The sequence below is a fragment of the Diaphorobacter oryzae DSM 22780 genome (assembly GCF_059568935.1).
On the sequence record NZ_JCANUL010000014.1, the window covers coordinates 1 to 57,671 of the forward strand.

The window sequence follows — 57,671 nt, forward strand, 5'->3', positions numbered from 1 at the left end:
CGTCGATGACGGGCAGCTGCCGATTGACAACAACTGGATCGAGAACCAGATCCGGCCCATCGCTCTCGGAAGATCGAACTGGCTGTTTGCCGGGAGCCTGCGCGCTGGTCAGCGGGCGGCAGCCGTCATGAGCCTGATCCAGTCAGCGCGCATGAACGGGCACGATCCCTACGCCTACCTCAAGGACGTCCTCACACGGCTGCCCACGCACAAGGCCAGTCAGATCGAGGAACTGCTACCGCATCGCTGGAAGCCCGACGCCATCTGATCTTCAGCCACGGCCGCCGACAGCGGTCAACATGGGTTCGCCGCGCGCATACGAATCGTAATTGATGCCCCCGAGATCAATGTCGTCTACTGCTCACAGTTCGCCCCTTCGCACCTTCCTGAAAACAAAAGAGGCGGGCGCACGCGGCTAGAGAAAACCAAGCGGTCGAAAAGGATTGTCAAAACGCCGTTGGTGGGTCAGCTATTGAGCGTGCCTCGGCAGGCCCTCCTTGAGCTCCACGAAGCCCACGAGTTGATGCCTGTAGCCCTGGAGCTCGCATCGACCTACTACCTACCTCTTACAGATCCCAATACAGCTGAAAGATTCGAGCAACGATGCAATGTAATGAGCGAGTTTCTCGACCAGGAAAAGCTCAAGGAGGAACTGCTAGTGCATGGCAATCTAGGCCGTATGGTTCGAAACGCGATGATCAAGCACAAGGCTAGTCGAGGCCTTGTCTACAACCTTTGGTCATTGCTATGCAGGTTTGGTTTGACCTCTACAAGTCTGCGACCGCGATGGGATCTTTGCGGCGCGAAAGGCAAGCCGCGCGACCTTGGCGAGGATGGGCGCCAGAACAAGGTCGGACGTAAGACGCTGAAGCAAAGGATTAACAAACAAGCATACGGCTCTTGGGGTGAACCTATTCAGCCCGGAATGAATGCAGACTGGCGCGCCAAGATCATCGTGGCCGACAAGCGCATACCAGCTCCTAAGCCATCGATGCGCAGGCGTTATGGAGAGATTATCGCAAGCGGGTTTGTTAAAGCAATGCGCTACGACGATGCTGGGAAAATCGCGGAAGTGGAACTCAAGCACGGTGAGTACCCAAACTACCAGCAGGTCAAACGGATTCTCACTGTCGAGACCAGCGCGCTAGAAAAAATTCTTCAAAAGACAAGCAAAGGCCACTTTAAGCGCTCTCTGCGCGGCATGGTCAGTTGCAGTTGGCAGGGTTCCCCTGGGCCCGGCCTTTTGTACGCCATCGACAGCACAATCGGTGACATCTATCTGAGATCGGCGGTAAACCCTGAGTGGATCATTGGGCGACCGATTGTCTACATCATTGTCGATGTTTGGTCCACGGCAATCGTCGGTTTCTATGTATGCCTGACTGGACCCAGCTGGGACACGGCACAGGTGAGCCTTTTCAACACAACGGCATCGCCAGCGTTGTTAAGCAACCTCTGGGGCTACGAGATGCGCCAGTCATTATTTCCATCCCCCACGCTTCCGGCGCGTCTTCTGTGTGATCGCGGCGAATACCTCTCCAAACGTGCCAAGGCGACGGGTATGAAACTAATTGGAGATATGCAGTACACGCCGCCATTCCGCCCCGACCTGAAGGGCATCGTGGAGGTCCTCCATCGCATTGTGAAGAACACTCAGTACAACTTCCTACCTGGGGCAATGGACGCTCGACGTGTGGAATACGACCTTCGGCGCTCCAACCCAGCCGCCGCGACTATGAATGTCCGCCAGTACACCCAGTACCTGCACGAATCGTTCTTTGTCTACAACCTCAGCGCGAATCGCTCACATCGACTTGACGCTCATATGGCCGCCGCAGGAGTGTTCCCCAGCCCGGCAGGACTCTGGAGTTGGGGCCACGCCATGGGCCTAGGTTACTTGCGTGCAGCCGCGCCCGCAGAGCTGGTGACCCAACTACTGCCAGCTCGCGAAGCTCGTGTCACCTCGCGCGGTATTCGGTTCCGCGGAAACTATTACGAATCTCCATTTTTGGAGACGGAACATTGGTCCACCATCGCTAGATCCTCTGGTGGGTGGGAAATTCCAGCCCATTACTACCCAGGATCAGTGTCGACCATTTGGATACCTAATGTTTCCGGCGATGGCCTTATCGACCTGAAGATAGCCGACCATGCAAATGCTTCGCCCGAAATCAACTACGACGATATGGCTGACGCAATTGCCTTTCAACAGATCAAGGCCGCCGACATTGAGCACGAACGAGTGTCTGCCGCGGTACTTGGTTTGAAGCGCATGGATGCCATCCGCCAGCAATCGATTGAACAGACCCGGATAGCTCTTGATCGGGCCAGAGGCCGAGCACCGACGATCACGGAGGCCCGTGCCATGGAAAATGAAATCGCTGCCCAGATGTTGCACTGTGAATACCGTGGCACACGAAAAGACCGCGCAGCGGTCAGCGAAAACCATCTCAGCATGATGGAAGACATCTTTGCGGCAAAGGATAGGGAGGTGGCAAATGACCTCTAAACCTGCCCCCCCACACGACCCGTACGCTGACAACATCTTGGTCCAAGGGCTTGGTCCAATCCTCTCGCGGCAGGAAGCTGCGAGTTCACTAGTAGTGCTTCCAAAGCGACCTCCTAAGGATATTGGAAGCATTCCGCGTCACCTACGACTGCACATGTTGATGGATGTACGCAACTTACACATTCCGAGCATTGAAGGGCTTCAACTGTTCGAATCCATCGACATGATGATCAGGCAGAACTACCACCATTTGCACCCCTCATCTGCGAGCACCTGGAGCAAGATCAGCGGTGAACCTGTTCAATTCCAGCTACCGTTGAATGCCCCGGCCTTCGGAGCTGCGGTGGAGGGAGTATCAGGTTCGGGAAAGACACAAGCGATCAGAAGGTGCCTAGGTAGGTATCCCCAGCAAGTCATCAAGCATCCGTCATTTTTTCGGATGACTAACGGCTTGCAACAGGTAGTTTGGCTTTCACTGGATGTCCCTGCCAGTGGCAAAGCAACAGATCTCGCAGCCGCACTGATGACTGCATGGAAAAAGGTCACCGGTAGCACCCGGTTCGACAAGACACTGTCGGGAGAGTGGCGCAATGGGATGCAGATGCTCGAGGAATGGCGACAAGTGGCATCGACCCATTTTCTGGGCTTGCTGCATCTCGATGAGATCCAGAATTTCTTCAAGCTCTCAACACTGGATCGACGTAGACGGCGCAAGGTCGGGGAGGAACCTCCAGAGCTCAGCATTGTGGAAGATCAGTGCATCAAATGGATCCTCACATTGATGAACACGTGGCAAATACCCTTGCTGGTATCGGGCACACCCGATGGGATCAGTGCGTTGACCAAGCGATTGAGCAACGCCGAACGCATTGTCACCTCGGGGTATCACCCGTTCAAACACTTTACCGATGTTGAAGACCCGGTTTTTCGACAGCAATTCCTGCCGAGGCTGGGTGTGTACCAGTATGTCGCGCGACCAATACCGATTTCGGATGAACTGGCTGTGGTCATCATGGAAAAAACGGCGGGTGTCCAACGGTTGATCATCGCTTTATGGGTGGCCGCCCATCGAGTGGCATTTGAGCGCAAAGAAGACGATTTGCGGCTCAACGATTTCCGCGTCGCAGCGGATACCTATCTCGCTCCTGTGGGACCGGCGGTCGACGCACTGCGCAGCCAAGATCCCAAGCGGATGGGACGGTACGAAGACCTGATTACCCGGGACCACAGCTTCTGGGGTCAGTTCTGGGGTCCAGTCACAAGCAACTGAGAGTCAACAGAGTTAGCTGCAAGGTGGGCCCGTTCACTGAACAGGTTCCACTTTCGCCGCCAATTGCACTGACAAAACCTGCTTTGCTCTTCGAGCACGGGGCCGTACGCTGTTTTTGGGATTCATCCTCTTTAAGCATTTAGGCAAATTGGGGCCGCACATCCGAATCAATCCCTCGAACTTTCGCTCAGACAGCCCAGCAACTTCTGCACTCGCAGAAAAAGAAAGCCGCCGAAGGTAGAAGGCTCTCAAGCCGACAACACGACCGATCGCCTCAGGATCATCCGCATCGGAAAGAGTTGGAAGGCCCAAGCCGAGAAGCGCCTTTCTCACCGTGTGCGCGGGAAACTCCAGTTTCTTCATCACTTCGCTATGCACGCCGAGAGCCTCGACGTAGAGGTCAATCAAGGTATTGTCGTCAGGTAAGTTGTGTACTCGTCGAGAACGGCGTACTGCTCGCTTCTCAGCATCACTGCAGGCGTTCAATAGCGCGTTAATCGCTTCGTCGGCACTCCCGAACAGCACAGTCAATACCAACAGATATGCCGTCACGGAAGACGCCGAAGTTCTTAAGTACATCACCCCGTCGATCTGGTGTAGGAAGGTGCCTGGCTCCTTTTCCAGAATTCCATGGAATACCGCATCGAGCCAATGATGAGGAAACAAATCACATAGTCGATCGCTGATCAAATCGCCCTTACTCTGCCCAGGATTGGTCTTAAACCCGAGCGACCGGCCAAGGTCATTCAACATGGGGACAACTAACGCGACACTGAAGGGCTTTGGTTGATCGTAAAAAGTGGCCGCCAGATCGAGGAACCTTTGCACATATCCGTTCTGTAATGCCTCCTCTGCCCACACGTATGGGATTGATTCACCGCTTCCGACGAACTGAGTTGGCGAGTGCAGAAGTGGATCCCCAGTGGAAACGAAAGACAACGGTATCCTGTGCTTCGGACACCATAGCTGCCCTGGGATTTGGTGATCCCGGCGCCAATAGCTAACCCCATGAAAATGGATGTCAGCAGTCACACAGTCTTTGCAGAAGTACGCTGCGTGGTACGTCTTCTGCATCGCTGTGTAGTTGAGTGCCGTGCCCTCCCCCTCACTTCCATGGGCAACCTCAGGGTGATACGAGGTGATCCCTCGTCGTAACGGCAAAGTGGTGTGCCGCTGTGCAAATTGAACTTCGGACATTCCTGCCATCCCACTCAGTAATGCATGGACGGTCAGTTCACGTCTGCTCGATCCTGCATGTCCAAAGTGCTCTGCCATGGCGTCCGTCATTTCCTTTAGATGCTGGTAGCCATTGACTCTCATGATCCGGCCTAGATATCCGCGATCCAACTCTTCCGGCAATGGCGCAGGCTGCACGAGCATTGTCATGAACGCTCTCCTCGAGATGGGGAACCAGGTATCGAATGTTTTAGGACAGCAAGTGAACGGATGACAGCCGCCAAGGCTTTGGCATCTGACGCAGAACCATCCCAAGTCGCTTGAAGTGCCTCAATCAAGTCGTGGTTGCTGCGTACAGCATCGGCGCTGACCCCACCCTCGAAGCGCTCAACGAAAAGGCATACTTCCTCAAACAAGCGGGAAGCCCTGCTGCCCTCCCCCTTGAGGATGCGGCTGACTTGAGATTGACTGGCTCCCACATGGGCGGCGATATCGGCCTGGGCAATTCCATGCGCTGAGCAGATACGGCGCGCGTTGGCTGCGCGCGCCTTCATCTCGAATTCCATCATGCATTAAGAATAACCTATTGCATATATGCATATCAACATCGAAATGCGGTCGACCTCGACAGGCGTCAGCTAAAAAGGTCCCGAGACGGCAAATGCGCAGTCAGAGCCGTCTGGATGGCCTCAAATGTGCGAGGCAACCGATGCAGAGAAGCCTGCTTTGCCCGGAGGTCTGGTATTTGCTGGCACAACTGCCAGAAATGGATGCGCCGCACGCCCCGCTCCTCCATGAGACGCAACGCTGCTTCACGCACCAAGCCGCGTAGTTGCTCGTCTCTGGCCTCCCAATCAACCGCAGGGGGCCTTGAACGCTGCGATTCAGGCAGCGGATCCGGCTTGTGAGCATCTAGCCAGGCACGGTCGTTTCGATAGAGCCAGGTGTAGGTGCGCGGGTCCAGTTGGCGCATCCATTTGATCCCGAGACTTCCCGAGGACTGCAACATTTGAAGCCACCGCGCTCGCGAACGGGCTCTCGCTTTTGCGCTTCGTGCCTCAGACCAGTCTGCATGCAGCTTTGTGTCGCTGAGCAGTAAGCGGGTGATAGTTCCGACGGAGACTTCGGCTCGAGATGCCACTTGTTCTTTGTCAATCCCTCTGCGCAGGTCCCGGATTGCTTTGGCACGCACATCTGGAGACAGCTTCTGTGGACGACGTGATATCGCTATTCCAGCCTTTGCCGCCCACACGAGCGCTGTTTGCGGATCGACGCCAACCAAACCCGCCGCCTTGCGCACAGATTGCCCCTCCTCCTGAATGAGTCTACATAGACGGGCAACTCGCGGGTCAACAACGGGCAATGCGGCCGGAGCATCGTCCTTGGTGTGCGGGTGGTTGTGGGCGCCCTCAGAATGTATTGCGAAATCAAATCGTTGGGCGTCGCCAAACAGCCAATGGATGAGCAGCAGGTGCCTGAGTGGATGGGAGCCCGAGCGAGGCGGCCTCAGCAATCGGCCCAGTTGCGTTGCTATCCCCTCCTTGTCTTCGGCCAGCGCAGCGAACTCCGTAATACGCCTGAGCGGTTCGCAGTAGTCGAGAAAGGCCGTTGCAATCTGTCCAGTACGTAAGCTGGCAACACCAGCAATCCAACCGCGGGCACGCAGCTCCTGACGGTAGACCCCGTGCAGTTTTCTCAACAGCAGCGGTTGACGCTCCGCTGACTGCACAAGATGCTCAATAAGTTCGGCAAGGCTCAGTAAGACGGAGCACAAAGCTGTCTCGTCGGGCTCCACGCTAGCGGGACTCAAATCGCTCAAGCGAGGCAAAAGCCATTGGAAGCGCTCAACTCCATTGGCTTTGAGGGCAGATTGCAGCAGTGGTCGTTTGTGTGTTGTACACATCCACACACCCGGGAACTGGTGCCTCAAATGCCAATAAGCCCATCCAGCCTCCCGGAGGTCCTGCTCCATGCATTGCGGGCAGGCTTTGAGGGGATGATTGGCGCGAAAGCGGCTTGTCAGGATGCCAAGGCGCAGCTTCAGATGGGCCACACTGGCACTGGTCATACATGCGACTGCGTTTTCTGCCTCGCTCGGCGGAGCAAAGGCTGCGTAGAACTTGAGCAGCGTCCGCTCTCTCGCTATGTAGTCGACTTCGCCAAGCAACGCGTTCGTGCGCCGAGCGAAGGCACCAAGACTGTTGGGTAAATCATGGTGGGTCCCGGCACGTGCGCTGCCGAAGATCAGTTGGCACGTTTGGGCAGATGTGACGTGCCCCCAAAGCTGGTGAAGACGGCTAACGAGACTGAAAAACGTCTCATCACGCAGCCAGGACAGCAGCTGGTACTCCGGGAAAAGCCTGTCCGGTTCTGGCATCGCGGGAGGCTATGCCGAGCCAGGCGGCAACGCAAGGTGCTTCCCTCCCGAGCAGACACTGCTAGCGGTCGTCGCTATCGATTGACGCCGGTGGCGGCAATGCAGCGTGAGCGGTCTGTTGCCTGACGGCTGATTCAATGCATCAGCGCGACAAATCTGAGAGCCCCGTCAGCGGTCGTTCGCGTCGGCCAGCAATCGACCCACAGGAGTCAGTCCAGGCTCGAAACAAGCAGCACAAGACCAGACGATCAACACGAGGTCATGCAGTCGACAGGTCCCGCCGCATAGTTGTCGGCGCACGGCACCGCAAGCGGACCAGGTCTGACTTCCGTAGCCGCGTATACGTTTGCAGGTAGCTACTTCGCACCACCTACAGACTGCGTTACCAATTGTTGTAAGCTTTATCCATGAAAAACGCGAGCTCAGGCGGGGAACCGAGCCTTCACGACGTCCTCACCTTGTTCAAAGACAGGAGCGGAGACGAGACTGGAGGACAGCATGCTGTCCGTGGGTTCAGCTTTCAGGTGTGGCAAGCCGTGCTTGAGACACTGAAGGCACATGCGACCGGCGAGGACTACGCCGTAGTACTTGAATGGCAGGAGGACATCGCCGTTCTCAATTCGTCCAAGCAGCCCACGCGCGTCACGTTTATCCAGCTCAAGAAAAACGAGTCGACGCACCACTGGACCTTGACTGGACTGCTGGCTCCACCACCGGCACCTCCGGCAAAAGTAGTGCAGGCCACCATAGACGAGACAGACGCTCCGGCCGCACCAAAGCGCCGGCCAGCCGTTCGTCCGCGTAAGTCGGGACAGTCCACGCTGGCCAAGCTGTACTTCCACCGCCAGCGCTTTTCCGCGCTCACGCCGCCTCCGGAACTCGTCTTCGCTTCGAACGCACCGTTCTACGTTGGAGTCGGGGACGATGACCAAAACGAAACGATGACCGCAGTTGAGCTATGCGACTTGCCGGCCGCATCGGTCGCCAAGGTCCAGGAAGCTTTTCGCAAGCAGCTCGAAGTTCCCGAGAACGAAGCGATTACCCTTGATGGATTCCGCTTGACAGTGACCAACTGCCCCACTGAGGAGGCCCACAAGTTTGCCATTGGCGAGTTGGTGGAGCTGTGTCAGCTCAAGAAAATTGAGCCGCAGGTCAATGCCCCGTTCATTGCCATCTGTCTCGTGGCGTCGTACGTGCAGCAGCGAGCCGGCAAACGAGCCTACGCCAAGGACTTCCCCGGCTTGCTTGAGCGCGCAGTTACGAGAGCTGATGTGACGCAGTACTTCGCTGCGGCCAACGACACCCACGTCCGAACGCAAGACCTGGTCGCGCAGGTCATCGCGCGGCTGAACGCCGAGGCAGCTGATTACGAGATAGTCCAGGAGATGGAGGCTGCGGTGAACACCGCTTGCGCGGAAGTCACCAATCGCGCCAGCGTGGTTTGGCTCACTGCCCGAGCACTGGTCGACCTATACGTCAAGAACAACCAATACAAGGCGAACGGAAACCTCAAGGCTCGACTGCCGGCGTGGCTGGCGGACCTCCGCGCGATGAAGGTTCGGGACTCACACCTGTATTCCGATGGCTTCCTCTACTGCCTGATGGCGATGACTCTCAAAAATGCACAACCACTCCGACACCTTTCAACTGCTGCGCCTGGTTCGCAACTTGAGGCAGCATCATGAGCCCCATCGTGGTATTCAACGAGCTTTGGCTGCTGTCCGAAAGAGACGCGAGCGCGAGGCAGCTGAAGTTTCACCCTCGACGCAACCTGCTGGCGGGAAGTAACGGCACAGGCAAGTCGCGTGTACTGAAGCACCTGGTCTGGGCGCTCGGCTGCGACCCGGCAAGACGTGCCGCGGGCGAGTTTGACTCAAACGTGGTTGCCGCCCTTGAGCTGGCCTCATCGTCTTTGACGAATGCCATCTACTGCATGCCATCGACGCGGAGCGTGGGAAACGTGCCGTCGATTCCATGCTCTGCGTGCTCAATGCTGTCGAGCTAGCTCCGAAGGCCGACATGCTGATGCTGTCGGCCATGATGAGCAATGCAACTCAAATTGCTGGATGGCTCCAGAGCGTCATGAATCGGCAGTGTCTTGCACTCTCCATGAGTTGGAAGCCGACTCGACAGGTGCGCGGCTGCCTGGTTTATCCGCGCTCCGAGGTTGATGCAATGACGACCCTCGCGACGTCATTGAAGGCCTCTGCAACGACCAAGGCGCCTCCTGAAAAAGCAAAGCGACAGATGCTGGCTCGGCCACAAGGTTTCTTCGGTCTGAAGCAGACTTGGGAAACGACGAACCGCGTCGACTACGCACTGCTTCCCTTGCTTGACCGGCCTGTTCAATTGGCGCTCAGCAAGTACTGGAAACTGACGCCCAACGCGAACAACGTTGCGTCGGCCATTGGGTCTGCCGCCGTCGACCACAGTTCCACTAGGGTGCTCAAGACACTCATCTTCTGCCAGACGACAGTTAACGCTAACAGCACTGCCGAGTACACCAGGGAGCGACTGGGCAAGAACGCAATCCAGTTGAGCACTGAGGAGAATCAACTCTTCGACCTTGCCTTGCAAGAAGTTGGAGGCGCAGACAGCCTATACGTTGAAGTATCCTCCAAGAAGGAAGTGACTTCATCGGCGCTACCACATCACGCCCGGCTTCTACCTGCGGAGCGGCATCTGCACGAGTCGCTGTATCGTCGCAAAGACGGCATCCATGTTTTGGCCGCGACGTCGACGCTCGCGCAGGGAATGAATCTGCCTAGTCAGATAGTTCTGATTGCAGGCGACAGCCGCTTCGATGCGGCAAACAACCAACTCGAACGTCTGCAGGCCCACGAGCTACTGAACGCAGCGGGTAGAGCAGGACGAGCTGGCGAGAGCTCGTATGGGTTCGTTCTTGTCATCCCAAGCCAAGTGGTCTTCTTCGACGATTCGGTCGGCCTCATCCATGACCATTGGACGAGCCTTAAGGAAATTTTCTCTCAATCAGACCAATGCCTCGCAATTGAGGACCCGCTCGCGCCGATTCTCGACTCAATACACTCGCATGAGGAGGGGAACGTTGCAGCCGACTATCTGCTCCGGCGCCTTCCTGTCGGCGAATCGGATGAAGAGACGGAGACGAAGTCTCGCGCAATACTGGCTCGAACCTTCAACGCATACATCAAAGATCTCTCCGGTGACCAGAGTTGGCTGGAGTCTCGCGTAGCTGCGGCAATCGCGGCCAAGAAGAAGCTTGCAGACCCTGATGAAGATTCCGAGTGGTCGAATGTGCTCGCAGCGAAATTCGGCATTCAGGCTTCCACGCTTCGCTCGTTAGAAGTACACCTCCAGACACCGCCGAGTGACACTTCAGTAAACGGTTGGACTCGATGGCTCTTCGATTGGCTGAAGTCGGAACCGAGGGCCTTCATTGAGATGACTCGTCAGGAGGGGCTTGAAACCTTGTTCGGCAGCAAATTTACTGCGCTGACGACGCCCGAGGAGCGAGGGGCATTTGCCATTCCGAGACTTCTACCGCTACTCGAAGCTTGGATGGCCGGGAAGCCGTTCACGGCCATGGAGAAGGTTTTTAACCCTTCCCTAACGAAGCTCAATAAGTGTGAGAACAGCCGGGACTTCGTCCTGCGAGTTCTCCCAGACATCGCGTACATCGCATCACTTCCCGAATTAGTCCGCCGTGCGAGCGAGGCCGTCGACGAATCTTGGCTGACCCTTGAACGTCTAAGTGGATGTGTTCGAGACGGACTGGACACGCTCGAGAAGCTAGCGCTCTACCAAGTCATCGGCCGGTCTGGTGCTCGCATCGCATCACACGAAACTTGGGATGCCTGCGAGTTCTGGACGGCAGCGGCACAGCCGAATGAGGACTGGAAGACATTGCGAAACCGCGTCAAGGAAGGCTGGACATATTGGAGCGCGCCATAAGCCCTGGGTAGCGGGAAGGGCTAATTCTCCAGTTGCGGTTAGGCGCGCAGGTAGGTTCTGTGGTTACTGGTCGTGCAAGTCTGGGGTTCTGCTGGCGGCTTAGCAAGACGCGCGACGACATTGCCCTTGGACTCGCCGTCCAGGACTAACAGTCCGCGAAGCTGTCGTTGGTGAACTTCAGTAATCAGCCTCTTGCGGTCATGGGAGCGTTTAGGGGCTGCTAGACCGCAAGAACTTCTAGAAAAACCAAAGAAAAAGAGCGCTCAAACTGAGCGCTCTTTTTTATATAGCAACAAGCCCAAACAGGGCTGCGGTTTGCTTCGTATTTCTAGGTCGTCTTTACCCGTCAAGTTCGAGTTTACGACTTTGCCGTTACAAATGGCCACCCCGCAAACCCGCATGAATGCATGAGGCTTGTTTACGACTTTATTTGCGTGTTTACGACTTTAATTACCCAGAATATCAATCTTCATGACCGACAGGAAACTACTCCACCGTCACGCTCTTGGCCAGATTGCGCGGTTTGTCCACGTCCGTGCCGCGTGCACAGGCCGTGTGGTAGGCCAGCAGTTGCAGCGGCACGACGTGCAGCAGCGGTGACAGTGCGCCGTAATGCTCGGGCATGCGGATGACGTGGATGCCCTCGCTGCTGTCGATATGCGTGTCGGCATCGGCCAGTACGTAGAGCACGCCGCCGCGTGCGCGCACTTCCTGCATGTTGCTCTTGAGCTTTTCCAGCAGCGTGTCGTTGGGGGCCACGGTGACCACGGGCATGCTGCTGGTCACCAAGGCCAGGGGGCCGTGCTTGAGTTCGCCGGCCGGATAGGCCTCGGCGTGGATGTAGCTGATTTCCTTGAGCTTGAGCGCACCCTCCAGCGCAATCGGGTAGTGCAAGCCGCGGCCGAGAAAGAGTGCGTTCTCCTTCTTGGCAAAATCTTCGGCCCAGCTGATGAGTTGCGGCTCCAGCGCCAGCACCGCCTGCAGGGCCGCGGGCAGATGGCGCATGGCCTTGAGGTAGCGCGCCTCGTCCTCCTCGCTCAGCCGGCCCTTGGCCTGGGCCAGCGCCAGGGTGAGCAGGAACAGCCCCGCCAGCTGCGTGGTGAACGCCTTGGTGGAGGCCACCCCGATCTCCACCCCCGCGCGGGTGATGTAGGCCAGTTGGCATTCCCGCACCATGGCGCTGGTGGCCACATTGCAGATGGTGAGGGTGTGCTTCATCCCCAGGCTCTGCGCGTGGCGCAGGGCGGCCAGCGTGTCCGCCGTTTCGCCGGACTGGCTGATGGTCACCACCAGCGTGCGCGGGTTGGGCACGCTGGTGCGGTAGCGGTATTCGCTGGCCACCTCCACCTGCGTGGGGATGCCGGCAATGCCCTCCAGCCAGTACTTGGCCGTGCAGCCGCTGTAGTAACTGGTGCCGCAGGCCAGGATGAGCACCGTGTCGATCTCCTTGAACACGCGCCAGGCGGCGGTGCCCGGCTGGCCGTGCTGGCCCACGCCGTCGAACAGCTCCGGCGCGATGCACCGCAGGCCCTGCAGCGTGTCGGCGATGGCGCGCGGCTGCTCGAAGATTTCCTTTTGCATGTAATGGCGGTACGGGCCCAGTTCCGCCGCGCCGCTGTGGGCGTGCACGGTGCGCACGGGGCGGCTCTCGGCGTCAAGCGGCTGGCCATCGGCCCCGGCGATCCAGTAGCGGCCCAGTTGCAGGTCCACCAGGTCGCCCTCCTCCAGGTACACGATCTGGTCGGTGACGCCCGCCAGGGCCATGGCATCGCTGGCCAGGAAGTTCTCGCCCTCCCCCACGCCCAACACCAGCGGCGAACCCGCGCGCGCGCCCACCACGCGGTGCGGCTCGTCCTTGTGGATCACGGCGATGGCGAAAGCGCCATGCAGCCTGGCCGCGGCGGCGCGCACGGCCTGGAACAGGTCGCCGTCGTACAGGCTGTCCACCAGGTGCGCGATGACCTCGGTGTCCGTCTGGCTGCAAAACACATAGCCGCGCGCCTGCAGGGCGGCGCGCAGTTCCTCATGGTTCTCGATGATGCCGTTGTGCACCAGGGCCACGCGGCCGGCGCGCGCCGCATCCGCCGGGGCCTCGCCGGTGCCATGGCTGAAGTGCGGATGGGCGTTGTGCACCGCCGGCGCGCCGTGCGTGGCCCAGCGCGTGTGGGCGATCCCGGTGGCGCCCTGCAGATGCTCGTGGGCCACCTGCTCCAGCAGCTCGGCCACCCGCGCCGTGCTGCGCGCGCGCCGCAGGCCGCCCGTGGGCGGCTGGCCCAGGCTGGCCTCATGCACGGCCACGCCGCAGGAGTCATAGCCGCGGTATTCCAGCCGCTGCAGCCCCTGCACCAGGATGGGAACGATGTTGCGCGTGGATACCGCGCCGACGATGCCGCACATAGAAATACCTCCTGCCAACGAATGGGCATGATGCTATGCAGCCATCAGAGAAATTTCCAATCTTTTTTATAGAATGAATGTTTGAATATTTCACAAACTCCAATCGACGGAATATTTATTCACATTCAGTTCAATAATGGAATCTGATTTCTCCATCGACAGCATAGACCTCCAGTTGCTGGACCTGCTGCAGCGCGATGCCTCGCTGAGCAACCAGGCCCTGGCCGAGCGGGTGCATGTCTCGCCGCCCACCTGCCTGCGCCGGGTGCGGCGGCTGCAGGCGTCTGGGCTGATTGAGCGCCAGGTGGCGCTGCTGCAGCCGGACAAGCTGGCCGCGCTGCAAGGCCACGGGCTGTCGGCCATCGTGGAGGTGTCGCTGGACCGCCAGGGCGCGGAACACCTGGCCGCCTTCGAGGCCCGCGCCGTGGCCGACGACGGCGTGCAGCAATGCTGGCGCGTGTCGCCGGGGCCGGACTTCATGCTCGTGGTGCACACGCGCGACATGCCGGGCTACCTGGCGCTGTCGCAGCGCCTGTTCACGCAGGATGCCAACGTGCGCAACGTCAAGGCCTTCTTCGCCACCCACCGCGCAAAATTCGAGACAAAACTACCGATAGCGCTTGACTGATAAGCGCAATTAGCTATTAAAACAATAGCAAACTACTACCACCTCTTGACCTGCGGCGCCATCGCCTCCACCCTCTGCCATTGATGCCGCGGCCCTGCCAGGCCCGGCGCCAAGCACGGAGGACGCATGGAGTTCAAGGACTACTACCAGATCCTGGGCGTTGAGCGCGACGCCACGGCCGCCGACATCAAGAAGGCCTACCGCAAGCTCGCGCGCAAATACCACCCGGACGTGAGCAAGGAGGCCGACGCCGCCGCGCGCATGGCCGATGTGAACGAGGCCAACGCCGTGCTCTCGGACCCCGAGAAGCGCGCCGCCTACGACGCCCTGGGCCGGGAGGCCCCGCACCGCGCGGGCCAGGACTTCCGCCCGCCGCCCAACTGGGACGCCGGCTTCGAGTTCACTGGCGCCCCGGGCGCCGAAGGCATGGACGGCGCCGAGTTCAGCGACTTCTTCGAGCAACTCTTCGGCCGCGCCGCCCACGCCCAGCGCACCCAGCGCCGAGGCGCCCCACCCCGTGGCGGCCCGCCGCCGCAGCAGCGCGGCAGCGACCACCACGCCAGCATCGAACTCGACCTGCGCGACGCCTACCACGGCGCCGAACGCACGCTGACCCTGCACGGCGCGCGGCTGGACGAGGCCGGCCGCCTGGTCAACGCCGAGCGCCAGCTGCAGGTGACGATACCCAAGGGCGTGCGCGAGGGGCAGCTCATCCGTCTGGGCGGCCAGGGCGGCCCAGGCCTGGGCGGCGCGCCCGCCGGCGACCTGTTCCTGGAGGTGCGCTTCAAGACCGACGCACGCTGGCGCACCGAGGACCGCGACGTCTACCAACCCGTCACCCTGGCGCCGTGGGAGGCCGAGCTGGGCGGCGCCGTCCAGGTGCAGACGCCCGGCGGCGCCACGGTGGAGGTGACCGTGCCGCCCCACTGGAAGCCCGGCCGCAAGCTGCGCCTGAAGGAGCGCGGCATTCCCGCCGCCACGCCCGGCGACCTGTACCTGGAGCTGCACGTGGCCCTGCCCCCGGCCACCACGGCCGCGCAGCAGCAGGCCTACCGTGCCTTCGCCCAGGCCTTTGCGCAATTCCAGCCCCGCGGCGCCCACACCACCCAAGGAGCCTGAGCATGGCCACGCACACCACCCTCCACAGCGCCCTGGCCGAACTGCTGGACGATCAGCCCCGCCTGACGCTGGAAGACCTGGCGCGCTCCTGCTGCATGGCCCCCACCTGGGTGGCCGAGCGGCTGGAGGCCGGCCTGCTGCAGGGCGAGCAGACGGGCGGGCGCTGGCAGTTCAGCGGCAGCATGGTGGTGCGTGCACGGCGGCTGGCGCGGCTCGAATCGACCTTCGACGCCGACCCCGAGCTGGCCGCGCTCACCGCGGACCTGATTGAGGAAGTGACAGCGCTGCGCCAGCGCCTGCACCAGCTGGAAACGCGGCTGGGCCTGCCGGCATCCAGGCCGTGACAGCGCGCCGGCCGCCTTCGCGGGCTATGCCGGCTATGCTGCGGGCGCCTCGCCGCCGGGCCAGTCCAGGTCGATGGTGCAGCCCGCGCCCGGCGCCGCCGTGGCGCTGATCGTGGCGCCGTGGCGCCGCGCGATCGTCTGGCACAGCGCCAGGCCGGCGCCCACGCCCTCGAAGTCCGCCTCGCGGTGCATGCGCTGGAACACGCCGAACAGGTGCTGCGCGCGCGTGCCGTCAAAGCCCACGCCGTTGTCCTGCACCGTGATGTGCACGCGGCCCGGCAACGCGGCCGCGGCCCGCACGCCGATGCGCGGCTGCGCCACGCCGCGCGTGAACTTCAACGCGTTGCCCAGCAGTTGCTCCAGCAACTGCCCCAGCAGTTCGCCGTCGGCCTGCACGGCCGGCAGGGCGGGGGCGATGTCCCACTGCACGCCGTCGCCGGCGCCGCCCAGCGCGGCGCGCGCCTGCCCCACCGCGGCCGCCAGGTCCTGCGGCTGCAGGCGCAGCGGCGAGCGGCCGGCGCGCGCCACGGCCTGCAGGCCGTCGATCATCCAAGCCATGCGGCGCGCGGAATGCTCCATGGTGGACAGGAAGTCCAGCGCCTCGCCCAGCTGGGGCGGCTGCTCCTGCAGCACCTCGCGCACCAGCGCGCCGTAAGAGGTCACATGGCGCAGCGGCGCGCGCAGGTCGTGCACGACGCCGCGCAAAAAGGCCTCCTGCGCGGCGGCCATGTCGCCAAGCTGCTGGCGCGCCTCGGCCAGTTCGGCCTGCAGGCGGGCCAGGGCCTCGTCCGGCGGCGTGCGCTCGCCCATGGCCTCAGCCCTTGGCCGGCTTGGCCGGGCGCTTCCAGCCGGCAATGCTCACCTGCCGGCCGCGCGCCACGCTCAGGGCGCCCGGCGGCGTGTCCTTGGTGATGGTGGAGCCACCGCCCACCGTGCCGCCCGCGCCGATGGTGACGGGCGCCACCAGCACGCAGTTGCTGCCCACATGCACGTCGGCCTCGATCACCGTGCGGTGCTTGTGCGCGCCGTCGTAGTTGGCGGTGATGCTGCCCGCGCCGTAGTTCACGCGTTCGCCCACCGTGGCATCGCCCAGGTAGGCCAGGTGGTTGGCCTTGGCGCCGTCCGCCAGGCGGGAGTTCTTGATCTCCACGAAGTTGCCGATGTGCACCTCGCGCCCCAGCTGGGCGCCCGGGCGCAGGCGCGCGAACGGGCCGACCTGCGCGCCCTCGCCCACGCGGGCGCCGGTCTTCTCGCCGTCGATGTGGGTGAAGGGCAGGATCACCGCGCCCGCGTCGATGGCCGCGTTGCTGATGTGGCAGTAGGCGCCGATCTGCGCGCCTTCGCCGATGTCCACGCGGCCGCTGAAGATGCAGCCCACGTCGATCTCCACGTCCGTGCCGCAGGTCAGCTGGGCCCGGCCGCCGCGCGCATCGTCGCGCAGGTCGAAGCGCGCCGGGTCGGCCAGGCGCACGCCCTGCTCCATGAGGGCCGCGGCCTGGCGCTGCTGGTGCGCGCGCTCCAGCTCGGCCAGCTGGGCCGGGCTGTTCACGCCGGCCACCTGCAGCGCATCCGCGATGCGGTGCGCCGCCACGGGCACGCCGTCCGCCACGGCCAGGGCGACGATGTCGGTCAGGTAATACTCGCCCTGGGCGTTGTGGTTGGTGAGGCGCGCCAGCCAGCCGGCCAGCAGGCGCGCGGGCACGGCCATGATGCCGCTGTAGACCTCGTCGATCGCGCGCTCGGCCTCGCTCGCGTCCTTGTGCTCCACGATGCGCTGCACCATGCCGCCTTCGCCGCGCACGATGCGCCCGTAGCCGGTGGGGTCGGGCAGGCCCACGGTGAGCAGCGCCAGCCGTCCGCCCTCCGACGCCGCGACCAGCGTGCGCAGCGTGTCCGCCTGGGTGAGCGGCACGTCGCCCGACAGCACGACCACCGTGCCGTCCCCCGCCAGCGCGGGCACGGCCTGCTGCACGGCGTGGCCGGTGCCCAACTGCGGCTCCTGGCGCACGCATTTCAGATCAAAACCGCCTTCAGCGCCCGCGCCACCTGCGCAAGCCGCTTCCACTTCTGTAGCGCCATGCCCGGTCACCACCACCACACGGCGGGCCTGCAGGCCGGCCGCCTGGTCCAGCACATGGTGCAGCAGCGGCCGCCCGGCCAGGCGTTGCAAAACCTTGGGGATGCGGCTCTTCATGCGCGTGCCCTTGCCCGCGGCCATGATGATGATGTCCAGTGCTGTCATGGGATGGTGATGAGTGGCTGAATGACAGGCCCCGGCGGGGCCGGCACCTGTGGTGCACCCGCCATTATCCGGCGGGCCCACCCACCCCGCGTCAACAAAGGTTGCGCCGCCCCGGGCGCGGCGGCATGCGCATGCCCAAGGCGACGCACTCATAAAAGAATAGCTGCCAACGCCCTGTACACGGGCGCTGGCAGCTATTTTTGATTCAAATGCCCCGCGAAGCTGCGGGGCGGCGGGCCTCAGGCGCAGCAGGCGTCGCGCTGCAGGGCGGCGGGCCGCTGGCCGGCGGCTGGCGCGGCGCCCGCGCTGCGCCACTGGAACTGCAGCGGCTGGTGGCCCAGCGGCTCGACCACGGCATGCTGGCCGGCGCCGACGCGCACGCTCTGGCCGGCCTGCAGCATGGTGTCGCCCGACTCCTCGCGCCAGCCGTGGGGGCCGTCGCCCAGCGTCACCCAGGCCTGGCCGCTGACCACGCGCAGCTGCATGGCCGCGGTGGGGCGCAGGCTGCGGGCCGAGCCGGCGGCGAGTGTGCAGAGGTCCTGGCCGGCAACGCCGGCGGGAGCGCTCGAAGGTTGCGAATGCAGAACTTGCGATGTGGTCACGATGATCTCCTGGTAAACCCTTGGAAAGTGGCTCCAGTCTGCGCCCAGCCCCTGCCACAGTCCAATGAAAACGGGCGCCATGAAAGATTCCAGAATCGCATCAATTGCGGCATCATTCCGGGGCGCCCTGCCGCCGCCGCACCGCGCCCAGCGCACCACCCCGCGAGGGGGTGCCGGGATCGATGCGGCAAGGCCCGTGCTTTGATTACCTCTCGTCATCAATTCGCCATGAACCAGCCCGCCCCGCCCGTCGCCCATCTGCGCACCCGCCCCGTGGCCGTGGGCCATTGGCGCGCCTTTCTGGCCGTGGCCCGGCATCTGAACTTCCGCGCCGCCGCCGAGGAACTGGCCCTGACCCAGTCCGCCGTGAGCCGCCAGATCCAGTCCCTGGAGGACGAGGTGGGCGTGCCCCTGTTCCTGCGCCACACGCGCGCCGTGGAGCTGACCAGCGCCGGCGGCCAGCTGCAGCGCGCCGTGGGGCCGGCGCTGGAGCGCATGGATGCCGCCGTGCGCCTGGTGCGCCAGACGGCGGGGCGCAAGAGCGTGGCCATCACCACCTGGGCCAGCTTTGCCTCGATGTGGCTGATCCCGCGCATGGAGGAGTTTCAGCGCGACAACCCGGACATCGACATCCGCATCGACGCCACCGACGCCATCGTCGACCTGGAAACCGCCGACGTGGACCTGGCCCTGCGCTCCAGCGTGCCCGGCAGCCAGCCGGCGAGCGCGCAGCGCCTGTTCGGCGAGCAGCTCGCGGTGGTGGCCAGCCCCTGGCTGATCAAGAGCATGCCGCCGATCCGCACGCCGGCCGATGTGGCGCAGTTCACCCTCATCGAGGCGGGCGACGCCCACCGCATGCCGTATTTCGAGTGGATCACCTGGCGGCGCTGGTTCGAGCTCAACGGCCAGAGCCGGCTGCAGCCCAAGCGCTGGCTGTACTTCAACTATGCCCAGCAGATCGTGCAGGCCGCGCTGGCCGGCCAGGGCCTGGCGCTGGCGCGCATGCCGCTGATCGCGGAAAGCCTGGCCTCGGGCGACCTGGTGGAGGTGTTGCCCGGCCACCGACTGGACTCGCCCTTGGTCTACTGGCTGGTCGTGGGCCCGCGCAGCGGCCAGCGCCCCGAGATCCAGGCCTTCTGCACCTGGCTGCTGCTGCAGGCCGAGGCCACGCGCCAGGCCATCGGCGAGGTGCCCGACCCCGACCTGGCCGACGACCTGTCCTGAGCCCGCTAAGCTATCAAATTTGATAGCACGTCACGCCCACCACCCGGGCGCTGTTGGCTTTTTGGCATCAAACCGACGCACAACGGCGTCTTTCGTCTGACAAAAATCAAGCTTCCTCCAGATCACTCGGGCCTCTCATGGTCAGCCCTCTTTTCTGTCGCAAGGGCGTCGGCATCCTTTGGCAGGCTTTGCCCCTGCGCCCCGCACAACAAACACAGAGAGAAACCGCATGCCCTTCATGCCCTGGACCCCGGAACTGGAGCTCGGCCTGCCCGAGATCGACGACCAGCACCGCCAGTTGGTCGCCATGACCAACGCCCTGCACGACGAGCTCAGCAGCGCCGCCCCGCGGCGCGACGCGGTGGGCCAGATCCTCGAAGGCCTGGTGGGCTACACGCACAACCATTTCATCGTTGAGGAGGTGCTGTTCCAGCAGCACGACTACCCGGAAACCCCGGCGCACAAGGCCGAGCATGACGGCTTCACCCGCAAGGCCATGGACCTGCTGATGCGCTTTGACGAGGGGCAGGAGGTGACACTGGAGGCGCTGGACTTCCTCAAGCGGTGGCTGGTGCACCACATCTGCAAGGTGGACCGCGCCTACCTGCCCTTTCTGCGCGAGGCGCTGCAAGCGCAGCGGGCGGCCAGCGCCCGCTGAGGCGGCTCGCCCGCCCCTGCAGCCAACCGCGCGATCAGCGAAAGCGCGGCTGCGGCACCACCTGCAGATCGCCGTCGAGCGCGCTCACGTAACCCGCCAGCGCCTTCAGCTCGGCGTTGGTGAACTGCTTGGCGATGCCGGCCATGACGCCATTGGAGCGGCCCACGTAGGCGCCCTTGTCCACCTTGTAGGACTTGAGGGCCACGAACAGGTAGTCGGCATGCTGGCCCGCGATCTTGGGATAGGACGGGTCGATGGGCTTGGCGAAGTTCTCGCCGTGGCAGGACACGCAGGCGCCCTTTTGCAGCAGCTGCGCCACCTGCGCGCTGGGCTCGCGGGTCGGCTTGGCGGGCAGCTCCACGCCCTGCATGCCGTGTTCGGCGTAGTAGGCGGCCACGTCGGCGATGTCCTGCTCGGACAGCGAATCGGCGATGCCGCGCATCGTGGGATGCCTGCGTTCGCCCTTCTTGTAGGCCTCCAGCGCGGCGGCAATGTACTTGGCGCCCTGCCCGGAGATCATGGGCACCTTGTGCACCTCCGGAAAGCTGGCCTGGTAGCCCGGAATGCCATGGCAGCCGATGCACATGGCAACCTTTTGCGCCCCGGCCTGGGGGTTGGCCTTGATCTCCTCGGCACGGAGAAAACCGGTCGCACAAGCGACAGACAAGCCGAATATCGTGGTCAGTGTCTTATTCATTTTTTGCGCGCACAATCAAGCGATTGGTTGTCTCCGCGGTCTTCGCGTATCCCCGCGTTCCCTGTGGCAAACGATTATGCCTGCGCCTGTCAAGGCCTTTCATCAACGATTTCCCTATTCCCCGGCCCATGAAGTTCCAAGGTTCACAGAATTACGTCGCTACCCAAGATCTGATGCTGGCCGTGAATGCGGCCATCAAGCTGCAGCGCCCCCTGCTGGTGAAGGGCGAGCCCGGCACCGGCAAGACCATGCTGGCCGAGGAGGTGGCGCAGGCGCTGGAGATGCCGCTGCTGCAGTGGCACATCAAGTCCACCACCAAGGCGCAGCAGGGCCTGTACGAGTACGACGCGGTGAGCCGCCTGCGCGATTCGCAGTTGGGCGACGAGAAGGTCAAGGACATCCAGAACTACATCATCAAGGGCGTGCTGTGGCAGGCCTTCACGGCCGACCAACCCGTGGCCCTGCTGATCGACGAGATCGACAAGGCCGACATCGAATTCCCCAACGACCTGCTGCGCGAACTCGACCGCATGGAGTTCTACTGCTACGAGACGCGCGAGATGGTCCGTGCCAAGCATCGTCCGCTGGTGTTCATCACCTCGAACAACGAGAAGGAGCTGCCCGACGCCTTCCTGCGCCGCTGCTTCTTCCACTACATCAAGTTCCCCGAGGCCGAGACGATGAAGAAGATCGTCGACGTGCACTTCCCCACGCTCAAGAGCGAACTGCTCTCCGTGGCGATGAAGACCTTCTACGACGTGCGCAACCTGCCAGGCCTGAAGAAGAAGCCCTCCACCAGCGAACTCATCGACTGGCTCAAGCTGCTGGTGGCCGAGGAGATTCCGCTGGAAGCCCTGCAAAGCGCCGACAACAAGGTGGCCGTTCCGCCGCTGGTGGGCGCGCTGCTCAAGAACGAGCAGGACGTGAGCCTGTTCGAGAAGCTGGTCTTCATGAACCAGCGCAACCGCTGAACGGAGCCACACCATGAGCACCACACAACGGCTCCTGCTCGAAGGCGTTTCCGACGCGGTGGGCTTCGTGGGCGGCGCGCTCGCGGGCTATGGCCTGGGCCTGCTGCTGGGCCTGGACATCTTCAGCGAAGGCTATGGCACGGCCAGCATCGCCGGCATCGTGCTCGTGGGCCTGGGCGGCGGCCTGGGTCTGCACATGGCGCGGCGCTGGCGCGCAGCGCGCAAGGCGAAGGAGTAGCCATGGCCTTCGTGGAGCCCACCACCCTGCGCCGCAACGGCGTGCGCCTGGAGCCGCTGTCGCTGCCGCACGAGGCCGGCCTGGCCGCAGCGGCCGCCGACGGCGCGCTGTGGAAGCTGCGCGTCACCTCGGTGCCCGAGCCGCAGAACACGCGCGCCTACATCGAATCCGCGCTCGCCATGCGCGCCGACGGCAACCGCTTCGCCTTCGCCGTGCTCGACGATGCCACGGGCCGCGTGCTGGGCAGCACCAGCTACCACGACATCCTGCCCGCCGTGCGCCGCGTGGAGATCGGCTACACCTGGTACGCTAGGAGCGTGCAGCGCACGCACGTGAACACCACGGCCAAGCTGCTCATGATGGGCCACGCCTTCGATACGCTGGCCTGCCATGTGGTGGGCTGGCGCACCGACAACTACAACTTTGCCAGCCAGCGCGCCATAGAGCGCCTGGGCGCCAAGAAGGACGGCGTGATCCGCGGCCACGCGCTGCGCCGCGACGGCACGATCCGCGACACGGTGATGTACAGCATGCGCGCGGGCGAGTGGCCCGAGGCCCGCGCCCAGTTGCTCTATCTTTTGCAGCAGCACGCGCAGGCTGAATAAGCGCCGGAGAGCCATTTCATGCTGATCGACTTTTTCTACGCCCTGCGAGCGGCCAAGCTGCCGGTCTCGGTCAAGGAGTTCCTCACGCTGCTCGAGGCACTGCAGGCCGGCGTGGTGGGGCCCCATTCAGACGACGCCTGGAGCCTGGACGATTTCTACTACCTCGCCCGCACCGCGCTGGTGAAGGACGAAAAGCATTTCGACAAGTTCGACCGTGCCTTCGCCGCCTACTTCAAGGGCGTGGAAATGCTGGCCGACTTCACCAAGGAAATCCCCGCCGACTGGCTGCGCGAGATGCTGGAGCGCGAGCTGACGCCCGAGCAGAAGGCCGCCATCGAGAAGATGGGCTGGGACGAGCTGATGGAAACGCTCAAGAAGCGGCTGGAGGAACAGAAGGAACGCCACGAGGGCGGCAACAAGTGGATCGGCACCGGCGGCACCAGCCCCTTCGGCCACGGCGGCTACAACCCGCAGGGCGTGCGCATCGGCGGCGCCGGCAAGAACAAGAGCGCCGTGAAGGTCTGGGAGCAGCGCGCCTACCGCGACTACGACGACACCCAGGAGCTGGGCACGCGCAACATCAAGGTGGCGCTGCGCCGCCTGCGCAAGTTCGCGCGCGAGGGCCATGAGCTGGAGCTGGACCTGCCCGACACCATCCGAAGCACGGCGGCCAACGCGGGCTGGCTGGACATCAAGATGGTGCCCGAGCGCCACAACAACGTGAAGGTGCTGCTGCTCATGGACGTGGGCGGCACCATGGACGAGCATATCCAACGCGTGGAGGAACTCTTCAGCGCCGTCAAAAGCGAGTTCAAACACCTGGAGTTCTATTACTTCCACAACTGCGTCTACGACTTCATGTGGAAGAACAACCGCCGCCGCTTCGCCGAGAAGTTCCCGACCTGGGACATCATCCGCAAGTACAACAAGGACTACAAGCTGATCTTCGTGGGCGACGCCACCATGAGCCCCTACGAGATCCTGCAGCCCGGCGGCAGCGTGGAATACAGCAACGAGGAGGCCGGCGCCGAATGGCTGCAGCGCCTCACGCACGCCTTCCCCAAGTTCGCGTGGATCAACCCCGAGCCCCAGGGCGTGTGGCAGTACCGCCAGAGCATCAGCATCATTCAACAACTCATGGGCCAGCGCATGTACCCCTTGTCACTCAAGGGCCTCGAGGACACCATGCGCCTCTTGTCAAAATAGACCGCATGCCTTCACAGCCTCCAGCGCGGCCCCGGTGGCCGGCGCTGCTGTTTCTGCTGATCGGGCTCACGATCCTGCCAGGCTGCGGCCTGCTGCGTGGCCCCTCGAATACCTCCCAGGCCGGCGACGGCGACGACGCGGCATCGACCGCCGACGCCGGGCCGGACGCCTTCGCGCTCGACATCCAGGCCGGCGACGACGCCATCCGCGAGCACCTGGCCCGGCACATGGAGCTGCAGCGCTTTCGCAAGCTGCCCGACCTGCAGGCCCATGAGCTGGCGCGCCTGCTCGGCTCGGCGGACACCAACGCGCGCGCGCTGCTGGCCACGCTGGGCTACTTCAGCCCCGAGATCACCATCGAGCTGCGCGAGCAGCCCCCGCCCGGCGCGGACGCGCCACCGCGCACCGTGGAAGTGCGCGTGGAGCCGGGCCCGCGCACGCGCATCGCCAGCGCCGACATCGCCCTGACCGGCGACGGCGCCGACGCACCCGAGCTGGAGCGCCGCCAGGCCCAGCTGCAGCGCGGCTGGGGCCTGCCGCCGGGCGAGCCCTTCACCCAGCAGGGCTGGGACGCGGCCAAGGAACAGGGCCTGCGCCAGCTGCAGACGCGCCGCTTTCCCACGGCGCGCATCGACAGCAGCCGCGCCGAGGTGGACGCCGACCGCGCCGAGGCCAAGCTCCAGGTGCGCTACGCACCCGGCCCCGCCTACCGCTTCGGGCCACTGCGGATCCAGGGCAGCGAGCGCTACGACACCGACGGCGCGCGCCGCATCGCCCGCCTGCCCACGGGCGAGGTCTACAGCGAGACCCGCCTGCTCGACGCCCAGCAGCGCCTGGCCAGCAGCGGCTACTACGACGCGGTGTTCCTCACGCTCGACACCGAGCACGCGGACCCGCAGGCCGCGCCCGTGATCGCCCAGGTGCGCGACGCACCGCTGCAAAAGATGGTCTTCGGCGTCGGCCTGTCCACCGACAGCGGCCCGCGCCTGAGCATGGACCACATCCACAACCGCCTGCCGGGCTTGGGCTGGCGCGCGGTGAGCAAGGTGGCCGTGGACCGCGAGCGCAAGCTGCTGTCCACCGACTGGACCGCCCTGCCCGGCGAAAACGGCTGGCGCTGGTTCACCGGCGTGCAGCTGCAGCGCGAAACCACGGGCAGCTACGAGGTGGACAGCTCCCGCCTGCGCGCCGGGCGCGGCAAGAGCACCGACCGCATCGACCGCAGCTACTTCCTGCAGCACGACACGGCCCACAGCCGCGGCGACAACGCCCCCGCCTCCAGCGCCTCCCTGAGCGCCAACTACGGCTGGACGGCGCGCCACTTCAACAACAACACCGCCCCCACGCGCGGCTGGGGCCTGGCGACCGTGGTCGGCCTGGGCACCACGCTGCGCCCCGCGCGCGACCCGTTCCTGCGCACCCTGCTGCGCTGGCAGTCCTTCATCGGCCTGGGCCGCGTGGACCTGGGCGCCAACACGCGGCGCAGCAGCCGCCTGTCGCTGCGGCTGGAGGGCGGCGCACTGCTCGCGCGCGAAGACGCCGACATCCCCGTCACCCAGCTCTTCCTGACCGGCGGCGACACCACCGTGCGCGGCTACGGCTACCGCAGCATCGGCGCGCGCACCGACGCCGACACGCTCTTCGGCGGGCGCTACATGGCCGTGGGCAGCCTGGAATGGCAGCGCCCCATCGCCGTGCGCGGCAACCGCACCGACTTTGAAAGCGCCCTGTTCGTCGACGCCGGCGCCGTGGCCGACAAGCCCGGCGACCTGAACGCGCGCGTGGGCATCGGCGCGGGCCTGCGCTGGCGCAGCCCCGTGGGCCCGCTGCAGGCCGACCTGGCCTACGGCCTGCAATCGCACCAGCTGCGGCTGCACCTGCGCCTGGGCTACACGTTCTGACGTCCATGAAAAAGTGAGCTGCCAGCGCTTGATACACCAGGGTTTCAAGCACTTTTGGCATTGAAGCCCAATAGAAGCAAGCGCAACAAGCTATTGTTTTTGATGAAAACACCACCGCCCAACCACCACCAGCCCTATGCCGCGGCCGCCGCCCCCCGCCCGGGCCCGCGGCCGCCGCGCACCAGCGGCTGGCGCCGCGCGCTGGCAGCCCTGGGCCTGCTGGCCGCCACCGTGCTGGCGCTGCTGGCCGCACTGTGGTGGTGGGCCGGCACCGGCACCTCCCTGGCCACCACGCTGACGCGCGTGGCCTCCTACCTGCCCGCCGGCCAGAGCCTGCAGGTGCGCGACGTGAGCGGCTCGCTGCGCGCGGGCGGCCACATCGGCTGGCTGCGCTGGAGCAGCCCCACGCTGGCCGTGGAGGTGCGCGACGCGCGCATCGCCTGGCAGCTCGCCCCGCTGCTGCACCGCCAGCTGCGGCTGGACGAACTGCATGCCGCGCGGCTCACCCTCACCCCGCAGGGCACGCCCAGCCCCGAGCCCGCCGACCCCCTGGACCAGCTCGTGCTGCCCGTGCAGGTGGAAACGCCCTTTGGCGTGGACCGCATCGTCTGGGCCGGCGCCGACGCCAACCGCAAGAGCGACACGGACGCCAACGCCAACGCCAACGCCAACGCCAACGCCAATGCCGATGCCGATGCCGATGCCGATGCCGATGCCAACGCCGGCGCGCTCACCATTGACGGCCTGCGCGGCTCCTACCGCTACGACGGCGCGCAGCACCGCCTGGCCGTGGACCAGGTCAGTCTGGCCCAGGGCCGTTACGCGCTGCTGGCCACGCTACAGGCCCAGGCGCCCATGGCCCTGGACGCCACGGCCAGCGGCACGGTGCGCACGCCCGTGCCCGGCGGCACCCAGACGCTGGAGGCCCAGGCCCAAGCCACCGTACAGGGGCAACTGGCCACGGCCGGCGCCCGCCTGGACGTGGCCGCGCAGCTGCGCGGCACGGCCAGCGACGCCGCCCCGGCCCTGCGCGCCGACCTGCGCGTCCGCATCGCCCCCTGGGCGCCCCAGCCCCTGCTGCAGGCCGCGGCCGACCTGCAGGCGCTGGACCTGTCCACCCTGTGGCCCCAGGCGCCCGCCACCCAACTGAGCGGCAGCGCCAGCGCCGAGCCCGTGGACGCCGCCGACGGCGCCACCGGCTGGCGCCTGGCCGCCGACCTGCGCAACACACTGCCCGGCCCCTGGGACCGGCAGCGCCTGCCGCTGGACGCGCTGCAGGCGCAGGCCGCCTTCGACGGCACCACCTGGACCCTGGCCGGCGCCACGCTGCGCGTGGGCCCCGGCAGCGTGGCGGCGCAGGGCGCCTACACCCCCGCCACGCAGGCGCTGCAGGGCCAGGTGCGCCTGCAGGCGCTCAACCCCGCCAGCCTGCACACGGCGCTGGACGCCGCCCCGCTCAGCGGCACGGCCAGCGCCGCCGGCGAAGCCAGCGGCGCCGTGCGCTTCACGGCCGACCTGCGCGCAGCGCCTGGCACGGCGCGGCGCGGCGCGCGCCCAGGCGGCGCGGCCCCGCTGCGCCTGGAACGCCTGGCCGCGCAGGGCAGTTGGCAGGGCGAGCGCATCGACATCGCCCGGCTCGACATCGACGCACTGCAGGCCCAGGTGCGCGCCCAGTCCCTGCGCATCGCCACCGCCGGCCTGTCGGCCCAGGGCCGCGTGCAGGCCACCGTGCCCGGCGCCACGGCCCAGGCCGACGGCCAGATCGCCCCGGCCAGCGGCGGCGGCACGCTGGCCCTGCGCCTGGCGGACGCACAGCGCACCCAGCAATGGCTGGCCACCCTGCCGGTGGCCCTGGCCCCGCTGGCGGCCTGGCGCCTGGACGGCAACGCCGAGCTGAACGCCCGCTGGAACGGCGGCTGGCAGGCGCTGCAGCACCAGTTGCACACCGCCGGCCTGCTGGCGGGCGAGGCCCCCGCCCAGGCCGGCCGCTTCGAGCTGCAGGCCCAGCTCAACGCCCCGCGCCTGCGCGTGGCGCAGGCGCCGCGGCCCGACACCGGCGACGCACCGCCGCTGGAGCTGCTGCGCACCACCGCGGCGCTGCGCGGCTCCGTGCCGCAGGCCGCGCTGGAACTGGACGGAACCCTGCGCCAGGGCCCGCAGCAGCTGCAGATGCATCTGCGCGCCGGCGCGGGCGGCACGGGCAACGGCCGCTGGCAGGCCCAGGTGAGCGCGCTGCAGGTGCAGGCCACGGTGGACAAGCACCGCGGCCCCTGGAGCCTGCGCCTGGACCAGCCGCTGACCCTGGTCGCACAGACATCGCCACGCCTGCAGGTGGACGCATCGGCCGGCCTGGCCCGCATCACCGGGCCGCAGCCCGGCGAGGCCCAGTTGCGCTGGCAGCCCCTGCGCTACGCCCAGGGCGCCCAGGGCGCTGCGCAGCTGCGCAGCCAGGGCGAGCTGCAGGGCCTGCCCCTGGCCTGGGCCAACGCCTTCGACCTGCAGGGCCAGCCCGCGCTCACCCAACTGGGCCTGGCGGGCAACCTGGTGCTGGGCGCCGCCTGGGACATCGACGCCGCCGACACCCTGCGCGCACGCGCCAGCCTGCGGCGCAGCAGCGGCGACCTGCGCATCCTGACGGGCGACGCCGCCCCCGCCACCGTGGTGCACAGCAGCGGCCAGGGCAAGGGCGCGGGCGCGCCCCAGGCCTCCGCCGCTGCCGGCGCGGTGGGCACGCCCGCCGGCCTGCGCCAGCTGGAGCTGCAAATCGACGCCGTGGGCGATGAGCTGCGCGCCCAGGTGCACTGGGACAGCGAACGCGCGGGCCAGCTGCAGGCGCAGGGCAGCACGCGCCTGGCCCGCGGCCCGGACGGCTGGCTGTGGCCCGAGGACGCGCCGCTGGCCGCCAGCGTGCGCGCCGAGCTGCCCGACGTGGGAGCCTGGTCCGCCCTGGCGCCGCCGGGCTGGCGCGTGAAGGGCACGCTCTCGGCCGACGCGCGCCTGTCCGGCAACCGCGCCGCACCGCGCTGGAGCGGCCGGCTGGCCGCCGACCAGTTCGCCATCCGCTCGCTGCTGGACGGCGTGGACCTGCAGGACGGCCGCCTGCGCGCCCAGTTCCAGGGCGACCGGCTGGACATCACCGAGCTGCACGTGAAGGGCGGCCGGGGCAGCCGCGCGCGCATCGCCGGCTTCAGCGGCAACCGCACGGCCGCGCCGCAGGACGGCGGCACGCTCACCGGCAGCGGCACCCTGTCCTGGGCCGGCGCGGGCGGCGCCGGCGGATCGGGCATCGCCATGGACCTGCGCGCCCGGGCCCAGGCCCTGCAGCTGCTGGTGCGCGCCGACCGGCAGGTGAGCGTGTCCGGCGATCTGCAGGCGCGGCTGCAAGGCGGGCAGCTGACGCTGCGCGGCCAGCTCACCACCGACCGCGCCACCATCCTCCTGCCCGAGGCCGGCGCGCCCGCGCTGGGCGACGACGTCGTGGTGCGGTCCGCCGCGCTGGACCGCGAGGCCGCGCTCCAGGCCGAACAGGCGGCGCAAAGCGCCCAGGGCGCCGGCCGCGTGGAGGCCGCCCGGCCACCGGACATCGCCGTCACCCTCGACCTGGGCGAAGACTTCGCGCTGCAGGGCCACGGCATCACCACGCGCCTGAGCGGCCGGCTGGACATTCGCAGCACCGGCACCGCCGGCGCACCGCCGCGCGTGACCGGCGAGGTGCGCACCGTGCAGGGCCGCTACCGCGCCTGGGGCCAGGCGCTGGACGTGGAGACCGGCCTGCTGCGCTTCAACGGCCCCTACGACAACCCGGCGCTGGACGTGCTGGCCATCCGCCCCAACATCCGCGTGCGCGCCGGCGTGCAGGTCACGGGCACGGCCAAGACGCCGCGCGTGCGCCTGTACGCCGACCCCGACCTGCCCGACGCCGAAAAGCTCTCCTGGGTCGTGCTGGGCCGCAGCGCCGCCGGCGGCGGCGCCGAGGCCGCGCTGATGCAGCAGGCCGCGCTGGCCCTGCTGGGCCGCGGCGGTGGCGGCGGCGCCGGCGACATCGCCAAGCACATCGGCCTGGACGAAATCGGCTTCAAGGGCCCGGACGCCGGCGAGGACGCCACCAGCGCCGCCCTCACCTTCGGCAAGCGCCTGTCCAAGGACCTGTACGTGACCTACGAGCGCAGCCTCTCGGGCGTGCTGGGCACGCTGTACATCTTCTACGACCTGTCCCAGCACCTCACGCTGCGCGGGCAGACGGGCCTGCAGAGCGCGGTGGACCTGATCTATACGGTGCGCTACGACTGACCATGCACCAAAACAGCCGGCAGCGCAGACACACAAAGCGCAAGCAGCTATTTATTTAATAGCAAAAGAGCGGCATGGCCGCGCCCTTACAATCTTGCGTCCCCTCTCCGTAGTTCAATGGATAGAACGAGCGCCTCCTAAGCGCTAGATACAGGTTCGATTCCTGTCGGAGGGACCATGTGATGGCTTCAGGTCATACCACGACACTGATGAAACCCGCGTGCTTGCTGGCATCGCGGGTTTTTTCTTGCCGCGCCGCAGCGCTACTGCGCGTGCTTGTGCGGCTGGGGGTGGCGGCTGTCCAGGTAGATCAGGTCGACCGCCAGCGCAGTGGCCATGCCCACCGCCAGGGTGATCACCAGCATGGGCAGCTGCAGTGAGCTCACGATGCCAAAGCCCGATGGAATCGCCAGCCGGTTGTCCGTGGTGCAGATGATTTCCGCGGCCGACATGCCGGTGTAGTGCATGGCGCACACGGCGATGCCCATCACGCAGGCCGCGGCCAGCCGGCTGCTGACGCTGGAGGTATTGAACGCCAACCACAGGGCGGCGGTGGCGGCCACGAAGGCGATCAGCACGGACACGCCCACGATGGAATAGTCCCACTGAAAGTACCCGCCGAAACGCATGCCGTACATGCCCAGGTAGTGCATCACCACCGCCCCCAGCCCCAGCAGGGCGCCGGCGCCCAGCAGCCGGTTCAGGCTCTTGGGATTGCGCATGACGATCGTGAACGCCAGGGCGGAGATGAGGATGGCGGCGACGAGCGAGATACCCGTTTCCGCCATGGAATAGGACAGCCCCAGGTTCATGCGCAGCGCCAGCATGCCAATGAAGTGCATGGACCACACGCCGATGCCACCCAGCGCCACGCTGGCGCTGAGAACGCTCCACATGCCGGGGCGGGAGCCCACCTGCCGCGCCTGCTTCATGACGGACAAGGCGATGAACGCGCCGATGACCGATATGAGATACGAGAGGGTGACCAGGCCGGTGCTGTAGCTGGTGTCGACAACGGTATTCATACGAACCTCCTGTGGATGGATGCAACGCAGAAATAGTCTGTTGCCATTGTTTATAGAATTTGACATTAATCAAATAGCCGACCTTCGAAATCTGCCCAGCAGCGATAGCTGCCGGCAATGGCCGCACGGGCTTTGCCGGGCACTCCGGCGGGTGGGCCAGGGCCGTCCCTGCGGCGCTACAGCTGGAAACCCACCGACCGCACCACCCCTTCCACGATGTCGCGGGCCCAGGAGGGCTGGCGCGCGTGGTAGGGATGCGCGCGCGCGATCAGCCGCGCGCACCACTGCGAGAGCCAGTGCAGCTGCGGCGCGCCGTAGAACGCGGTCATGGCCTCGTAGTTGAGGAACAGGCTGCGCGCGTCGAGGTTGAGCGAACCGACGAGCGCCAGTTCGTCGTCGATGAGCACGGCCTTGGCATGCACCATGGCCGGCGACAGCCAGACCTGGGCGCCGGCGGCGCTCAGGGCGCGCAGGGCGCGCTCGCGCGCGATGTCGGCCAGGCGGTGGTTGGAGCGCTCGGGCACCACCACGCTGACCTGCACGCCGCGGCGGCAGGCCAGGCACCAGGCGTCGAGCAGCGCCTCATCGGGCACGAAGTACGGCGTGACGGCCACGATGCGCCGCTGCGCGTGGTAGGCGCCCGCCAGCAGCAGCGCGTGCACGGTGTCGTCGGCATGGTCCGGGCCGCTGGGCAGCCACTGCGCCAGCGGGCCGGCGGCGCTCGCCTGGGGCGAAGCCGCAGCGCGCGTGGCGCGCGCCCTTCGGCCCCGGCGCAGCAGAAGGCCGCGGGCCACGCGCCAGTCGGTGGAGAACTGCGCCTGGGCCTGCGCGGCCAGCGGGCCGTGGACTTCGTAGCTCAGGTCGATCCATGCGGGGTTGTTCGGCCGGTCGATGAAGTATTCGCTGGCCAGGTTGCGCCCCCCGCTCCACAGGCGCTGGCCATCGGCCACGACGAGCTTGCGGTGGTTGCGCAGATTGGTGCGCCCGCGCAGCGGGTTGTGAAGCAGGGGCATGAAGCGCCGCACCTGTACGCCCTGGCGGCGCAGCGCGCGCAGCATGCCCGGCGGCGTGCGCATGCTGCCCATGGCGTCGATGAGCAGGCGCACGGACACGCCGCGCTGCACGCAGGCCTGCAGCGCGGCGGCCACCTGGCGGCCCACCTCGTCGTGGGCGAACACGTAGGTGCACAGGTCCAGCCGGTACCGGGCCGACGCGATGGTGGCCAGCAGCCCCTGCAGCGCCTGTGTACCGTCGGCATGCAGCACGACCTGGGCGTTGCGCACGGCGGGGGCCAGCTCCAGGCTGGCCAGCAGCCGCGTGGCCCAGCGCGGACCGCCCTCGGGAACGGCCAGCGCCTGCCGGCGCACCCGGCGCGCGGGCCGCGCGAACTTGCGCGTGCCGAACAGCAGGAACAGCGGAACGACGAGATAGGGAAAGGCCACGATGCCCAGCACCCAGCCCACGGCCGCCGAGGGGTGGCGGCGCTGGTGGCCGATGCGCGTGCCCATCACATAGATCAGCAGGCCCACGGCCACGAAGACCGCATGGCCCAGGCCCGAGAGCACGGCCACGCGGATCATGCGCCGGCGCCTTTCTGCGCGCCTTCCTGCGCGCCTGCTGGCGCCGCGGCCCGGCGCCCGGCGCCTGGCGGGCCCTGCACGGCCCTGCCACGCAGGGCATCGTCTTCCACCAGCAGCCGTCGCATGGCGACCCTCCCACCGCACCGGACAAAGGACATGCCGCACAGCATAGCGCGCGTGGGGCCGGGCGCGGTGGGGTCATTCCTGGGCCGTGGCTGCGGCCGGCCCGGGGGGGGCAGTCGCCCCATGAATGCTATATAAATAATAGCATATTACGCTTTATCCATAAGCGCTACAGCCATTTTTTCCTCAAACCGTCAGAACGCTGCCTCCAGCGCCGGCATGGCCAGGCGTGCCTTGGTCAGGGCCATGCCCAGGTTGGCGGTCTTGCGGCAGACGAACACCGCCACGTACTCGGGGTTGTGCTTGCCGCGCAGGAACACGTGGATCAGGTTCTCGCTGTTGACGATGATTTCCTGGAAGTAGTGGAAGCCGTCGTCCTCCAGGCCGCGCGCCTTCTTGAACAGGCGCTCGATCATGCTCACGTTGGGGCCGTTGAACATGTCGGCCGTGGCCGCGGCCAGCAGGTCGACGACCTGGCGGGGGTGGGAGTCCACGGTCTTCAGCGACAGCAGCATTCCCGAAGACACGTCCACATAGCCCGCGGCCACGCACTCGGGCACCGTGGAGGCGGCCTGGTTCAAGGCGTCATCAAAACTCATCAAGCATTCCCTCTGGTTAAATAATCTTTTGCAGGATCACGTCCTCGTAGCTCTGCAGGAACTCCTCCTGCTCGGCACTCTGCACATAGCGCGGCTCGATGCGGCGCACGCGGCGCAGCGCCTCCTGGGCCGTCAGACCCTCGCGCACCCACCACGCTGCCAGCACCACGCCCGTGCGCCCGTGCCCCGCCAGGCAGTGCACGGCCAGCACCTCGCCATGGGACAGCAGCACCTCCATGCGCTTGAGCAGCATCTGGATCTGCGCCAGGCTCGGCGCCTCGCGGTCGTGGATGGGCAGGTGCAGGTTGGACAGGCCGTGGCGGCGCAGCGCCTCCTGCGGCAGGTCGCGCTCCGTCAGGGTGATCAGCGTGGTGATGCCCATGCGCGCCAGCGCGGCCAGGTCGTGCTCGATGTCGTTCACCGCGCCCGGCATGGGTACGCCGGCCAGGCGCCCCGGCTCCAGCCAGGCAAAACCCATGGGCGCACGGCTGGCCGGCACTGCCGCGGCGGGCGCGGCGGTGGCGCTGGTGGCACTGGCAATGGCCTTGAGCACACTGGCCGGCAGGTGCCGCAGCGGTGGTGGCGGCTTCACGCCCTCGGCCAGCAAGGCCGGGTCTGCGTCGGGCGCGGGCACGGCGCAGCTGCCGGTGCGCGTGAACTGCACGCCGGCGTCGGACTGCGGCGCGGAGAGGAAGTCCTCCATGGCACGCGCCTCCTGCACGCGCCCGCCCGCCAGCAGCAGCATGCGGTCGGCCAGTTGCGCGGCATGGCGCTGGTTGTGCAGCACCACCAGCACGGCGCTGCTGCGGGCCACTTCGCGCAGCAACTCCAGCAGCACATAGGCCTCGTAGTCCGACAGGTCGGCGGTGGGCTCGTCCACCATCAGCAGCGCGGGCTCGCACACCGCCTCGCGCAGGATGGCCACGGCGCGCTGCTGCATCGGCGACAGCTCGAGCACCGTGGTGTCCAGCGCCTGCTCCAGCTCCGGCACGCCCATGCGGCGCACCAGCGCCACGCACCAGTCGCGCAGGGCGGCAGGCGACAGCCGCAGCGTCTCCCGCACGGGCTCGGCCAGGGCGTCGAGCACCGAGGCGGCCATCAGCCGCACACCCTGCTGCACCAGCCGGGGGCGGTGGCCGTCGCCCAGCGGCGCACCGCCGTACTGCACGGTGCCCCAGCTCGTGAAGCGCGGGTGGTCGGCATGGAGCCCCGCCAAGGTGCGCAGCAGCGTGGACTTGCCCGCGCCGGACGGCCCCAGCAATGCCGTGATGCCGCTGCGGGGCAACTCGAAATCCAGGTCTGCCAATACGACCTTGGCGCCAAAGGCTGCGCCAAAACCCGCGGCCTTCAGGCACTGCGTGCTGTTCATGAGGAGTCTCTTTGGGTTGAAATCCGGGCGTTGCGCCCTTCAGGGAGAGGCCACTGTTGTGGCAGGCACACACCGGCAGCGTGCACCTCGGTAAAAACCCTTGATTCTAGATTTAGGTCAATTTAATGACAAACCCCAAGGCGCCACTCGGGCTTCCGAAAGCGCCGAATTTTCGCCGGGCGGCGGGTGAATATTGATTTATATCAAATGTACTGCAGACAGAAATGTCGGACAGATTACATTTGCGCTGCATGGGTGGCCCGGCCACCCATGGGCGCGCCTACAGCAGCTCCAGAACCCGCTCCGGCGGCCGGCACAGCAGCGCGCCACGCGGCGTGACGACGATGGGACGGTTGAGCAGCACCGGGTGCGCGGCGATGGCGGCGATGAGTTCGGCATCGGTGCGCTGCGGGTCGGCCAGGTTCAGCGTGTCATAGGCAGCCTCCTTGGCGCGCATGAGCATGCGCACCGGCACGCCCAGGCGCGCCACCAGCGCCGTGAGCTGCGCGGCATCCAGAGGCTGGGCGATGTAATCGACGATGGCCGGCTCGATGCCGCGCTCGCGCAGCAGCGCCAGGGCGCCGCGCGAATTGCTGCAACGGGCGTTGTGGTAGATGGTGATGTCGGCGTGGGTCATGCGCGGCAGTGTAGGCCGCCGGGGCCGCCCGCGCGGCCCGCGGGTTCAGCGCGAGGAGGCGCGCAGCGTGCGGCTGAGCAGGATCACCGGCACCAGCCCCACGGCCACCAGCGCCAGCGATGGCAAAGCCGCCTCGCCCAGGCGCTCGTCACGCGCCAGCTGGTAGGCCACGACGGCCAGCGTGTCGCTGTTGAAGGGCCGCAGCACCATGGTGGCGGGCAGCTCCTTCATCACATCGACGAACACCAGCAGCGCGGCCGCGGCCGTGGAGCGCTTGAGCAGCGGCCAGTGCACGCGCACCAGCAGCCCCAGGCTGCCCACGCCCAGCATGCGCGCGGAGTCATCCAGGCTGGGCGAAATGCGCGCATAGCCGCTCTGCACCGACTGCAGGGCCACGGCGCAAAAGCGCACCAGATAGGCCCACACGATGCCCACGGCCGTGGCCGTGATGAGGGACGGCAGCCCCCAGCCGGGCGCCGCCGCCTGCAGCCAGCCCACGGGCAGCAGCAGGCCGACGACGATCACCGCGCCCGGCACGGCGTAGCCCAGGCTCACCAGCTGCACCACGCCGCGCGTGACGGCGTCCTTGCGCCGGCGCACGGCGAACGCCAGCGCCAGGGCAATCCCCACGGCCAGCACGGCCGTGATGCCGCCCAGGCGCACGCTGTTGCCGGCCCATTCCAGAAAGCGCGACCAGGGCAGCACCGACCAGTCGGCCGCCAGCGGCCGCAGCATGAACAGCACCGGCGCCACAAAACCCATCAATACCGGCAGCGCGCACACCAGCCATGCGGCCGCACAGCGCCAGCCATGCAGTTGCTGCGGCAACGCCTCGGCCGAGCTGGCCCGGCCCACGCCGCCCGTGGCAAAGCGCATGCGGCGCTGCGCGCGCAGCTCCAGCTGCAGCAGCAGCACGACCAGCACGAGCAGGAAGGTCGCCAGTTGCGCCGCGGCCAGCCGGTTGTCCATGGACAGCCAGGCCTTGTAGATGCCCGTGGTGAAGGTCTGGATGCCGAAGTAGGAGGCCACGCCGAAGTCGGCCAGCGTTTCCATGAGCACCAGCGCCACGCCCGCCGCCACGGCCGGCCGCGCCAGCGGCAGCGCCACGCTGCGGATGCGCCGCGCGGGCGATGCGCCCAGCAGGCGCGCCGCCTCCATCAGGTGCGCCGCGCGCTCGCCCAGCGCCGTGCGCGCCAGCAGGTACACATAGGGATAGAGCGAGAAGATGAACACCCACACCGCGCCCCCCAGGCTGCGCACCTCCGGCAGCAGCCGCCCCTCCAGACCGAAGGCGGCGCGCATCCAGACCTGCAGCGGGCCGCTGAACTGCAGGAAGTCGGTGTAGGCATAGGCCGTCACATAGGCCGGCATGGCCAGCGGCAGCAGCAGCAGCCACTCCAGCGTGCGCCGGCCGCGAAAGTCGAACAGCGTCACCGCGGCGGCGCTGGCCGTGCCCACCACGGCCGCCCCCACGGCCACCGCCAGGCCCAGCCACAGCGTCGTCCACAGGTAGCCGGGCAGCACGGTGGAGGCCATCTCGCGCAGGATGGCGCCGGACTGCGCGCCGGCGCCGCCCTCGCCCCAGGGCAGCCACGCGCCCATCACCGCCAACACGGGCAGGACGAGCACCAGGGCCAGCACGATCAGAGGAATGGAGCGCAGGGTGCGACGGATGGGATGCAAGGGATGGCCCGTGGCGGGGAATGGCAAGGCAGCAGGAAGGCTACGCGCCGCCTGCGCCGATGGCAGCGCGGCAGCTGTGATGCAAATAGGAATGATTCTACGCAACCAGCCTTCTAGAATCGCGCCATGTTCCTGGAAGTTTCTCAACTAGACGTGCGGTACGCCAACCGCCCGCAAGCCGCCGTGCATGGCGTGACCCTGGGTCTGGCCGCGGGCGAGATCGGCGTGCTGATCGGCCCCTCGGGCTGCGGCAAGACCACCTTGTTGCGCGCCGTGGCGGGCCTGGAGCCCGTGGCCGCCGGCACCATCCGCCTGGATGGCGAAGTGGTGGGCGCCAGCGGCCGCAGCGTGCCGCCCGAGCAGCGGCGCATCGGCATGGTGTTCCAGGACTACGCCTTGTTCCCGCACCTCACCGTGGGCCGCAACGTGGCCTTCGGCATCCACGCGCTACCGCGCAACGAGCAGGCGCAACGCGTGCGCGAGGCCCTGGCCCTGGTGGGCCTGGAGGGCAGCGAATCGCGGTTTCCACACGAGCTGTCGGGCGGCCAGCAGCAACGCGTGGCCCTGGCGCGCGCGCTGGCACCGCGCCCGCGGCTGATGCTGCTGGACGAGCCCTTCTCCAACCTGGATGTGGATTTGCGCGAACGCCTGGCGCATGAGGTGCGCGGCATCCTCAAGGCGGCGAATGCCACGGCGCTCTTCGTCACGCACGACCAGCTGGAGGCCTTTGCCATCGGCGACCGGATCGGCGTGCTGGAGGGCGGCCATCTGCACCAATGGGACGATGCCTATGCGCTCTACCATCGCCCGGCCACGCGCTTCGTGGCCGACTTCATCGGCCATGGCGTGTTCACGCCCGCCACGCTGGTGCAGCAGGGCAGCCACGTGGTGGCGCGCACGCCGCTGGGCGACCTGACCGACATCGACGGCTGCCTGCTGCCGTCCAGCTACCCCGGCGGTGAATGCGACGTGCTGCTGCGCGCCGACGACATCGTGCACGACGACGATGCGGCCGTGCAGGCGCAGATCCTGTGCAAGTCGTTTCGCGGTTCGGAGTTTCTCTACACCCTGCGCCTGTCCAGCGGCCACACCGTCCTGGCCCATGTGCCCAGCCACCATGACCATGCGGTGGGCGAGTGGATAGGCATCCGGCCGCAGGTCGATCACGTGGTGGCTTTCGCGCGGGACGCCGCGCTCTCCTGACGCGCCCTGGCGGCCCCGCCCCGCCAGGGGGCGCCGGGCCTCATGCCCTGCTCAGGGCTTGTTCTTGCGCTGCAGACTCTCGAGCGACGCCAGGTCGATCTGGCCCATGAGCGCCTGCACGTCCTTCATGCCCATGTTGTCGGCCTCGATGGTGACCACCACGGCATTCTTGAGCACCGCCCGGAACTCGGCCTGACTGCCGTCCTTGGCATAGCTTTGCTGCAGCGTGCGGCCGCCCTCCTGCCAGGTCTTCTCGACCACGCCGTCGCTCTCGCGCTCGCCCTGCACCATGCCCGCCAGCTGCGCCAACTGGCCAAAGGCACCGGCATCGACCACGGACACGCGCACCACCTTGTCGCCGCTGCCGTACTCGGCATTGGCCTGGCTCGTGGGCAGGCCCATGGCGGCGCCGTCGTGGGCCTCGAAGCTGGTGCGGGCCAGCCCGGCCAGCTTCTCGGGCAGCGCCGCCTTGAGGACCTGAATGCCCAGCGCCTGCTGCGTGCCTGCGCCGCCCATGGCGGCTGCGACGGCCTGGCCGGCGGCCTCGGCCATCTTGCCGGCATCGCCGCTGTCCTGCGCCTGCTCCAGGCGGCGCGCGGCCTCCTCCATCTTCTTGCCGGCCGCTTCGAGCTGCGCCGTATCCAGCGTCACCTGGCCCCGGGGCGTGTCGATGGAAATGGCTGGCGCACCGCCCGCGCCGCCCCACGGGGCCGGAGCGCCCGGCGTGAACAGGGCGCCCACAGCACCGATCGCGATGCCCAGCACGATGGCCGCCACCACCACGACCGCCGTGTAGGGCATGGCGCGTTCCGGCGGGCTGCGCATCAGCAGCGGCAAGCCCACATACAGCAGATACAGCGAATACAGCGCCGCCACCAGGCCCAGGATGGCCATGGCCGGCAGGAGGCTGAACACGCCGCCCAGCATCGCAGCGGTGCTGGCATAGACGGCGACCTTGAGCGCCTGGATCTGGTTCTTGGTACCGCCAAAGGTGGGCGCCAAGGCGTTGATGAGCAGCGCCAGCACAAACACGCCAACCAGGCTCATCACATAGGACACAACCATGTTGGCCAGCCCCGCGCCCACGGGCACGCGGACGCTGAAGCCCAGCCCTCCGACGCCGATCAGCGACATGCCGATGAAGCCGCATACCGCGGGAATGGCGGCCAGAATCATCAGGTAGCCCGTGAACAGGCTGGCGGTGCCGGCGGCCTCGCCGTCGATGACGGACCAGGTTTCGCGGGGCTTGAGCAGGATGCCCTTGACGCGTTCGATCAGATTCATGGAGCCCTCTCTTGGCTTGGCGTGGCTGTGTGCAATGTGCAAAAAGGCGCGCTCTGCCGGCGCGTCAAGAGCACGCACCATACTGCAATCGCATGACGATTTTGTTTATGTAACAGCGCACTTACAGACATATCGACGGATATGTCCGCTTTTACCGACAGTCGTCGCAGCCGCCGTCGTCAGCTCTGCCTCAGGCCATCCACCGCGGCATGCAGGGCCTGGCTCCAGGTGCGGCGGTCGCGCCCCTGGGCGCGCTCGGGCACGCCGAAATGCACCACGGCCGTGATGGCCGGCGCCGTCAGCGTGCGCCAGATCGAGCCCACCAGGGTCTCGTCGCCGATGTAGCTGGGGGCATGGGTGGTGACGCCGCTGGCGCGGTCCACGAAGCGCAGGCCCATGGGCTGCACGGGGGCATCGGCCGCCAGCGCCGCCTGCAGCAGGTTGGCGTGAAAGGGCAGCAGCGTGCGCCCATCGCCCGTCGTGCCTTCGGGAAACACGGCCAGCACCTCGCCGCGCAGCAGGGCATCCTGCATGCTGCGCACCATGCGCAGCGCGTCACGGCGCGAGTCGCGCTCGATGTACAGCGTCCCTGCGGCCGTGGCGAGCGCACCCACGATAGGCCAGCCCTGCACATCGGATTTCGAGATGAAGCGGCAATAGCGCGCCGCGTGCATCACGGGAATGTCGAGCCAGGAGAGATGGTTGGCCACGAGCAGCACCGGCCCCGCCTGCGGCGGCGTGCCGCGCACCTCCAGCGTGACGCCGGCACAGGCCAGCAGCCCCAGGGCCCAGGCCTGCACGCGGGCCTGCTGCTGGTCCGCGGACAGGCGGGGAAAGCGCAGCGACACGACCCACAGGCCCTGGGCCGCGTGGCCCAGCAGCCGCAGCACCCGCCAGCAGGCACGCAATGGACGCAGCATGGAGCCCCGGCTGCGTCCGTTCAGTCGCGCTCGAACGCCAGCTGGCCGCCCACCAGCGTGCAGCGCACTCGCCCCGGCAGCTCATAGGACAGGAAGGGCGTGTGCCGGCCCTGGCTGGCCAGCGCTTCGGCCCCCACCGTCCAGTCGGTGTCCGGGTCCAGCACGCACAGGTCGCCCACGCCGCCCTCGACAATGCGCCCCACGCTGGCCTGCAACGTGCCCAGCGACGCACCCAGCACGCGCGCCGGCTCGGCCGTGACCACGGCCAGTGCGCGGGACAGCGGCACGCCAGCGTCCCGCGACCATTTCAGGGCCACCGACAGCAGCAGCTCCAGCCCCGTGGCGCCGGGCTCGGCCTCGGCGAAGGGCAGGGTCTTGGCGTCCTCATCAACGGGTGTGTGGTCGGACACCAGCGCGTCGATGGTACCGTCGGCCAGCGCCGCGGCCAGCGCGTCGCGGTCGCGCTGCTGGCGTAGCGGCGGCGTGAGGCGCGCGCGGCTGTCGAAGTAGCCGATGTCGGCATCGGTGAACATGAGCGAGTTGATGCTCACATCGCAACTCACCTGCAGGCCCGCGGCCTTGGCCTGGCGCACCAGGTCCACGCCCGCGGCGCTGGACAGGCGGCACAGGTGCACGCGCGCGCCCGTGGTCTTGAGCAGCTCGAAGATGGTGTGCAGCGCAATCGTCTCGGCCGCCACGGGGATGCCCGACAGGCCCAGGCGCGTGGCCAGCGGCCCGCTGGCGGCCACGCCCTTGCCCAGGTGCAGTTCCTGCGGGCGCAGCCACACGGTGTAGCCGTAGGTGGCGGCGTACTGCAGCGCGCGCTGCAGCACCTGGGTGCTGATCAGGGGCACGTCGGCCTGGCTGAAGCCCACGCAGCCGGACTCGGTGAGTTCGGCCATCTCGGTGAGCACCTCGCCGGCCAGGTTGCGCGTGAGCGCGCCCAGGGGGAACAGCCGCGCCTGGTGCAGCTTCTCGGCGCGGAACTTGAGCATCTCCACCAGGCCGGGCTCGTCGAGCACGGGGTCGGTGTCGGGCGGGCAGACCAGGCTGGTCACGCCGCCCGCAACGGCGGCGGCCATCTCGGATTCGAGCATGCCTTCGTGCTCGTGGCCGGGCTCGCGCAGGCGCGCGGCCAGGTCCACCAGGCCCGGCAGCACCAGGCAGCCGCTGGCATCGATCACGCGGTTGGGCGCGAAGTCCTTGGGCTCGCGGTCCACGGCGATGATGCGGCCCGCCGCGAGGGCCACGTTGCACCGCTTGTCGAGGCCGCTGGCGGGGTCGATCACCCGGCCGTTCTGGATGAGTATTTTCATGGTTTCAAGCCAAATTGGCCGCAAACACTTACTGGATAAGCGCAAGCAGCTATGAAAATAATAGTATTCAAGCCTCGTTCCCGGCCACGATGGACATGACGGCCATACGCACCGCGATGCCGAAGGTGACCTGCGGCAGGATCACGGCCTGCGGGCCGTCGACCACGGCGGAGTCGATCTCCACGCCGCGGTTGATCGGGCCGGGGTGCATGACGATGGCGTCGGGCTTGGCCAGCTGCAGCTTTTCGGGCGTGAGGCCGAAGCTCTTGAAATATTCCTGGCTCGAGGGCAGCAGCGCGCCGCTCATGCGCTCGTTTTGCAGGCGCAGCGTGATGACCACGTCGCAGCCCTTGATGCCCTCTTCCAGGCTGTGGAACACGCGCACGCCCATCTGCGCCATGTCGGAAGGCACCAGGGTGCGCGGGCCGACCACGCGCACCTCGGCCGCGCCCAGCGTGGTCAGCGCGTGGATGTCCGAGCGCGCCACGCGCGAGTGCAGCACGTCGCCGACGATGGCCACCGTCAGGTTGGAGAAGTCCTTCTTGTAGTGCCGGATGGTGTACATGTCCAGCAGGCCCTGCGTGGGGTGCGCGTGGCGGCCGTCGCCGGCGTTGACCACATGCACATGCGGGGCCACATGCTGGGCGATGAGGTAGGGCGCGCCCGATTCGCTGTGGCGCACGACGAAGATGTCGGCCGCCATGGCCGACAGGTTGTCGATGGTATCCAGCAGCGTCTCGCCCTTGGCGGTGGAGCTGCGCGCGATGTCGAGGTTGAACACGTCGGCCGACAGGCGCTTGGCCGCGATCTCGAACGTGGTGCGCGTGCGCGTGCTGTTCTCGAAAAACAGGTTGAACACGCTCTTGCCGCGCAGCAGGGGCACCTTCTTGACCTCGCGGTCGTTGACGCTCGTGAAGTTGGCCGCGGTGTCCAGGATATGCGTGACGATGTCCTTGGGCAGGCCCTCGATCGACAGCAGGTGGATCAGCTCGCCGTTCTTGTTGAGTTGGGGGTTGCGCTTGTACAGCACCGTCAGACCTCTTTGACGTCGAAATGGAATGCGCCGCCCTCGGTGCGGGCCAGCGACAGCGATTGCGTGGCCGGCAGCGCCACGCGCGCCGCGGCAAACTCGGCGGCCACGGGCAGCTCGCGCCCGCCGCGGTCCACCAACACCGCCAGGCGCACGCAGGCCGGACGGCCGTAGTCGAACAGCTCGTTGAGCACGGCGCGGATGGTGCGGCCGGTGTAGAGCACGTCGTCCAGCACCAGGATGTCGGCGCCGTTCACGTCGAACGGCAGCGTGGTCTGGGCGCTGGCGGCCAGGCCGCGCTGCGAGAAATCGTCGCGGTGCATGGCGGACGACAGCACGCCCGCCGCGCCGGGCAGGCCCAGGTCCTTGTGCAGGCGTTCGGCCAGCCAGGCACCGCCCGAGGCGATGCCCGCCAGATAGGTCTGGGGGCCGCGCAGCGCACGCACGCCGCGCAGCAGCTCGGCGTAGAGCGCCTCGGCATCCAGCGTCAGGTGGCCCTGGCGCGCGGCGCCCGGCGCCGCGGAAGAAGCAGAACTCATGGCAGATTCCTCAAAAACTGTTCCAGGATGATGCAGGCCGACGCCGCATCGGCATCGCTCGCGCCCTCGGCCAGGGCCTCGGTGGTGCTGTAGCGCTCGTCCACCTCGAAGACCTGCAGGCCGAAGCGCCCGCGCAGCTGGCGCGCAAACTTCAGCGCGCGGGCCGTGTTCTCGTGCGGCGCCCCGTCCGGATGGCAGGGCACCCCCACCACCAGGGCGTCGGGCTGCCATTCGCGGATGCGCTCGGCCACCTGGGCAAAGCGCGCGTCGCCCTCGGCACGTATGGTTCCCTGCGGCGTGGCCGTGCGCAGCATGCGCGTACCGACGGCGACACCGGTGCGCTTGAGTCCGAAGTCGAAGGCCAGAAAGGATTGGAAGTGCGCGGGAACGGCGGAAGCAGCAGGCTGGCCGCTCATGCATGCCCCGCTTCGGGCGACAGCATCCACGCCTGCAGGCCCAGCAACCCCAGCGCGCGGTCGTAGCGCTCGTCCACGGGGGTTTCGAAGATGACCGAGATGTCTGCGCCCACCGTCAGCCAGCTGTTTTCGCCCAGTTCGGACTCCAGCTGGCCCTCGCCCCAGGCCGAATAGCCCAGGGTCACCAGCACGCGCCGCGGCCCGGCGCCATGTGCCAGCGCCTCCAGCACGTCCTTGGAAGTGGTCATCTCCAGCCCGCCGGGAATGGTCATGGTGGAGGCATAGGGTGATTCGTCCTCACCCTCGGACACGCCGCGCATGGCCTCATGCAGCACGAAGCCGCGTTCGGTCTGCACCGGACCGCCCTGGAACACGGGCTGGTGCGTGAGATCCGCGCGCCCCAGGGGCAGGTCCACCTTCTCGAACAAGCCTTCCAGGCTGATGTCGGTAGGCTTGTTGATGATCAGGCCCAATGCGCCACGCTCGCTGTGCTCGCACAAATACACCACGCTGCGCGAAAAAGATGCATCTTCCATGCCCGGCATGGCAATCAGGAAGTGGTGCGTCAGGTTCATGGGCGCGGAATCGGGGGGCATGGGCCGATTCTACGGCCAAGCCGATGCCCGCCCGGGCCCGTGGGACCGGGGGGCACCGCCGAAAACAAAGGCCCGGCGGGCAGTCAGCCGGCCGGGCCTGTGTCGGAGTGCACCCGCCGCCCTCAGGCGTTTTCCGCCTCGGCGGTCAGCCGCGCGTAATGCTGCACCAGGCTCATGAGCTCCTCGTCGGAGTACGGCTTGCCCAGATAGTGGTTCACGCCCAGCTCCATCGCGTGATCGCGGTGCTTTTGCGCGATGCGCGAGGTGATCATGATGATTGGCAGGTCGCGCAATGCCGCATCCGCGCGGATGTTGCGCGCCAGGTCGAACCCGTCCATGCGCGGCATTTCGATGTCCGACAGCACGACGGTGGGCCGCTCCTCCTGCAGCCGCTCCAGCGCCTGCAGGCCGTCGGCCGCCAGGGCCACGCGGTAGCCTTCGCGCTGCAGCAGGCGCTGCGTCACGCGGCGCACGGTGATGGAGTCGTCCACCACCAGGACCAGGGGCACCTGGTTGACCGGCGGCATCAGCGATGCCGCGGGCACGCCCTCGCCACCGGGCGCGGCAGCCGGTACGGAATCCTGCGCGGCGGGGGCAAACGTGGTGCTGCGCACCTGGTCGCCGTACACCGTCGCCAGGGCCACGGGGTTGTAGATCAGCACCACGGCGCCGGAAGCGAGCACGGACATGCCCGCCAGGCCGGGCAGGCGCGCCAGCTGCGGTCCCAGGTTCTTCACCACCACTTCCTGGTTGCCCAGCACTTCATCCACGTGCATCGCGATGCGCTGCGAAGCGCTGCGCAGAATCACCACCGGCCGGCTCTTGCCCGCCACCTCGGTACTGCGCGCCGACGACTGGAGCAGGGCCCCGGCCCAATAGAAGGGCAGGTCTTCCTGTCCGTCGGAGAACCTGTGGCTGGCGTAGGCGGCATCCAGTTCCGCACCGGTACCGCGGCGCACGATCTGCACCAGGTTGGCAGGAACGCCGATGGTCAAATGGCCGGCACGCAGCATCACCACCTGCGTCACGGCGGTCGTGAGCGGCAACACCATGCGGAAGGCCGTGCCCTTGCCCGCTTCGGTCGTGGTCTCGATGCGTCCACCGAGGGCATTGACCTCGGAGCGCACCACGTCCATGCCGATGCCGCGGCCCGACAGGCCCGTGACCTCGGCCGCCGTGGTGAAGCCCGGCATGAACACCAGGTTGGCGGCCTCGGCGCTGCTCAGCTGCGCATCCTCGGCAATCAGGCCCTGGGCCACGGCCTTGGCCCGGATGCGGGGGATGTTCAAGCCGGTGCCGTCATCGCGGAATTCGACCGACACGTCGTTCCCTTCGTGCCGCAGGCCAATGGTGATATGGCCCATCGCCGACTTGCCGGCGGCCACGCGCGCCTCGGGCTCCTCGATGCCATGCCCCACGCAGTTGCGCAGCAGGTGCTCAAAGGCCGGCGTCATGCGGTCCAACACCCCGCGGTCCATTTCGATGGAGCCGCCGGAAATGTCGAGCTTGATCTGCTTGCCGGTTTCCTTCGACGCCTGGCGCACCACGGCGTAGAGACGCTCGGAAATCCCCTCGAACTCCACCATACGGGTGCGCAGCAGGTCCCGCTGCAGCTCCCGCGCCTGCCGCCCCTGGGCAATCAGGTCGTCTTCCGCGCCCTCCATGGCGCGCTGCATGTTGCGCTGCACCGTTGCCACGTCGTTCACCGACTCCGCCATCATGCGGGTCAGCTCCTGGACGCGGGTGAAGCGGTCGAACTCCAGCGGGTCGAAACCGGCCGTGGAATCCTTGGACAAGGCCAGGCGCGACTGCATCTGCGATTCGGCCTGCACCTCGATATCCCGCAACTGCTGACGCAGACGTTCCAGGTTGCCCGACAGGTCGGTCAACGAACCGCGCAGCTGCGACATGCGCACGTCCAGGCGCGAACGCGCGATCATCACCTCGCCCGCCTGGTTCACCAGCCGATCCAGCAGCTGCGACCGCACGCGTACCGACTGCCCCCCCGCCACACGCGCCGGCGACAGCGACGTGCCGATGGGTGCGCGCAGCACGGCTGGCGCCGCGACCTGCGCCGGCGCAGCGTCCACGGAGGCTTTCTGCGCCACCTCCGGTGTCGCCGGGTGAACGGCCACCGGCTCGGACAAGGGCTGCGCGCCAATGGTGCGCAGCGCATCGAAGCCGGCCTGAAGCGCGTCGAAGCTGGCGAGCAGGGGCTCGATATCTCCGGTCCCGACGGTTTCCGTGTCGATCTGCTCCACGGCCGTTTCCATGCGGTGGGCCATTTCGCCAAGCCGCATCGCACCGGCCAGGCGCGCACTCCCCTTCAGCGTATGGAGCGCACGCAGCAGCTCGCTGCGGGCCCCCAGATTCTCCGGACGCGCCGACCATTGGCGCAACGCCGCCCCCAAAGTGGGCAGCAGCTCCACCGCCTCTTCCTCGAAGATGGGGAACAAGTCCGGGTCAATGACGTCGAGCGCATCGATGTCATCGTCGATATCCACCGATGCCACGGCATGGGCAATGGCCGCATCGATCTCCAGGTCGCGGTCGGCTGTCAGCTCCGACTCCAGCGGTGCTGAAACGGGCACTTCGTCCCGCACCACCTGAGACGCCGCCATCTCCTGGCCAGACATCCCGGGGATGACCGGCTCATCGTCCACCTCTGCGACAGCCACGACCTCCGCTTCATCGAACTCCGGGCCACCCAGCGGCAGCATGCCGCTGGTCACCTCGGTCTGCAGAATCTCATGCAGCTGATCCAGCACCTGGGGATTCGGCTCCTTGAGGAAGCCCGCTGCGAACTGGTGCAGCAGGCGGCGAATGTCGTCGGCCGCTGCATTGAAGACCTGGGCATGCTCGGGCAGCCCCTGTGGCAGCAATTGGACATGCTGCAGCGTGTGCTCCAGCATGCGTGCCATCTCTGAAAGGGCCGTGAACCCCACGGTGGCCGAACTGCCCGCCAGCGAGTGGGCCAGTGCCACGGACGTGTCAGGCAACGGGTGGTGCAGCTCCAGCGACCACTCCTGCAGCGAAGTGACCAGACGGCGCGACCACTCATCGGCCTCGTTGAGATACACGTTGTACAACGGTATGCCGATGCGCAGGTGCTCAATGACCTTGACCGCTTCGTCCGCCAGGACAGCATCTTCGCTTTCACCGGCGCCAACGGGCGGCAGTGCAGCATCGGGCATGGATGCCGGCGCCGGGTCGTCAGACTCGAGAATGAACTCGGGTGCGGCGTCCGCCATCCCGATAAAGAAGGCATCCTCGGACTGCGGCTGTGGTTCCGGCACATCCTCCGCTGGAACAGCCAGGGCAGAGGCGGCAGGAGCATCGGCCGCAGGGGCGGCCGCGGCTTCCACCACCTGTTCGAACAACGCGAAGTCGACCTCCTCCGCCATCTCCGTTTCTGGAAACGCCATGGGCTCCGCGGCATCGGCTCCGGCCTCTTCCTCCTCGTCGATAGAGGTATCTGCAAAGTCCTCCAGCGGATCGTCGACATCCGGCAGAACCAGGTCGAAGTCGAAGGGCGCTGCAGCGTCCGCGGGCTCTGCTGCCACCTGCGGCGCGACCTCGTCGAACGTTTCCGGCACTGACACCAGAGGAAGGGAGTCCAGCGCGGCAAGCTCTGGCAAGTCGAGGGCGACGGCGCTCTCGACCGTAGCATCCTCCTCGGCCAGGGTCGCCGGCAACGCCGGCTGCGCCATGCCCGGCACAGCCAAGGGCACCGGTGTGCCCTCCATGCGCATGGCATCGGCCGCAACACGGAAAGCCTGCGCCTCCCAATGATCTGCCGCACCGGCGGCAATATCATCCGCCCATCGTCCAAAGGCCTGGAGCGCTTCCGTGGACAGCTGCAACAGGGGCGCCTTCATGGGCTTCTGTTCGGCCAGCCATGCATTGAGCGTCTGCTCCATGGACCATGCGGCCTCGCCGAACTCGTTCAGGCCCACCATGCGCGAACTGCCCTTGAGCGTATGGAACGCTCGGCGCAGCGTGGTCTGTTCGCTCAGGTCGCCAGGCTCGGCGTGCAGCATGCCGATGGCGGCCAGGCCGGTCGCGACCACCTCACGGGCCTCTTCCAGGAAGATATCCAGAAGCTCACCCTCGCCCTCATCCTCGGGCATCGCCGACGATGGGACCGCAGCAGGCACGGCCTGCATGGACTCGGGCTGCGGTTCTGCCTCCGCTGGCGCTGCTCCTCCCACATCGAGAGAAAAATCAATATCGGCCAGCAACTCCGGCGGCGGCGCCTCGGCGACTGCCGCAGGGGTGGGTTCAGGCGCATCCGGAAAGGTGAGTTCGGGCACTTCTTGCCCGACACCCGGCTCCATCAAGGCGGCACCGGAATCCTCGGTGCTGTCGGAGGCTGCAGGCCGGGCACGGCCCATCAGAATCCGCAACTCGCCCAACTCCTCGTCGTAGACGAAGAGCTTGCGTGCCATGGTGCGCTGGTAACTCAGCATGTCGATCAGGAAGCCCAGCGCCCCCAGGCTGCTGCCGAGCTTCTCGAAAACCTGCTGACGCTCTTCCGCCGGAACGTCGTTGATCAGCAGCCGCTCGACCGTATCGCGCATGCGCACCACGGCCAGCGAAGCCTGATCAAGCCCCAGCACCGACAGCACGCCACGCATTTGCTGCAGGCTGCCAGGAACGGAGCCAAGAGCCGCCAGGTCCTCGGGATTGCGGAAGAACTGGTCCATGGACTTTTCTGCTTCCGCCAACGTGGCCCGCAGTTCGCCCACGACGCTGCCCATGGTCTGATGGTCGCTGACCCGGCGGTACAGCTCCTCCATCCATTGCTCCAGCGGCTGCGACTCCCCACCCGCCGCCACGCCATCGAGGCGCTCGGCCAGACGCGCCGCGCGTTCCGCCATATATTGCTGCGCTGCGTCCAGCTCCTCGAAGGAGGCCTGCAGGTACAACACGGAGGTCGCCACCTCCATCGCAAGTGCTGGCGAGGGCGGCTCACCGGAGCGCGTCGTGCTCTCCACGGCACGCGTCAGTGCCTGTGCCAGGCTTTCGCTGTCGGGGTGGAGCTTGCGCAGCGAATCGCACACCAGGCTGAACTGGTCCGCCGCCGGCTTGAGCTTGTTGCGATCACCACCGGCCAGCGCCGACCATGTCTCCGTGGCCGCAGCGATACGCTTGCGCGCTTGCGCCAGAACAGCGGGATCAAACAGGCCAAAGCGGGGTTGGTCATAGTTCACCGGCTTGTGGCGCTCCAGCCCGAAAGCCTGCCGAACGGCCCGCAGCGCCGATGTCTCAGCGCCCGCCATGCCCGCGTCAGGCACCGCGGCCTGCGCACAGAAGAAAAGCAAGTCCTGCACAAGGCGGTCGCCAATCGCGCCCTCACCCTTGGCCAAGGTTGCATACTGCATCAGTACGCGCGACGCCGCCCGCTTGGCGTACACGTCGGGCTTCAGCGCCCCCTGTGCCAGGGCCTCGAAGAAACCTGCGCAGATTTTCCAGAACGCGCGCGTCTGACGATCCGCCTGGGCCGCGGCAAACCCCAAGCAGGTCGCCTGCATGTCCGCGGCCGCTGCCGGGTCGGCATTCTTGACGATGCGCAGCACAGCGCTGTCCAGGCGCGCACGCGCCTCGGCCCCATAGGACAACGGTTCCACGGTCGCAGGCAGATCCGGCTCGCGAAAACGACGCTCCACCGGCCACAGATCCGCCGGATGAACACGGTCTGCGCCCGCCAGCGCCTGGGCCTCCCGGTACTGCGGAAACAATGCCACGGGGGACACGGCCTTGCCAGCCAGCACCTGCTCCAGATATTCAATCAGCGCAAAACTGGCACGCTCGATAACGCCTGCCGCGTCATCGCTGCACAGCTCCGGACGCTGCACGAACCGCTGCACGGCCGTCTCCATGGCGCGCAGCACCAGAGCCGGCGGAGCCAGGCCCACCATCTCCAGGGCACCGCTGGCCTGGTGCAATTGCTGGCGCGCGATGCGCAAGGGACCGGCATCCAGGGAGGCCAGATCAGACTCACGGGCAATCTCGGCATCGCGCACAAAGCGACGCATGGCCTTGACGGCTCCGTCCAAGGATTTGCGCAACTCGTCGAGCACCCACGCGAGGGGCCCGAGGTCCTGCTCGCCCTGGGCCCAATCGGCACCCGATGCGTTTGCGGCGTCAATAGATGGCATGGGTTCGTCCCCGGCGGATCCGGGGTAGTTCGTTGATGGGATAAGCGTCAAGCGATCTTGAATCGCGCCACCGATTGCCGCAGTTCCTCTGCCACATGGGACAGCTCGCGCACCTGCTGCGCCGTCGTGCGGGTACCTTCTCCCGTCTGCTCCGTCACCGCAAAAATGTGCTGGATGTTGTCGGCCACACCGTTGGCCAGTTCCGCCTCGCGCGAAGCGGAGGAGGAAATCTGCTCAATCAGGTCGGCCAGTCGGCGCGACACGCGGTCGATCTCGGTCAGAGCGGTACCTGCGCTGTCGGAGAGCCGCGCACCTTCCACCACACCCTGCGTGGAGCGCTCCATGGCGGCCACGGCGTCCTGCGTATCGGTCTGAATGGCCTTCACCAGCGCCGAGATCTGGCGTGTGGCGTCGGCGGAACGTTCGGCCAAGCGCTGCACTTCTTCAGCCACCACCGAGAAGCCACGGCCGGCTTCACCGGCGGACGCGGCCTGGATGGCCGCATTCAGGGCCAGCACGTTGGTCTGCTCGGTAATGTCCGAAATCAGCTCGGTGATTTCACCAATCTCCTGGGACGACTCGCCCAGACGCTTGATTCGCTTGGACGTATCCTGAATCTGGTCGCGAATGGCGTTCATACCGCCAATGGCGTTCTGCACGGCCTGCAGGCCCTGGTCGGCAGCCTGCAGCGATTGGCGAGCCACCGAGGCCGATTCCTGCGCCTGGGAAGAAACCTCGTTAATGCGTGTGGCCATGTCCAGCACCGAACGGCCGGTTTCACGGATCTCTCGCAGCTGCTCCGTGGAGGCTGCAAGCAGCTCCGTGGAGGTGCTGTCCACCTGTGCGGTGGTTTGCGCCACGCGGGTCGCCGTGTTCTGCACGCTACCCACCAGCTGACGCAGCTCTTCCACCGTGTAGTTCACGGAGTCGGCAATGGCGCCCGTGATGTCCTCGGTCACCGTGGCTTCCTGCGTCAAGTCACCCTCGGCCACCGATTGCAGTTCGTTCATGAGTCGCAAAATGGCGGCCTGATTGGCGTCATTGACGCGCTTGGCCTCCTGCTCCTGGCGCTTGGCGTCACGCTGCAGCGCCTCGGCAGCCACCTGCCGGCTGCGGCTGTCCAGCAGCTGCACGCGAGAGATACCCACGCCGCACAGGAGCACGAAAATGCCGGCGACCGCCAGGGCCGCGAACTGGCCCGCGCCCATGCCGGACTGCGCGGAAAGCTTGACCTGCAAACCTTCCAGCTGGCGGCGCAATGGCTCGCTGTCGGCAATGATGGCCGACTGTGCCTCACGCGCGGACACTAGGCCCTGCAGGTTGCCCAAAATGGCGCCTGCCTGCGTACGCGTCTGCTCATAGAGCTTGATCAGCGCTTCCAATTGCTCGCGCGTCTGCGCATCACGCGTGGCAGCCAGCCGCAAGTCGGTGCTGCCATCCAGCATGCCTTGGGCAATTTCCTTGAAAGAATTCAAGTCCTTGCCCAAGAGAAACACCGCCTCGGGGCTCACACCCTCGGTGGTCTGAAATTCGTTGGCCGACTTGCCGATGCGCTGGGTCAGCATCACCAGCTGGCCCGCTGCAGAAATGTCAGCGGCGGGCGCACCCTGCTGCAGCTTGAGGGACGAAACCGTTTCCGCGATTTCCAGCAGATCGGAGGATTGGCGGTTGATAGTGCGCAAGGCGTCCCCGACCTGGGTCAGGATCTTTTGCTGCCCCATCACCACGCCGGCGTTGCGCTCCGCACGCTCCACCAGCGGCGTTATGGCTTCCAGTTCCGGCTTGAAGGGCTCGCCCAGCGCCTGCACATCCAGCTCACCGTCACCGCTGTTGAGTGCGCGCACGTTGCGCGCCAGCACCCCCGAGCTCTCCACCACGTCCGGAAAGGCCTGCGGACTGCCCACCAGTGCCTGTGAAACCGACTTCGCCAAGCGCTGTGACTGCATCAGCGACTGCCCCGTGGCAGCCAGCTGCTGCGCAGAGCGGTTGGCCTGCTGCAGCACCCAGCCGGCAATCAGCGCCAGCACCACCAATCCAACGCCCAGCAGCATCAGCAGGCGGCGCTGGTGGGTCGCAGTGCTTGCCCTGCCCAGCAGGGGCAGGGCCACCAGATCCTCCTCGCCGAACTCGGCCTCGCCGTACTGCGACACCGCGCCGGGATCTCCCTGCACGCTGTTCATGCCATCTGCCTGGTATGACTCGGGCAACATGCCAGCCGCCAGCGGATCCTGCCCCACGTCCGACTGATTCAGATCGGCGTCCGGCTCTGCTGGTTTACGGTTGAACAGTTTTCCAAATGGATTGACGACGGACATGGTGCTGCCTTACAGAAAAAATCAAGCGCTGATGCTGAGAAACTCGGGGTGCTGGGACAGGGCCTGCAGGTTCAGCTCCTGCCAGCGCGTGCCCTGCGAATCGAGATAGGTGCTGCCGAAATACGGTGGCGCCTCGTCCTCTGGCGGTTCGGATGCGACAAACGCCTCCGTGCCGCGCAAGCCGGACAACCGGTCCACGAGCAGCGCCGCATTCACTTCCAGGGCGCCATTCAGGGCCAGCAGGCTGGACTCGGAAAGCGCCTGCTCCGAACGCACCTGCTCGGCGCCCAGCAGTCCCGCCAGGTCCACGACGCCCGTCAGCGAGCCGCGCAGATTGGCCACGCCCAGGAACCACGGCTGGGTGTAGGGGACGGACTGAACCCCGCCCCAGGGAAAGATTTCCCCGGACTGTCCCAGGGGAAGGAGAAAATGCCGACCGGCCGACTCCACGGCCAGCCAGGACGAAACAGACACCCCCTCACCCCTTGCCGCCTGCAAGCGTGCGGCGAGTCGTGTCTGGAGCTCTTTCAGGGCTTCGCGATTGGCCATGGAGACGGTGCAGCCTTAGTTCAGCGCATCAATCTTGGCCTGCAGCTCTGCAGGATCGACCGGCTTGGTGATATAGCCGCGTGCGCCCTGACGCATGCCCCATACGCGGTCCGTTTCCTGGTTCTTGCTCGTGCACATGATGATGGGCACGTCTGCGTACTGCGGGTCACGGGTGATGGCGCGGGTCAGCTGGAAGCCGTTCTGGCCCGGCATGACGACGTCCATGAGAATCAGGTCCGGCTTTTCCTCAGCCAAACGGCGGAAGGCTTCCTCCGCATTCTCGGCCGTGCGAACCTGCATGCCCTTCTTCTGCAGCAAGTCGGTCAGAAACATCAACTCGGTCTTCGAGTCGTCAACGACCAGCACTTTCTGAATCGGCATTACAAAACTCCTTATTGCGCATTGCCGAATTGCTGCACTGCCTGCAGCAATTGGTCTTTGGTAAATGGTTTGGTGAGATATTCCTGGCAGCCGACCATACGGCCGCGAGCCTTGTCGAAAACCCCATCCTTGGATGAAAGCATCACTACCGGCGTATCTGCGAAGTGCGCATTGCGTTTGATGATGGCGCAGGTCTGATAACCATCCAGCTTGGGCATCAGGATGTCGCAGAAAATCAGCTGAGGCCGGTAATCATTGACCTTGGCCAAGGCATCAAAGCCATCGTCGGCCAGCAGAACCTCGTGCCCGCCCTGCTTGAGGAAGATTTCGGCACTGCGTCGGATCGTATTGCTGTCGTCCACCACAAGCACCCTGAAGGTGGAACCGGTTGTCGTCGTAGCCAATTTCTCACTGCTCCTGATGGGAACGTTAAACAACGCAGGCAGGAGCCGCGCCTCAAATCTCGACCATCTCGAAGTCTTCCTTGCGTGCGCCGCATTCCGGGCATGTCCAGTTCATGGGGACATCCTCCCAGCGGGTGCTTGGTGCAATGCCGTGCTCTGGCGAACCCGCAGCCTCGTCATATATCCAACCGCAAATCAAGCACATCCAAGTTCTAGGGTCCGTCACAGCTTAAGGGGCCTTCACATAGAATGCAACGATTGTATCTAGTCATCACTGCAGGATGCAGCTTTCGTGCCACCGGTTACGCTGGCACCCTCACATGAGACCGAATACTCTTTCATCACCGGATAATCCGGGTATGGCGGCGGATGATGGCGAATCCACCGTGCCCGCCATCTGCGTGATGGTTTTCAATGCCAACGACCCCAGCGGCGCGGGCGGCCTGACGGCCGACATCGCGGCCGTGGCCTCGGTCGGGGGACATCCCCTGCCGGTGGTCACCGGCACCTACGCACGCGACAGCGCCGAGATCTTCGACCACTACGCCTTCGAGGACGATACCGTGGCCGAGCAGGCGCGCGCCGTACTCGAGGACATGACCGTGCAGGCCATCAAGGTCGGCTTCGTCGGCAGCCCCGAAAACCTGAGCACCATCGCCGAAATCGCCGCCGACTATGCCGAGGTTCCGGTGATCGCCTACATGCCCGACCTGTCCTGGTGGCGCGACGACCTCATCGACCAGTACCACGACGCGTTCCGCGAGCTGCTGCTGCCCCAGGCCTCGGTGTTGGTCGGAAACCACAGCACCCTGTGGCGCTGGCTGTTGCCCGACTGGAGCAGCGACCGCGCCCCTTCGGCCCGCGATCTGGCGGCGGCCGCCTCGGAGAGCGGCGTGCCCTATCTGCTGGTGACGGGCATCCCCGCGGCGGACCAGCGCATCGACAACGTGCTCGCCTCGGCCGAATCCGTGCTCGGCAGCGGCCGCTTCGAGCGCTTCGAGGTCACCTTCATCGGCGCGGGCGACACCCTGTCGGCCACCCTGGCCGCCCTCGTGGCCAGCGGCAGCGACCTGGGCGAGGCCACGAGCGAGGCGCTCACCTACCTGGATGGCTGCCTGGAGAACGGATTCCGCCCCGGCATGGGCCATGTGCTGCCCGACCGCATGTTCTGGGCCCAGCCCGACGATGACGACAATGACGAGGAGCCCCCCGCCGGTCCGGAGGGTTTCGACATCCCACCCCATGACATACAGCACTGATCGCAACCACTCCCTGTTCGAACGCGCCAAGGCGCTCATCCCCGGCGGCGTGAATTCGCCCGTGCGCGCCTTTCGCGCCGTGGGCGGCACGCCGCGCTTCATAGAGCGGGCGCAGGGCGCCTATATGTGGGATGCCAACGGCCAGCGCTTCATCGACTACATCGGTTCCTGGGGCCCGATGATCCTGGGCCACGGCCATCCCGCGGTGCTGGAGGCCGTGCAGAAGGCCGCGCTGGAAGGCTTCAGCTTCGGCGCCCCCACCGAGCGCGAGGTCGAGCTGGCCGAGGAGATCCTGCGCCACGTGCCCTCGATGGAGATGATCCGCCTCGTCAGCTCCGGCACCGAGGCCGGCATGAGCGCCATCCGCCTGGCGCGCGGCGCCACCCGACGCAACAAGATCATCAAGTTCAACGGCTGCTACCACGGTCATGCCGACTCGCTGCTGGTCAAGGCCGGCTCGGGCCTGGCCACCTTCGGCCATGCCACCAGCGCGGGCGTGCCACCCGAGGTGGTGCAGCACACCCAGGTGCTGGAATACAACGACGTGGCCCAGCTCGAGGAGGCCTTTGCCCTGCACGGCGCGGACATCGCCTGCGTGATCATGGAGCCCATCGCCGGCAACATGAACTTCGTGCGCGCCAGCGTGCCCTTCATGCGCCGCGCGCGCGAACTGTGCACGCAGCACGGCGCGCTGCTGGTCATCGACGAGGTCATGACCGGCTTTCGCGTGGCGCTGGGCGGCGCGCAGAGCCTGTACGCCCAGGCCATCCCCGGCTTCAAGCCAGACATCACGGTGCTCGGCAAGGTCATCGGCGGCGGCATGCCGCTGGCGGCCTTCGGCGGCTCGCGCGCTGTCATGGAGCAGCTCGCGCCGCTGGGCCCGGTGTACCAGGCGGGCACGCTGTCGGGCAACCCCGTGGCCACGGCCTGCGGCCTGGCCACGCTGCGCGAGATCGCCAAGCCGGGCTTCTACGACGCCCTGGCCGCACGCACGCGCTCGCTGGTCGACGGCCTGGGCGCCGCCGCCAGCGCCGCCGGTGTGCCCTTCTGCGGCGACTCCGAAGGCGGCATGTTCGGCTTCTTCCTGCTGCCGCAGCTGCCGCAGAACTACCCCGCGGTGCTCAACACCGACGGCATGCGCTTCAACGCCCTGTTCCACGGCCTGCTTGACGGCGGCGTGTACATCGCCCCGGCGCTGTACGAGGCCGGCTTCGTGAGCGCGGCCCACACCGACCAGGACATCGCCGACACCGTGGCCGTGGCGCGCGAGGTGTTCAAGAAGCTATAAAATCAATAGCTTACAGCGCTTGATACGAAAGCGCTAGAGCCCTAAAACACCACAAATCATCGCCATGCCCCGCCGCGGCCGGGGGGCATGGCGGCACCCGGGCGATGCCGCCTGGGCGACACGGCTTCATCAGCCTGTCACGCGACCCGGCGAGCCTTGGCGGCTTCACCCCTGACCACGCCCCGCCATGCAGCGCCACGACGACACCAAGCCCCTCACCAACCTTTTGCAGGCCGGCGCCACGCCGCCCTCCGACACCGGCCGGCGCCGCTTCGTGCGCCAGCTCACGCTGGGCGCGGCCGCGCTGGGCACCCTGCCCCTGGCCGCCTGCGGCGGCGGTGACGACGACGCGCCCGCCGTGCAGTTCGCCCATGGCGTGGCCAGCGGCGACCCGCTGGCCGACCGTGTGATGCTCTGGACCCGCGTGACCCCGCCCGCGGGCTTCACCGGCGACATCCCCGTGCAATGGGAAGTGGCCCGCGACGCCGCCTTCGCCACCATCGTCGCGCGCGGCGAGCTGCGCACCAGCGCGGCGCGCGACTTCACCGTGAAGGTGGACGCCACCGGCCTCCAGCCCGCCACGGCCTACCACTACCGCTTCACGGCG

Annotated in this window: 48 protein-coding genes and 1 tRNA gene (1 of these 49 running past the window's edge); 22 read left to right on the forward strand and 27 right to left on the reverse strand. The window is 66.6% G+C overall.

Annotated features, from left to right (window positions below; all coding sequences use genetic code 11):
- From BP68_RS17070 to BP68_RS17080, 3 genes are all read left to right on the forward strand, one after another.
- Positions 1 to 268: transposase domain-containing protein (locus BP68_RS17070; protein WP_496373969.1), on the forward strand; the 268-nt coding region annotated here is incomplete at its 5' end.
- Between the two features lie 345 nt (positions 269 to 613).
- Positions 614 to 2,509 carry a TnsB C-terminal domain-containing protein gene (locus tag BP68_RS17075; protein WP_496373971.1) on the forward strand — a complete coding sequence of 632 codons (1,896 nt, stop codon included), beginning with the start codon at positions 614 to 616 and terminating at the stop codon, positions 2,507 to 2,509.
- Positions 2,510 to 2,663: 154 nt separating this feature from the next.
- Complete coding sequence (locus BP68_RS17080; RefSeq protein WP_496373973.1) at positions 2,664 to 3,779, forward strand: AAA family ATPase; 1,116 nt, start codon at positions 2,664 to 2,666, stop codon at positions 3,777 to 3,779.
- A 33-nt stretch (positions 3,780 to 3,812) separates the two neighbouring features.
- Here the strand turns inward: BP68_RS17080 and BP68_RS17085 are convergent, their stop codons facing one another.
- The 3 genes from BP68_RS17085 to BP68_RS17095 form a co-directional block, all read right to left on the reverse strand.
- Positions 3,813 to 5,165, reverse strand: a complete 1,353-nt coding sequence (locus BP68_RS17085; RefSeq protein ID WP_496373975.1) for a TniQ family protein — start codon at positions 5,163 to 5,165, stop codon at positions 3,813 to 3,815.
- Positions 5,162 to 5,524, reverse strand: a complete 363-nt coding sequence (locus BP68_RS17090; RefSeq protein ID WP_496373977.1) for a helix-turn-helix domain-containing protein — start codon at positions 5,522 to 5,524, stop codon at positions 5,162 to 5,164. The genes BP68_RS17085 and BP68_RS17090 overlap by 4 nt, the downstream gene beginning before the upstream one ends.
- Positions 5,525 to 5,589: 65 nt before the next feature.
- Entirely contained in the window at positions 5,590 to 7,332 is a 1,743-nt protein-coding gene (locus tag BP68_RS17095; RefSeq protein WP_496373979.1) for a TnsD family Tn7-like transposition protein, read from the reverse strand.
- Positions 7,333 to 7,739: 407 nt separating this feature from the next.
- Between BP68_RS17095 and BP68_RS17100 the strand changes: the two genes are divergently transcribed.
- From BP68_RS17100 to BP68_RS17110, 3 genes are read left to right on the forward strand one after another with little or no spacing between them, the layout of a single operon-like run.
- The gene (locus BP68_RS17100) at positions 7,740 to 9,017 is read left to right on the forward strand and encodes a dsDNA nuclease domain-containing protein (protein ID WP_496373981.1); all 1,278 of its coding nucleotides are present in this window, start codon (positions 7,740 to 7,742) and stop codon (positions 9,015 to 9,017) included.
- A complete protein-coding gene (locus BP68_RS17105) occupies positions 9,014 to 9,337 on the forward strand; it encodes a hypothetical protein (protein ID WP_496373984.1) in 324 nt (107 codons plus the stop codon). The genes BP68_RS17100 and BP68_RS17105 overlap by 4 nt, the downstream gene beginning before the upstream one ends.
- Positions 9,307 to 11,265, forward strand: a complete 1,959-nt coding sequence (locus tag BP68_RS17110; RefSeq protein WP_496373986.1) for a P-loop NTPase family protein — start codon at positions 9,307 to 9,309, stop codon at positions 11,263 to 11,265. The genes BP68_RS17105 and BP68_RS17110 overlap by 31 nt, the downstream gene beginning before the upstream one ends.
- A 486-nt stretch (positions 11,266 to 11,751) precedes the next feature.
- On the opposite strand, the gene glmS is transcribed toward BP68_RS17110, so the two are convergent.
- Positions 11,752 to 13,662 carry a glutamine--fructose-6-phosphate transaminase (isomerizing) gene (gene glmS, locus BP68_RS17115; protein WP_496373988.1) on the reverse strand — a complete coding sequence of 637 codons (1,911 nt, stop codon included), beginning with the start codon at positions 13,660 to 13,662 and terminating at the stop codon, positions 11,752 to 11,754.
- A gap of 136 nt (positions 13,663 to 13,798) precedes the next feature.
- Here glmS and BP68_RS17120 point away from each other — a divergent pair, with 136 nt between their 5' ends.
- The 3 genes from BP68_RS17120 to BP68_RS17130 all read left to right on the forward strand — a co-directional run bounded on the left by BP68_RS17120 (position 13,799) and on the right by BP68_RS17130 (position 15,753).
- Positions 13,799 to 14,290: an Lrp/AsnC family transcriptional regulator gene (locus BP68_RS17120; protein WP_496373990.1), complete on the forward strand. Its 492-nt coding sequence runs from the start codon at positions 13,799 to 13,801 to the stop codon at positions 14,288 to 14,290.
- Positions 14,291 to 14,416: 126 nt separating this feature from the next.
- Entirely contained in the window at positions 14,417 to 15,409 is a 993-nt protein-coding gene (locus BP68_RS17125; protein WP_496373992.1) for a DnaJ C-terminal domain-containing protein, read from the forward strand.
- 2 nt (positions 15,410 to 15,411) lie between these two features.
- On the forward strand, positions 15,412 to 15,753 hold the full coding sequence (locus BP68_RS17130) for a chaperone modulator CbpM (RefSeq protein ID WP_496373994.1): 342 nt from the start codon (positions 15,412 to 15,414) through the stop codon (positions 15,751 to 15,753).
- 33 nt (positions 15,754 to 15,786) lie between these two features.
- Here BP68_RS17130 and BP68_RS17135 read toward each other — a convergent pair whose 3' ends face one another.
- From BP68_RS17135 to BP68_RS17145, 3 genes are all read right to left on the reverse strand, one after another.
- Positions 15,787 to 16,563, reverse strand: a complete 777-nt coding sequence (locus BP68_RS17135) for a sensor histidine kinase (protein WP_496373996.1) — start codon at positions 16,561 to 16,563, stop codon at positions 15,787 to 15,789.
- 4 nt (positions 16,564 to 16,567) lie between these two features.
- Entirely contained in the window at positions 16,568 to 17,995 is a 1,428-nt protein-coding gene (gene glmU, locus BP68_RS17140; protein WP_496373998.1) for a bifunctional UDP-N-acetylglucosamine diphosphorylase/glucosamine-1-phosphate N-acetyltransferase GlmU, read from the reverse strand.
- 239 nt (positions 17,996 to 18,234) lie between these two features.
- On the reverse strand, positions 18,235 to 18,597 hold the full coding sequence (locus BP68_RS17145; protein WP_496374000.1) for a DUF2917 domain-containing protein: 363 nt from the start codon (positions 18,595 to 18,597) through the stop codon (positions 18,235 to 18,237).
- A 228-nt stretch (positions 18,598 to 18,825) separates the two neighbouring features.
- Between BP68_RS17145 and BP68_RS17150 the strand changes: the two genes are divergently transcribed.
- Complete coding sequence (locus BP68_RS17150) at positions 18,826 to 19,821, forward strand: LysR substrate-binding domain-containing protein (RefSeq protein ID WP_496374002.1); 996 nt, start codon at positions 18,826 to 18,828, stop codon at positions 19,819 to 19,821.
- 229 nt (positions 19,822 to 20,050) lie between these two features.
- Positions 20,051 to 20,479, forward strand: coding sequence for a bacteriohemerythrin (locus BP68_RS17155; RefSeq protein ID WP_496374004.1), 429 nt, complete (start codon positions 20,051 to 20,053; stop codon positions 20,477 to 20,479).
- Between the two features lie 34 nt (positions 20,480 to 20,513).
- On the opposite strand, the gene BP68_RS17160 is transcribed toward BP68_RS17155, so the two are convergent.
- Positions 20,514 to 21,176 carry a c-type cytochrome gene (locus BP68_RS17160; RefSeq protein ID WP_496374006.1) on the reverse strand — a complete coding sequence of 221 codons (663 nt, stop codon included), beginning with the start codon at positions 21,174 to 21,176 and terminating at the stop codon, positions 20,514 to 20,516.
- A 128-nt stretch (positions 21,177 to 21,304) separates the two neighbouring features.
- On the opposite strand from BP68_RS17160, the gene BP68_RS17165 reads away from it, so the two are divergent.
- From BP68_RS17165 to BP68_RS17195, 7 genes are all read left to right on the forward strand, one after another.
- Positions 21,305 to 22,147: an AAA family ATPase gene (locus BP68_RS17165; RefSeq protein WP_496374008.1), complete on the forward strand. Its 843-nt coding sequence runs from the start codon at positions 21,305 to 21,307 to the stop codon at positions 22,145 to 22,147.
- A 13-nt stretch (positions 22,148 to 22,160) separates the two neighbouring features.
- Complete coding sequence (locus BP68_RS17170; protein ID WP_496374010.1) at positions 22,161 to 22,385, forward strand: hypothetical protein; 225 nt, start codon at positions 22,161 to 22,163, stop codon at positions 22,383 to 22,385.
- 2 nt (positions 22,386 to 22,387) lie between these two features.
- Positions 22,388 to 22,990, forward strand: coding sequence for a GNAT family N-acetyltransferase (locus BP68_RS17175; protein WP_496374012.1), 603 nt, complete (start codon positions 22,388 to 22,390; stop codon positions 22,988 to 22,990).
- 18 nt (positions 22,991 to 23,008) lie between these two features.
- Positions 23,009 to 24,196, forward strand: a complete 1,188-nt coding sequence (locus tag BP68_RS17180; RefSeq protein ID WP_496374014.1) for a vWA domain-containing protein — start codon at positions 23,009 to 23,011, stop codon at positions 24,194 to 24,196.
- A gap of 5 nt (positions 24,197 to 24,201) precedes the next feature.
- Positions 24,202 to 26,097, forward strand: a complete 1,896-nt coding sequence (locus BP68_RS17185) for an autotransporter assembly complex protein TamA (RefSeq protein ID WP_496374016.1) — start codon at positions 24,202 to 24,204, stop codon at positions 26,095 to 26,097.
- Positions 26,098 to 26,199: 102 nt separating this feature from the next.
- Positions 26,200 to 30,387, forward strand: coding sequence for a translocation/assembly module TamB domain-containing protein (locus tag BP68_RS17190; protein ID WP_496374018.1), 4,188 nt, complete (start codon positions 26,200 to 26,202; stop codon positions 30,385 to 30,387).
- A gap of 103 nt (positions 30,388 to 30,490) precedes the next feature.
- Positions 30,491 to 30,565: transfer RNA gene (locus BP68_RS17195), tRNA-Arg, on the forward strand.
- A gap of 85 nt (positions 30,566 to 30,650) precedes the next feature.
- Here the strand turns inward: BP68_RS17195 and BP68_RS17200 are convergent.
- From BP68_RS17200 to BP68_RS17225, 6 genes are all read right to left on the reverse strand, one after another.
- Entirely contained in the window at positions 30,651 to 31,412 is a 762-nt protein-coding gene (locus BP68_RS17200) for an MHYT domain-containing protein (protein ID WP_496374020.1), read from the reverse strand.
- 176 nt (positions 31,413 to 31,588) lie between these two features.
- Positions 31,589 to 32,992 carry a phospholipase D-like domain-containing protein gene (locus BP68_RS17205; RefSeq protein ID WP_496374022.1) on the reverse strand — a complete coding sequence of 468 codons (1,404 nt, stop codon included), beginning with the start codon at positions 32,990 to 32,992 and terminating at the stop codon, positions 31,589 to 31,591.
- 317 nt (positions 32,993 to 33,309) lie between these two features.
- A complete protein-coding gene (locus BP68_RS17210) occupies positions 33,310 to 33,714 on the reverse strand; it encodes a hypothetical protein (RefSeq protein WP_496374024.1) in 405 nt (134 codons plus the stop codon).
- Between the two features lie 16 nt (positions 33,715 to 33,730).
- Positions 33,731 to 35,083, reverse strand: a complete 1,353-nt coding sequence (locus BP68_RS17215; protein ID WP_496374026.1) for a phosphatase domain-containing putative toxin — start codon at positions 35,081 to 35,083, stop codon at positions 33,731 to 33,733.
- A 280-nt stretch (positions 35,084 to 35,363) separates the two neighbouring features.
- Complete coding sequence (gene arsC, locus BP68_RS17220) at positions 35,364 to 35,720, reverse strand: arsenate reductase (glutaredoxin) (protein WP_496374028.1); 357 nt, start codon at positions 35,718 to 35,720, stop codon at positions 35,364 to 35,366.
- Positions 35,721 to 35,765: 45 nt separating this feature from the next.
- A complete protein-coding gene (locus BP68_RS17225; protein WP_496374139.1) occupies positions 35,766 to 37,322 on the reverse strand; it encodes an ABC transporter permease in 1,557 nt (518 codons plus the stop codon).
- Positions 37,323 to 37,529: 207 nt separating this feature from the next.
- Between BP68_RS17225 and BP68_RS17230 the strand changes: the two genes are divergently transcribed.
- Positions 37,530 to 38,606 (forward strand): ABC transporter ATP-binding protein, encoded by a 1,077-nt coding sequence (locus BP68_RS17230; protein ID WP_496374030.1) that lies wholly within the window; start codon positions 37,530 to 37,532, stop codon positions 38,604 to 38,606.
- Positions 38,607 to 38,657: 51 nt separating this feature from the next.
- Here BP68_RS17230 and BP68_RS17235 read toward each other — a convergent pair whose 3' ends face one another.
- From BP68_RS17235 to BP68_RS17295, 13 genes are all read right to left on the reverse strand, one after another.
- Complete coding sequence (locus BP68_RS17235) at positions 38,658 to 39,890, reverse strand: Yip1 family protein (protein ID WP_496374032.1); 1,233 nt, start codon at positions 39,888 to 39,890, stop codon at positions 38,658 to 38,660.
- A 179-nt stretch (positions 39,891 to 40,069) separates the two neighbouring features.
- On the reverse strand, positions 40,070 to 40,810 hold the full coding sequence (locus BP68_RS17240) for a lysophospholipid acyltransferase family protein (RefSeq protein WP_496374034.1): 741 nt from the start codon (positions 40,808 to 40,810) through the stop codon (positions 40,070 to 40,072).
- Positions 40,811 to 40,830: 20 nt separating this feature from the next.
- Positions 40,831 to 42,126 (reverse strand): dihydroorotase, encoded by a 1,296-nt coding sequence (locus tag BP68_RS17245; protein WP_496374036.1) that lies wholly within the window; start codon positions 42,124 to 42,126, stop codon positions 40,831 to 40,833.
- A 67-nt stretch (positions 42,127 to 42,193) separates the two neighbouring features.
- Positions 42,194 to 43,156 (reverse strand): aspartate carbamoyltransferase catalytic subunit, encoded by a 963-nt coding sequence (locus BP68_RS17250; RefSeq protein ID WP_496374038.1) that lies wholly within the window; start codon positions 43,154 to 43,156, stop codon positions 42,194 to 42,196.
- Between the two features lie 2 nt (positions 43,157 to 43,158).
- A complete protein-coding gene (gene pyrR / locus BP68_RS17255; RefSeq protein ID WP_496374040.1) occupies positions 43,159 to 43,695 on the reverse strand; it encodes a bifunctional pyr operon transcriptional regulator/uracil phosphoribosyltransferase PyrR in 537 nt (178 codons plus the stop codon).
- The gene (ruvX, locus tag BP68_RS17260; protein WP_496374042.1) at positions 43,692 to 44,111 is read right to left on the reverse strand and encodes a Holliday junction resolvase RuvX; all 420 of its coding nucleotides are present in this window, start codon (positions 44,109 to 44,111) and stop codon (positions 43,692 to 43,694) included. Before ruvX ends, pyrR begins: the two co-directional genes overlap by 4 nt.
- The gene (locus BP68_RS17265; RefSeq protein ID WP_496374044.1) at positions 44,108 to 44,707 is read right to left on the reverse strand and encodes a YqgE/AlgH family protein; all 600 of its coding nucleotides are present in this window, start codon (positions 44,705 to 44,707) and stop codon (positions 44,108 to 44,110) included. The genes ruvX and BP68_RS17265 overlap by 4 nt, the downstream gene beginning before the upstream one ends.
- A gap of 122 nt (positions 44,708 to 44,829) precedes the next feature.
- A complete protein-coding gene (locus BP68_RS17270; protein ID WP_496374046.1) occupies positions 44,830 to 50,868 on the reverse strand; it encodes a hybrid sensor histidine kinase/response regulator in 6,039 nt (2,012 codons plus the stop codon).
- A 47-nt stretch (positions 50,869 to 50,915) separates the two neighbouring features.
- A complete protein-coding gene (locus tag BP68_RS17275; protein WP_496374049.1) occupies positions 50,916 to 53,183 on the reverse strand; it encodes a methyl-accepting chemotaxis protein in 2,268 nt (755 codons plus the stop codon).
- Positions 53,184 to 53,204: 21 nt separating this feature from the next.
- Positions 53,205 to 53,732 (reverse strand): chemotaxis protein CheW, encoded by a 528-nt coding sequence (locus tag BP68_RS17280; protein ID WP_496374051.1) that lies wholly within the window; start codon positions 53,730 to 53,732, stop codon positions 53,205 to 53,207.
- A 15-nt stretch (positions 53,733 to 53,747) separates the two neighbouring features.
- Positions 53,748 to 54,113 carry a response regulator gene (locus BP68_RS17285; protein WP_011806674.1) on the reverse strand — a complete coding sequence of 122 codons (366 nt, stop codon included), beginning with the start codon at positions 54,111 to 54,113 and terminating at the stop codon, positions 53,748 to 53,750.
- Between the two features lie 11 nt (positions 54,114 to 54,124).
- Positions 54,125 to 54,517 carry a response regulator gene (locus tag BP68_RS17290; RefSeq protein ID WP_496374054.1) on the reverse strand — a complete coding sequence of 131 codons (393 nt, stop codon included), beginning with the start codon at positions 54,515 to 54,517 and terminating at the stop codon, positions 54,125 to 54,127.
- A gap of 52 nt (positions 54,518 to 54,569) precedes the next feature.
- Positions 54,570 to 54,743 (reverse strand): rubredoxin, encoded by a 174-nt coding sequence (locus BP68_RS17295; protein WP_496374056.1) that lies wholly within the window; start codon positions 54,741 to 54,743, stop codon positions 54,570 to 54,572.
- Between the two features lie 133 nt (positions 54,744 to 54,876).
- Here BP68_RS17295 and thiD point away from each other — a divergent pair, with 133 nt between their 5' ends.
- The 3 genes from thiD to BP68_RS17310 all read left to right on the forward strand — a co-directional run.
- A complete protein-coding gene (thiD, locus tag BP68_RS17300; RefSeq protein ID WP_496374058.1) occupies positions 54,877 to 55,776 on the forward strand; it encodes a bifunctional hydroxymethylpyrimidine kinase/phosphomethylpyrimidine kinase in 900 nt (299 codons plus the stop codon).
- The gene (gene hemL / locus BP68_RS17305) at positions 55,760 to 57,064 is read left to right on the forward strand and encodes a glutamate-1-semialdehyde 2,1-aminomutase (RefSeq protein ID WP_496374060.1); all 1,305 of its coding nucleotides are present in this window, start codon (positions 55,760 to 55,762) and stop codon (positions 57,062 to 57,064) included. Before thiD ends, hemL begins: the two co-directional genes overlap by 17 nt.
- A 187-nt stretch (positions 57,065 to 57,251) precedes the next feature.
- Positions 57,252 to 57,671, forward strand: the beginning of a protein-coding gene (locus BP68_RS17310; protein ID WP_496374062.1) for an alkaline phosphatase D family protein. It continues 1,335 nt past the right edge of the window; 420 of the gene's 1,755 nt are visible here — the first part of the coding sequence; the start codon lies at positions 57,252 to 57,254; its stop codon lies beyond the right edge, outside the window.

Excerpts from the sequence above, each read along its gene's own strand:
- BP68_RS17075 (WP_496373971.1), top strand. The coding sequence starts at position 614 with ATGAGCGAGTTTCTCGACCAGGAAAAGCTCAAGGAGGAACTGCTAGTG.
- BP68_RS17080 (WP_496373973.1), top strand. The coding sequence starts at position 2,664 with ATGTTGATGGATGTACGCAACTTACACATTCCGAGCATTGAAGGGCTT.
- BP68_RS17085 (WP_496373975.1), bottom strand. The coding sequence starts at position 5,165 with ATGACAATGCTCGTGCAGCCTGCGCCATTGCCGGAAGAGTTGGATCGC.
- BP68_RS17090 (WP_496373977.1), bottom strand. The coding sequence starts at position 5,524 with ATGATGGAATTCGAGATGAAGGCGCGCGCAGCCAACGCGCGCCGTATC.
- BP68_RS17095 (WP_496373979.1), bottom strand. The coding sequence starts at position 7,332 with ATGCCAGAACCGGACAGGCTTTTCCCGGAGTACCAGCTGCTGTCCTGG.
- BP68_RS17100 (WP_496373981.1), top strand. The coding sequence starts at position 7,740 with ATGAAAAACGCGAGCTCAGGCGGGGAACCGAGCCTTCACGACGTCCTC.
- BP68_RS17105 (WP_496373984.1), top strand. The coding sequence starts at position 9,014 with ATGAGCCCCATCGTGGTATTCAACGAGCTTTGGCTGCTGTCCGAAAGA.
- BP68_RS17110 (WP_496373986.1), top strand. The coding sequence starts at position 9,307 with ATGCTCTGCGTGCTCAATGCTGTCGAGCTAGCTCCGAAGGCCGACATG.
- glmS (WP_496373988.1), bottom strand. The coding sequence starts at position 13,662 with ATGTGCGGCATCGTCGGCGCGGTATCCACGCGCAACATCGTTCCCATC.
- BP68_RS17120 (WP_496373990.1), top strand. The coding sequence starts at position 13,799 with ATGGAATCTGATTTCTCCATCGACAGCATAGACCTCCAGTTGCTGGAC.
- BP68_RS17125 (WP_496373992.1), top strand. The coding sequence starts at position 14,417 with ATGGAGTTCAAGGACTACTACCAGATCCTGGGCGTTGAGCGCGACGCC.
- BP68_RS17130 (WP_496373994.1), top strand. The coding sequence starts at position 15,412 with ATGGCCACGCACACCACCCTCCACAGCGCCCTGGCCGAACTGCTGGAC.
- BP68_RS17135 (WP_496373996.1), bottom strand. The coding sequence starts at position 16,563 with ATGGGCGAGCGCACGCCGCCGGACGAGGCCCTGGCCCGCCTGCAGGCC.
- glmU (WP_496373998.1), bottom strand. The coding sequence starts at position 17,995 with ATGACAGCACTGGACATCATCATCATGGCCGCGGGCAAGGGCACGCGC.
- BP68_RS17150 (WP_496374002.1), top strand. The coding sequence starts at position 18,826 with ATGAACCAGCCCGCCCCGCCCGTCGCCCATCTGCGCACCCGCCCCGTG.
- BP68_RS17155 (WP_496374004.1), top strand. The coding sequence starts at position 20,051 with ATGCCCTTCATGCCCTGGACCCCGGAACTGGAGCTCGGCCTGCCCGAG.
- BP68_RS17160 (WP_496374006.1), bottom strand. The coding sequence starts at position 21,176 with ATGAATAAGACACTGACCACGATATTCGGCTTGTCTGTCGCTTGTGCG.
- BP68_RS17165 (WP_496374008.1), top strand. The coding sequence starts at position 21,305 with ATGAAGTTCCAAGGTTCACAGAATTACGTCGCTACCCAAGATCTGATG.
- BP68_RS17170 (WP_496374010.1), top strand. The coding sequence starts at position 22,161 with ATGAGCACCACACAACGGCTCCTGCTCGAAGGCGTTTCCGACGCGGTG.
- BP68_RS17175 (WP_496374012.1), top strand. The coding sequence starts at position 22,388 with ATGGCCTTCGTGGAGCCCACCACCCTGCGCCGCAACGGCGTGCGCCTG.
- BP68_RS17180 (WP_496374014.1), top strand. The coding sequence starts at position 23,009 with ATGCTGATCGACTTTTTCTACGCCCTGCGAGCGGCCAAGCTGCCGGTC.
- BP68_RS17185 (WP_496374016.1), top strand. The coding sequence starts at position 24,202 with ATGCCTTCACAGCCTCCAGCGCGGCCCCGGTGGCCGGCGCTGCTGTTT.
- BP68_RS17190 (WP_496374018.1), top strand. The coding sequence starts at position 26,200 with ATGAAAACACCACCGCCCAACCACCACCAGCCCTATGCCGCGGCCGCC.
- BP68_RS17200 (WP_496374020.1), bottom strand. The coding sequence starts at position 31,412 with ATGAATACCGTTGTCGACACCAGCTACAGCACCGGCCTGGTCACCCTC.
- BP68_RS17205 (WP_496374022.1), bottom strand. The coding sequence starts at position 32,992 with ATGATCCGCGTGGCCGTGCTCTCGGGCCTGGGCCATGCGGTCTTCGTG.
- BP68_RS17210 (WP_496374024.1), bottom strand. The coding sequence starts at position 33,714 with ATGAGTTTTGATGACGCCTTGAACCAGGCCGCCTCCACGGTGCCCGAG.
- BP68_RS17215 (WP_496374026.1), bottom strand. The coding sequence starts at position 35,083 with ATGAACAGCACGCAGTGCCTGAAGGCCGCGGGTTTTGGCGCAGCCTTT.
- arsC (WP_496374028.1), bottom strand. The coding sequence starts at position 35,720 with ATGACCCACGCCGACATCACCATCTACCACAACGCCCGTTGCAGCAAT.
- BP68_RS17225 (WP_496374139.1), bottom strand. The coding sequence starts at position 37,322 with ATGGGCGCGTGGCTGCCCTGGGGCGAGGGCGGCGCCGGCGCGCAGTCC.
- BP68_RS17230 (WP_496374030.1), top strand. The coding sequence starts at position 37,530 with ATGTTCCTGGAAGTTTCTCAACTAGACGTGCGGTACGCCAACCGCCCG.
- BP68_RS17235 (WP_496374032.1), bottom strand. The coding sequence starts at position 39,890 with ATGAATCTGATCGAACGCGTCAAGGGCATCCTGCTCAAGCCCCGCGAA.
- BP68_RS17240 (WP_496374034.1), bottom strand. The coding sequence starts at position 40,810 with ATGCTGCGTCCATTGCGTGCCTGCTGGCGGGTGCTGCGGCTGCTGGGC.
- BP68_RS17245 (WP_496374036.1), bottom strand. The coding sequence starts at position 42,126 with ATGAAAATACTCATCCAGAACGGCCGGGTGATCGACCCCGCCAGCGGC.
- pyrR (WP_496374040.1), bottom strand. The coding sequence starts at position 43,695 with ATGAGTTCTGCTTCTTCCGCGGCGCCGGGCGCCGCGCGCCAGGGCCAC.
- ruvX (WP_496374042.1), bottom strand. The coding sequence starts at position 44,111 with ATGAGCGGCCAGCCTGCTGCTTCCGCCGTTCCCGCGCACTTCCAATCC.
- BP68_RS17265 (WP_496374044.1), bottom strand. The coding sequence starts at position 44,707 with ATGCCCCCCGATTCCGCGCCCATGAACCTGACGCACCACTTCCTGATT.
- BP68_RS17270 (WP_496374046.1), bottom strand. The coding sequence starts at position 50,868 with ATGCCATCTATTGACGCCGCAAACGCATCGGGTGCCGATTGGGCCCAG.
- BP68_RS17275 (WP_496374049.1), bottom strand. The coding sequence starts at position 53,183 with ATGTCCGTCGTCAATCCATTTGGAAAACTGTTCAACCGTAAACCAGCA.
- BP68_RS17280 (WP_496374051.1), bottom strand. The coding sequence starts at position 53,732 with ATGGCCAATCGCGAAGCCCTGAAAGAGCTCCAGACACGACTCGCCGCA.
- BP68_RS17285 (WP_011806674.1), bottom strand. The coding sequence starts at position 54,113 with ATGCCGATTCAGAAAGTGCTGGTCGTTGACGACTCGAAGACCGAGTTG.
- thiD (WP_496374058.1), top strand. The coding sequence starts at position 54,877 with ATGGCGGCGGATGATGGCGAATCCACCGTGCCCGCCATCTGCGTGATG.
- hemL (WP_496374060.1), top strand. The coding sequence starts at position 55,760 with ATGACATACAGCACTGATCGCAACCACTCCCTGTTCGAACGCGCCAAG.